This is a genomic window from Pseudomonas sp. MBLB4136, assembly GCF_051904765.1.
Classification (GTDB): Bacteria; Pseudomonadota; Gammaproteobacteria; order Pseudomonadales; family Pseudomonadaceae; genus Aquipseudomonas.
Window position 1 is genome coordinate 3556785 of record NZ_CP196713.1, and the last position, 56089, is coordinate 3612873.

52 protein-coding genes, 2 pseudogenes and 1 riboswitch (2 of these 55 only partly in view) are annotated in these 56089 nt (G+C 66.3%); of the genes and pseudogenes, 24 read left to right on the top strand and 30 right to left on the bottom strand.

Annotated elements, in window-relative coordinates:
- On the top strand, positions 1-617 hold the 3' end of the coding sequence (locus tag ACSX1D_RS16120; protein ID WP_439859472.1) for a TonB-dependent receptor family protein. The gene continues 1468 nt to the left of window position 1, outside the view; the window shows 617 of its 2085 coding nt (coding positions 1469-2085); its start codon lies off the left edge, out of view; its stop codon occupies positions 615-617.
- 128 nt (positions 618-745) lie between these two features.
- Here ACSX1D_RS16120 and ACSX1D_RS16125 read toward each other — a convergent pair whose 3' ends face one another.
- From ACSX1D_RS16125 to ACSX1D_RS16140, 4 genes are all read right to left on the bottom strand, one after another.
- Positions 746-1855 (bottom strand): NADH:flavin oxidoreductase, encoded by a 1110-nt coding sequence (locus ACSX1D_RS16125; protein ID WP_439859473.1) that lies wholly within the window; start codon positions 1853-1855, stop codon positions 746-748.
- A 56-nt stretch (positions 1856-1911) separates the two neighbouring features.
- Entirely contained in the window at positions 1912-2505 is a 594-nt protein-coding gene (locus tag ACSX1D_RS16130; RefSeq protein ID WP_439859474.1) for a TetR/AcrR family transcriptional regulator, read from the bottom strand.
- A 155-nt stretch (positions 2506-2660) separates the two neighbouring features.
- Entirely contained in the window at positions 2661-3143 is a 483-nt protein-coding gene (locus ACSX1D_RS16135; protein WP_439859475.1) for a glutathione peroxidase, read from the bottom strand.
- A gap of 150 nt (positions 3144-3293) precedes the next feature.
- Positions 3294-3779, bottom strand: coding sequence for an FKBP-type peptidyl-prolyl cis-trans isomerase (locus tag ACSX1D_RS16140; protein WP_439859476.1), 486 nt, complete (start codon positions 3777-3779; stop codon positions 3294-3296).
- On the opposite strand from ACSX1D_RS16140, the gene ACSX1D_RS16145 reads away from it, so the two are divergent.
- From ACSX1D_RS16145 to ACSX1D_RS16155, 3 genes are all read left to right on the top strand, one after another.
- A complete protein-coding gene (locus ACSX1D_RS16145; RefSeq protein ID WP_439859477.1) occupies positions 3748-4098 on the top strand; it encodes a DUF3565 domain-containing protein in 351 nt (116 codons plus the stop codon). The two genes, ACSX1D_RS16140 and ACSX1D_RS16145, sit on opposite strands and share 32 nt — an antisense overlap.
- Positions 4099-4194: 96 nt before the next feature.
- On the top strand, positions 4195-6324 hold the full coding sequence (gene pta, locus ACSX1D_RS16150; RefSeq protein ID WP_439859478.1) for a phosphate acetyltransferase: 2130 nt from the start codon (positions 4195-4197) through the stop codon (positions 6322-6324).
- A gap of 136 nt (positions 6325-6460) precedes the next feature.
- Complete coding sequence (locus ACSX1D_RS16155) at positions 6461-7363, top strand: acyltransferase (protein ID WP_439862345.1); 903 nt, start codon at positions 6461-6463, stop codon at positions 7361-7363.
- 18 nt (positions 7364-7381) lie between these two features.
- Here the strand turns inward: ACSX1D_RS16155 and ACSX1D_RS16160 are convergent, their stop codons facing one another.
- The 6 genes from ACSX1D_RS16160 to ACSX1D_RS16185 form a co-directional block, all read right to left on the bottom strand.
- Complete coding sequence (locus ACSX1D_RS16160; RefSeq protein ID WP_439859479.1) at positions 7382-9532, bottom strand: EAL domain-containing response regulator; 2151 nt, start codon at positions 9530-9532, stop codon at positions 7382-7384.
- Positions 9533-9561: 29 nt separating this feature from the next.
- Positions 9562-12993 carry a response regulator gene (locus tag ACSX1D_RS16165; protein ID WP_439859480.1) on the bottom strand — a complete coding sequence of 1144 codons (3432 nt, stop codon included), beginning with the start codon at positions 12991-12993 and terminating at the stop codon, positions 9562-9564.
- Positions 12994-13162: 169 nt separating this feature from the next.
- The gene (locus tag ACSX1D_RS16170; RefSeq protein ID WP_439859481.1) at positions 13163-13819 is read right to left on the bottom strand and encodes an OmpA family protein; all 657 of its coding nucleotides are present in this window, start codon (positions 13817-13819) and stop codon (positions 13163-13165) included.
- A 153-nt stretch (positions 13820-13972) separates the two neighbouring features.
- Complete coding sequence (locus ACSX1D_RS16175; RefSeq protein WP_439859482.1) at positions 13973-14638, bottom strand: OmpA family protein; 666 nt, start codon at positions 14636-14638, stop codon at positions 13973-13975.
- Between the two features lie 58 nt (positions 14639-14696).
- Entirely contained in the window at positions 14697-15344 is a 648-nt protein-coding gene (locus tag ACSX1D_RS16180) for an MBL fold metallo-hydrolase (RefSeq protein ID WP_439859483.1), read from the bottom strand.
- Between the two features lie 3 nt (positions 15345-15347).
- A complete protein-coding gene (locus ACSX1D_RS16185; RefSeq protein WP_439859484.1) occupies positions 15348-16367 on the bottom strand; it encodes an AraC family transcriptional regulator in 1020 nt (339 codons plus the stop codon).
- Between the two features lie 276 nt (positions 16368-16643).
- On the opposite strand from ACSX1D_RS16185, the gene ACSX1D_RS16190 reads away from it, so the two are divergent.
- Entirely contained in the window at positions 16644-17501 is an 858-nt protein-coding gene (locus ACSX1D_RS16190; protein ID WP_439859485.1) for a metal-dependent hydrolase, read from the top strand.
- Between the two features lie 15 nt (positions 17502-17516).
- On the opposite strand, the gene ACSX1D_RS16195 is transcribed toward ACSX1D_RS16190, so the two are convergent.
- The 4 genes from ACSX1D_RS16195 to ACSX1D_RS16210 all read right to left on the bottom strand — a co-directional run bounded on the left by ACSX1D_RS16195 (position 17517) and on the right by ACSX1D_RS16210 (position 25847).
- Positions 17517-20261, bottom strand: coding sequence for a LuxR C-terminal-related transcriptional regulator (locus ACSX1D_RS16195; RefSeq protein ID WP_439859486.1), 2745 nt, complete (start codon positions 20259-20261; stop codon positions 17517-17519).
- A 315-nt stretch (positions 20262-20576) separates the two neighbouring features.
- Positions 20577-21944 carry a DUF1329 domain-containing protein gene (locus tag ACSX1D_RS16200; RefSeq protein WP_439859487.1) on the bottom strand — a complete coding sequence of 456 codons (1368 nt, stop codon included), beginning with the start codon at positions 21942-21944 and terminating at the stop codon, positions 20577-20579.
- A 31-nt stretch (positions 21945-21975) separates the two neighbouring features.
- Positions 21976-23937 (bottom strand): DUF1302 domain-containing protein, encoded by a 1962-nt coding sequence (locus tag ACSX1D_RS16205; protein ID WP_439859488.1) that lies wholly within the window; start codon positions 23935-23937, stop codon positions 21976-21978.
- A gap of 227 nt (positions 23938-24164) precedes the next feature.
- Positions 24165-25847 carry a fatty acid--CoA ligase gene (locus tag ACSX1D_RS16210; RefSeq protein ID WP_439859489.1) on the bottom strand — a complete coding sequence of 561 codons (1683 nt, stop codon included), beginning with the start codon at positions 25845-25847 and terminating at the stop codon, positions 24165-24167.
- Positions 25848-26045: 198 nt separating this feature from the next.
- Here ACSX1D_RS16210 and ACSX1D_RS16215 point away from each other — a divergent pair, with 198 nt between their 5' ends.
- On the top strand, positions 26046-27221 hold the full coding sequence (locus ACSX1D_RS16215) for an acetyl-CoA C-acyltransferase (protein ID WP_439859490.1): 1176 nt from the start codon (positions 26046-26048) through the stop codon (positions 27219-27221).
- Between the two features lie 72 nt (positions 27222-27293).
- Here ACSX1D_RS16215 and ACSX1D_RS16220 read toward each other — a convergent pair whose 3' ends face one another.
- Positions 27294-27917, bottom strand: a complete 624-nt coding sequence (locus tag ACSX1D_RS16220; RefSeq protein WP_439859491.1) for a LysE family transporter — start codon at positions 27915-27917, stop codon at positions 27294-27296.
- A 79-nt stretch (positions 27918-27996) separates the two neighbouring features.
- Here ACSX1D_RS16220 and ACSX1D_RS16225 point away from each other — a divergent pair, with 79 nt between their 5' ends.
- The 4 genes from ACSX1D_RS16225 to ACSX1D_RS16240 all read left to right on the top strand — a co-directional run bounded on the left by ACSX1D_RS16225 (position 27997) and on the right by ACSX1D_RS16240 (position 31381).
- The gene (locus ACSX1D_RS16225; protein ID WP_439859492.1) at positions 27997-28962 is read left to right on the top strand and encodes a 2-hydroxyacid dehydrogenase; all 966 of its coding nucleotides are present in this window, start codon (positions 27997-27999) and stop codon (positions 28960-28962) included.
- Positions 28963-28988: 26 nt separating this feature from the next.
- Positions 28989-29987, top strand: coding sequence for a methyltransferase (locus ACSX1D_RS16230; RefSeq protein WP_439859493.1), 999 nt, complete (start codon positions 28989-28991; stop codon positions 29985-29987).
- Positions 29988-30031: 44 nt separating this feature from the next.
- Positions 30032-30173, top strand: a riboswitch (yybP-ykoY riboswitch).
- A 77-nt stretch (positions 30174-30250) separates the two neighbouring features.
- Positions 30251-30832 carry a TMEM165/GDT1 family protein gene (locus ACSX1D_RS16235; RefSeq protein WP_439862346.1) on the top strand — a complete coding sequence of 194 codons (582 nt, stop codon included), beginning with the start codon at positions 30251-30253 and terminating at the stop codon, positions 30830-30832.
- A gap of 105 nt (positions 30833-30937) precedes the next feature.
- Complete coding sequence (locus ACSX1D_RS16240; protein ID WP_439859494.1) at positions 30938-31381, top strand: ketosteroid isomerase-related protein; 444 nt, start codon at positions 30938-30940, stop codon at positions 31379-31381.
- Positions 31382-31394: 13 nt separating this feature from the next.
- Here ACSX1D_RS16240 and ACSX1D_RS16245 read toward each other — a convergent pair whose 3' ends face one another.
- Entirely contained in the window at positions 31395-32384 is a 990-nt protein-coding gene (locus ACSX1D_RS16245) for an NAD-dependent epimerase/dehydratase family protein (RefSeq protein WP_439859495.1), read from the bottom strand.
- A 79-nt stretch (positions 32385-32463) separates the two neighbouring features.
- Positions 32464-33285 (bottom strand): M48 family metallopeptidase, encoded by an 822-nt coding sequence (locus ACSX1D_RS16250; RefSeq protein WP_439859496.1) that lies wholly within the window; start codon positions 33283-33285, stop codon positions 32464-32466.
- Positions 33286-33456: 171 nt separating this feature from the next.
- Here ACSX1D_RS16250 and ACSX1D_RS16255 point away from each other — a divergent pair.
- The 3 genes and pseudogenes from ACSX1D_RS16255 to ACSX1D_RS16265 all read left to right on the top strand — a co-directional run.
- Positions 33457-34306 (top strand): annotated as a pseudogene (locus ACSX1D_RS16255) (cache domain-containing protein); the annotation flags it as partial.
- A gap of 338 nt (positions 34307-34644) precedes the next feature.
- Positions 34645-34704, top strand: a pseudogene (locus tag ACSX1D_RS16260) (hypothetical protein); the annotation flags it as partial.
- A 198-nt stretch (positions 34705-34902) separates the two neighbouring features.
- Complete coding sequence (locus ACSX1D_RS16265; RefSeq protein ID WP_439862347.1) at positions 34903-35607, top strand: methyl-accepting chemotaxis protein; 705 nt, start codon at positions 34903-34905, stop codon at positions 35605-35607.
- Between the two features lie 25 nt (positions 35608-35632).
- Here the strand turns inward: ACSX1D_RS16265 and ACSX1D_RS16270 are convergent, their stop codons facing one another.
- Genes ACSX1D_RS16270 through ACSX1D_RS16280 form a run of 3 tightly spaced genes read right to left on the bottom strand, consistent with a single transcriptional unit; the run spans position 35633 to position 36734 of the window.
- Positions 35633-36250 (bottom strand): SOS response-associated peptidase, encoded by a 618-nt coding sequence (locus ACSX1D_RS16270; RefSeq protein WP_439859497.1) that lies wholly within the window; start codon positions 36248-36250, stop codon positions 35633-35635.
- Positions 36251-36291: 41 nt separating this feature from the next.
- On the bottom strand, positions 36292-36552 hold the full coding sequence (locus ACSX1D_RS16275) for a putative signal transducing protein (protein WP_439859498.1): 261 nt from the start codon (positions 36550-36552) through the stop codon (positions 36292-36294).
- A complete protein-coding gene (locus tag ACSX1D_RS16280; RefSeq protein WP_439859499.1) occupies positions 36552-36734 on the bottom strand; it encodes a CPXCG motif-containing cysteine-rich protein in 183 nt (60 codons plus the stop codon). Before ACSX1D_RS16280 ends, ACSX1D_RS16275 begins: the two co-directional genes overlap by 1 nt.
- A 113-nt stretch (positions 36735-36847) precedes the next feature.
- Here ACSX1D_RS16280 and ACSX1D_RS16285 point away from each other — a divergent pair, with 113 nt between their 5' ends.
- On the top strand, positions 36848-38014 hold the full coding sequence (locus ACSX1D_RS16285) for a 1-acyl-sn-glycerol-3-phosphate acyltransferase (RefSeq protein WP_439859500.1): 1167 nt from the start codon (positions 36848-36850) through the stop codon (positions 38012-38014).
- A 72-nt stretch (positions 38015-38086) separates the two neighbouring features.
- Here the strand turns inward: ACSX1D_RS16285 and ACSX1D_RS16290 are convergent, their stop codons facing one another.
- Positions 38087-38374 (bottom strand): hypothetical protein, encoded by a 288-nt coding sequence (locus ACSX1D_RS16290; protein WP_439859501.1) that lies wholly within the window; start codon positions 38372-38374, stop codon positions 38087-38089.
- A gap of 392 nt (positions 38375-38766) precedes the next feature.
- Between ACSX1D_RS16290 and ACSX1D_RS16295 the strand changes: the two genes are divergently transcribed.
- Positions 38767-38973: a hypothetical protein gene (locus tag ACSX1D_RS16295; protein ID WP_439859502.1), complete on the top strand. Its 207-nt coding sequence runs from the start codon at positions 38767-38769 to the stop codon at positions 38971-38973.
- Between the two features lie 63 nt (positions 38974-39036).
- Here ACSX1D_RS16295 and ACSX1D_RS16300 read toward each other — a convergent pair whose 3' ends face one another.
- Positions 39037-39621, bottom strand: coding sequence for a YajG family lipoprotein (locus ACSX1D_RS16300; RefSeq protein ID WP_439859503.1), 585 nt, complete (start codon positions 39619-39621; stop codon positions 39037-39039).
- A gap of 169 nt (positions 39622-39790) precedes the next feature.
- Here ACSX1D_RS16300 and ACSX1D_RS16305 point away from each other — a divergent pair, with 169 nt between their 5' ends.
- The 4 genes from ACSX1D_RS16305 (at position 39791) to ACSX1D_RS16320 (ending at position 44661) form a co-directional block, all read left to right on the top strand.
- Entirely contained in the window at positions 39791-40024 is a 234-nt protein-coding gene (locus ACSX1D_RS16305) for a hypothetical protein (protein ID WP_439859504.1), read from the top strand.
- 466 nt (positions 40025-40490) lie between these two features.
- Positions 40491-41999 carry a malate dehydrogenase (quinone) gene (gene mqo / locus ACSX1D_RS16310; protein WP_439859505.1) on the top strand — a complete coding sequence of 503 codons (1509 nt, stop codon included), beginning with the start codon at positions 40491-40493 and terminating at the stop codon, positions 41997-41999.
- A gap of 146 nt (positions 42000-42145) precedes the next feature.
- The gene (locus ACSX1D_RS16315; RefSeq protein WP_439859130.1) at positions 42146-43348 is read left to right on the top strand and encodes an ISL3 family transposase; all 1203 of its coding nucleotides are present in this window, start codon (positions 42146-42148) and stop codon (positions 43346-43348) included.
- Between the two features lie 110 nt (positions 43349-43458).
- Positions 43459-44661 (top strand): ISL3 family transposase, encoded by a 1203-nt coding sequence (locus ACSX1D_RS16320; RefSeq protein WP_439859225.1) that lies wholly within the window; start codon positions 43459-43461, stop codon positions 44659-44661.
- Positions 44662-44721: 60 nt separating this feature from the next.
- On the opposite strand, the gene ACSX1D_RS16325 is transcribed toward ACSX1D_RS16320, so the two are convergent.
- The 3 genes from ACSX1D_RS16325 to ACSX1D_RS16335 are packed head-to-tail and all read right to left on the bottom strand — an operon-like array spanning position 44722 to position 45992.
- On the bottom strand, positions 44722-45078 hold the full coding sequence (locus ACSX1D_RS16325; RefSeq protein WP_439859506.1) for a PilZ domain-containing protein: 357 nt from the start codon (positions 45076-45078) through the stop codon (positions 44722-44724).
- A gap of 60 nt (positions 45079-45138) precedes the next feature.
- Positions 45139-45561 carry a DUF4124 domain-containing protein gene (locus ACSX1D_RS16330; protein WP_439859507.1) on the bottom strand — a complete coding sequence of 141 codons (423 nt, stop codon included), beginning with the start codon at positions 45559-45561 and terminating at the stop codon, positions 45139-45141.
- Positions 45562-45617: 56 nt separating this feature from the next.
- Positions 45618-45992 carry a tetratricopeptide repeat protein gene (locus ACSX1D_RS16335; protein WP_439859508.1) on the bottom strand — a complete coding sequence of 125 codons (375 nt, stop codon included), beginning with the start codon at positions 45990-45992 and terminating at the stop codon, positions 45618-45620.
- Between the two features lie 156 nt (positions 45993-46148).
- On the opposite strand from ACSX1D_RS16335, the gene ACSX1D_RS16340 reads away from it, so the two are divergent.
- Positions 46149-47075 (top strand): universal stress protein, encoded by a 927-nt coding sequence (locus tag ACSX1D_RS16340; protein WP_439859509.1) that lies wholly within the window; start codon positions 46149-46151, stop codon positions 47073-47075.
- Between the two features lie 55 nt (positions 47076-47130).
- The gene (gene pyk, locus ACSX1D_RS16345; RefSeq protein WP_439859510.1) at positions 47131-48582 is read left to right on the top strand and encodes a pyruvate kinase; all 1452 of its coding nucleotides are present in this window, start codon (positions 47131-47133) and stop codon (positions 48580-48582) included.
- A gap of 99 nt (positions 48583-48681) precedes the next feature.
- On the opposite strand, the gene ACSX1D_RS16350 is transcribed toward pyk, so the two are convergent.
- Genes ACSX1D_RS16350 through ACSX1D_RS16360 form a run of 3 tightly spaced genes read right to left on the bottom strand, consistent with a single transcriptional unit; the run spans position 48682 to position 51536 of the window.
- Positions 48682-49455 (bottom strand): enoyl-CoA hydratase, encoded by a 774-nt coding sequence (locus ACSX1D_RS16350; protein ID WP_439859511.1) that lies wholly within the window; start codon positions 49453-49455, stop codon positions 48682-48684.
- Positions 49456-49477: 22 nt separating this feature from the next.
- On the bottom strand, positions 49478-50416 hold the full coding sequence (locus ACSX1D_RS16355) for an iron-sulfur-binding ferredoxin reductase (protein WP_439859512.1): 939 nt from the start codon (positions 50414-50416) through the stop codon (positions 49478-49480).
- Positions 50409-51536, bottom strand: a complete 1128-nt coding sequence (locus ACSX1D_RS16360; protein ID WP_439859513.1) for a diguanylate cyclase domain-containing protein — start codon at positions 51534-51536, stop codon at positions 50409-50411. Before ACSX1D_RS16360 ends, ACSX1D_RS16355 begins: the two co-directional genes overlap by 8 nt.
- Before the next feature lie 236 nt (positions 51537-51772).
- Between ACSX1D_RS16360 and ACSX1D_RS16365 the strand changes: the two genes are divergently transcribed.
- From ACSX1D_RS16365 to ACSX1D_RS16375, 3 genes are all read left to right on the top strand, one after another.
- The gene (locus ACSX1D_RS16365; protein WP_439859514.1) at positions 51773-53296 is read left to right on the top strand and encodes a fumarate hydratase; all 1524 of its coding nucleotides are present in this window, start codon (positions 51773-51775) and stop codon (positions 53294-53296) included.
- Between the two features lie 176 nt (positions 53297-53472).
- Positions 53473-53850, top strand: a complete 378-nt coding sequence (locus tag ACSX1D_RS16370; RefSeq protein ID WP_439862348.1) for a class II aldolase/adducin family protein — start codon at positions 53473-53475, stop codon at positions 53848-53850.
- Between the two features lie 139 nt (positions 53851-53989).
- A complete protein-coding gene (locus tag ACSX1D_RS16375; protein ID WP_439859515.1) occupies positions 53990-54940 on the top strand; it encodes an L-threonylcarbamoyladenylate synthase in 951 nt (316 codons plus the stop codon).
- A gap of 25 nt (positions 54941-54965) precedes the next feature.
- Here the strand turns inward: ACSX1D_RS16375 and egtD are convergent, their stop codons facing one another.
- Both egtD and egtB read right to left on the bottom strand, forming a co-directional pair.
- Positions 54966-55928: an L-histidine N(alpha)-methyltransferase gene (egtD, locus tag ACSX1D_RS16380; RefSeq protein WP_439859516.1), complete on the bottom strand. Its 963-nt coding sequence runs from the start codon at positions 55926-55928 to the stop codon at positions 54966-54968.
- Positions 55929-55930: 2 nt separating this feature from the next.
- Positions 55931-56089 carry the 3' end of an ergothioneine biosynthesis protein EgtB gene (egtB, locus tag ACSX1D_RS16385; protein WP_439859517.1) on the bottom strand. The gene runs 1128 nt beyond the window's last position, so 159 of the gene's 1287 nt are visible here — the last part of the coding sequence; the start codon falls outside the window, past its right edge; it ends in the stop codon at positions 55931-55933.

Here is a 56089-nt window from a genome sequence, read left to right on the forward strand (position 1 = left end):
AACTGGCCTGGAACTACGAGACGGGCGTGCGCTACACCCCCTGGCAGGGCCTGCGCATCGACTTCGGCCTGTACCGCATCGATTTCGAGGACCAGATCGAATACAACCGCAGCAACGACCGCTTCGAGAACCTCGGCAGCACCCGCCACCAGGGCATCGAGAGCGAGCTGTTCTGGACCCCAGCGGCGCTGCCTGGCCTCGACCTGCATGCCGGCTACGCCTTCCTCGACAGCGAACAGCGCGCCGGCGCCTTCAAGGGCAACGAGGTGCCCTTCGCCTCCCGCCACCAGCTCACGGTGGACGGCCGCTACCGTTTCGCCGGAGTCTGGACCTACACCCTGGACGGCCTCTACGTGAGCCAGGCCTACACCGATGCGGCCAACAGCCGCGACGAGGACGCCAACGCCACCGTCGGCCGGCTGCCGGCCTACTGGCTGTGGAACACCGCCATCGAGCGCGAGTTCAAGCTCGACGACGGCAGTCTGCTGACCACTTCCGCCGGGATCAGCAACCTGTTCGACCGCCAGTACTACTTCCGCGGTATCGACACCAGCCCATGGGGCCGCCAGGCGGCGCCCGGACGCACCCTGACCCTCGGCGTCAACTACCGCTTCTGAGCCCCAGCGCCCGGGTCGGGCCTGGCATTGCCGGGCCCCTCCCGGCCTTTCCCGGGTCGAAAAAAAGCCCCGAAAAACGGGGCTCGAGGAGCGGTGCGCCGTAAGCCGGCGCCCCCTTCAAAACGGTCTCAGGCCAGGCTCATCAGCGCCTCACGACTGAACGGCAGGATGTCCGCCTCGCGGCCATCGCGCACCTTGAGCGCCCAGTCCGGGTCGACCAGCAGGGCGCGCCCCACGGCCACCAGGTCGAACTCCTGCTTGTGCAGGCGCTCCAGCAGCCCCTCGAGCTTGGCCGGCTGGGCGACCTTGTCGGTGTTGACCATGAACTGCAGGAACTCGCCGTCCAGGCCGACGCTGCCGACGGTGATGGTCGGCTTGCCAGTGAGCCTGCGCGTCCAGCCCGCCAGGTTCAGCTCGGAACCGTCGAACTCGGGCTCCCAGAAGCGCCGGGTCGAGCAATGGAAGATATCCACGCCGGCCTCGGAGAGCGGCTTGAGGAAGGCATCCAGGGCTTCCGGGGTTTCCACCAGGCGCGCGCTGTAGTCCTGCTGCTTCCACTGCGAGAAGCGGAAGATGATCGGGAAGTCCGGGCCGACCGCGGCGCGCACCGCCTGGATCAGCTCGATGGCGAAGCGCGAGCGCTGGGCCAGGTCGCCGCCGTATTCGTCGTCGCGCTGGTTGCTGCCGGCCCAGAAGAACTGGTCGATCAGGTAGCCGTGGGCGCCGTGGATCTCCACCCCGTCCATGCCGATGCGCTGGGCATCGCGGGCGGCCTGGGCGAAAGCGGCGATGACCTCCTGGATGTCCGCCTTGCTCATGCCGTGGACGATGACCTTGCCGTCCTTGAGCTTCTCGCTGGGGCCGTAGCCCGGCACCTCGGCGTCCGGCTCGGTGCCGAGCTTGCGCACGTTACCCACATGCCACAGCTGCGGCACGATCTTGCCGCCCTCGGCGTGCACCGCCTCGACCACCTTCTGCCAGCCGGCCAGGGCGTCCTCGCCGTAGAAGCGTGGCACGTTGGGATAGCCGTTGGAGGCCTTGTGGCCGACCGTGGTGCCTTCGGTGACGATCAGGCCGACCCCGGCCGCCGCACGACGGCGGTAGTACTCGATGACCTTGCTGTTGGGCACGCCGCCGGGCGAGAAGGAGCGGGTCATCGGCGCCATCACCACGCGGGTCGGCAGCTCCAGGGCGCCGAGGCTGAAGGGTTGGAACAGGGCTTGTACCGGGGCGTTCATGGTTGCTCCTCTGGGCCGGCCAGGCGACCGGTCGTCTAGTCGATAGGGTGAAAAAATCAGGCCTGCAGCAGGCGCTGCAAACGCAACAGGAAGTCGTCGAGCACGCGGGCATTGCTCGCCACTTTCAGGCGGGTCAGCGCGCCCTGCCAGGCGCTGGCGATAAAGCTCGCCAGGTTGTCGCAGTCCTCGTCCGCGCCCAACTCGCCGGCGGCCTGGGCCTGTTCCAGGCAGTGCCGGAGGATGTCCGCCGAGCGCTGCAGGATGGCGTCCACCTCGGCACCGATGGCCGGCGAAAGCTCGGCCATCTCGAAACTCAGGCTGCCGATGAAGCAGTGGTGCTCTGGGCGCTCCTGGCGGGCGAAGTGCTCCACCAGTTCCCGGTAGTAGCCGAGGATTCGCGCCCGCGGGCTCAGCGCGGCATTGCCCAGGGCCTGCTCGTAGCGCTGCAGGCGCGGCTCGTAGAGCTGGCGCAGGGCCTGCAGGGCGAAGTCTTCCTTGCTGGCGAAGTAGTGGTAGAAGGAGCCCTTGGGCACCCCGGCGGCCTGGACGATTTCCTGCACGCCGGCGCCGTGATAACCACGACGGGTCATCACCTCGGCACCTTTGGCGAGGATCAGGTCACGCTTGTCGAGTCGCAGTCGGCTGTTCATGGCCGCGAGGATATGACCGGTCGTCTCGCCGGCCCAGCACTATTGATGGGGGTGATTAGCCAGGAAAAGCGCGGAAGCTGTTAGCGCAGCGGATCGGCTGCAGGGGGGAGTGGCCGAGCCGAACCGCAGGGAGCGGTCCGACTCGGCCGCGAGACTCAGCCCAGGGCGTTCTCGATTGCCTGGATCAGCGCCGGATCCTCCGGCGTGGTGCGCGGCGAGAAGCGCGCCAGCACCCGGCCATCCGGGCCGACCAGGAACTTCTCGAAGTTCCAGGTGATGTCGCCGGGGAACTCGGCACCCTCGCCGGCCAGCAGGCGGTACAGCGGATGCCGCTCGGGGCCGTTGACCTCCAGCTTGCTGCCCAAGGGAAAGCTCACCCCGTAGTTCAGGCTGCAGAACTCGCGAATGGCCGCCTCGCCATCCGGCTCCTGCCCGGCGAACTGGTTGCACGGCAGGCCCAGCACGCTGAACCCGCGCGACCGGTACTGCTGGTAGAGCTTCTCCAGACCCGCGTACTGGGGCGTCAGGCCGCACTTGGAGGCGACGTTGACCACCAACACCACCTGCCCTTTCAGAGGCGCCAGCGGCAGTTCCTCACCATCCAGCGCACGCAGATTGATGTCGTGAAAGGCACTCATGACGGACTCCTTGAAACTGCAGGGGATAAGGTACCAAGGACAGAAAAGGCGCCGTTGACGGGCGCCTTTTCGTTTAACTCAGCTTAGCAGTCGCGGGCGCAGTCGAGCCAACCATAAGTCGAACTTCGGCGCCGGCATGCCTGCCGCGGATCAGTGGTGGTGACCACCTTCGCCGTGGATGTGACCGTGGGCCACTTCTTCTTCACTGGCGTCACGCACGGCGACGACCTTGACTTGGAAGTTCAGGCGCTGACCGGCCAGCGGGTGGTTGCCGTCGACGATCACGTCGTCGCCGTCCAGCTCGCGAATGGTGACGATCTGCATGCTGCCGTCCGGACCGGAGGCGTGGAACTGCATGCCGACTTCCAGCTCGTCGACGCCTTCGAACATCGAGCGGTTGAGGGTGGCGACCAGCTCGGCGCTGTATTCGCCGTAGGCGTCTTCCGGCTCGACCGCGACGCTCAGCTCGTCACCGGCCTGCTTGCCCAGCAGGGCCTTTTCCAGGCCGCCGATGATATTGCCGGCGCCATGGAGGTAAACCAGCGGCGCGCCGCCAGCGGAACTATCGATCACCTCACCGGCATCGTTGGTCAGGGTATAGTCGATGGAGACGGCCTTGTTGGCGGCGATCAGCATGGGGCGAGACCTTTTGCTTAAGAAGAATGAACGAACAATTCTAACCAAGGGAACGCTCGAAAGCGACCCGAGCGCTGACGGACGGCCAAGCGAAGAACCCGTGCGCCTGCTGGATTTCCGTCAGGACGAGGACGCTCACTGGGTCGCCGTGCTTTCCTGCGGGCACACCCAGCATCTGCGCCACCAGCCGCCCTGGCAGGAGCGCGCCTGGGTCCTCGACCCGGCCAAGCGCGAAGGTCAACGCGGCCAGCGCTTCGCCTGCGGCTGGTGCCAGCGCGCCGCCGTGCAGCCTCCCGACGACGGGCCGGGGGACGGCTAGAACATGACCAGACCCTGGCCTGCTCCAGCGAGCGGGCCAGGGCACCGAACAACAGCGGTGCCCCGGACACAGGGGCGCCCTCAGCCAGGAAGCCCCATGCACAGTTTCTTCATCGCGCCGACCGGTTTCGGCGTCGGCCTCACGTCCGTCAGCCTCGGCCTGGTCGGTACCCTGGCGCGCGCCGGGCTCAGGGTCGGGTTCTTCAAGCCCATCGCCCAGCCGCATCCGGGCGACACCGGGCCGGAACGCTCCAGCGAACTGATCGCCCGCACCCACGGCCTGCACTCGCCTGCACCACTGGCATTGAGCCGGGTGGAGCAGATGCTGGGCGACGGTCAGCTGGATGAGTTGCTGGAGGATATCGTCAGCCGCTACCAACTGGCCGCACAGGACAAGGACGTGGTGATAGTCGAGGGCATGGTGCCGACCCGGCATGCCAGCTACGCGGCGCGGGTCAACTTCCACCTGGCCAAGAGCCTGGACGCCGACGTGATCCTGGTCTCGGCGCCGGAACAGGAAAGCCTCGGCGAGCTGTGCGACCGGGTCGGCATTCAGGCCCAGCAGTTCGGCGGGCCGAAGGACCCCAAGGTGCTCGGGGTGATCCTCAACAAGGTGCGCAGCGAAGAGGACCTGGAGGCCTATGCCCGCCGGGTGAGGGACAGCTCGGCGCTGTTTCGCGGCGAGGACTTTCGCCTGCTCGGCTGCATACCCTGGCAGGAGGAGCTGAACGCCCCGCGCACCCGTGACATCGCCGACCTGCTCGGGGCCCGCGTGCTCAACGCTGGCGACTACGAGCTGAGGCGGGTGCTGAAGATCGTGCTCTGCGCCCGCGCGGTGGCCAATACCGTGCAGCTGCTCAAGCCCGGCACCCTGGTGGTGACGCCGGGCGACCGCGACGACATCATCCTGGCCGCCAGCCTGGCGGCAATGAACGGCGTGCCGCTGGCCGGGCTGCTGCTGTGCAGCGACTTCAGCCCCGACCCGCGGATCATGGAGCTGTGTCGCGGCGCCCTGCTCGGCGGCCTGCCGCTGCTGACCGTGGCCACTGGCTCATACGATACCGCGACCGACCTCAATCGCCTGAACAAGGAGATTCCCCTGGACGACCGTGACCGCGCGGAGAAGGTCGCCGAGTTCATCGCCAGCCACCTCGACCACGACTGGCTGCGCATCCGCTGCGGCAGCCCGCGCGAGCGCCACCTGTCGCCGGCGGCGTTCCGCTACCAGTTGGAACAGCGGGCCAAGGCGGCGAATCGGCGCATTGTCCTGCCGGAAGGCAGCGAACCACGCACCGTGCAGGCCGCCGCCCTGTGCCAGGCCCGCGGCATCGCCCGCTGCGTGCTGCTGGCCAAGCCCGAGGAGGTGCGGAACGTGGCCCAGGCCCAGGGCATCGACCTGCCCGCGGGGCTGGAGATCCTCGACCCCGACCTGATTCGGGCACGCTACGTCGCCCCGATGGTCGAGCTGCGCCAGGGCAAGAGCCTCAACGCGCCGATGGCCGCCGCCCAGCTGGAAGACAATGTGCTGCTGGGCACCATGATGCTGGCCCTGGACGAGGCCGATGGTCTGGTCTCCGGCGCCATCCACACCACCGCCAGCACCATCCGCCCGGCCCTGCAGCTGATCAAGCCGGCGCCCGGCTATAGCCTGGTGTCCTCACTGTACCTGATGCTGCTGCCGGACCAGGTGCTGGTACTGGGGGATTGCGCGGTCAATTCCGCCCCCAGCGCCGCGCAGCTGGCGGAGATCGCCGCGCAAAGCGCCGACTCGGCCAAGGCCCTGGGCATCGACCCGCGGGTAGCCATGCTGAGCGCCCCTGGCAATGCCGAGGAGCTCGCCAAGGTGAGCGAGGCGATCCGCCTGGCAAGGCTCGAACGGCCGGACCTGACGTTCGACGGGCCGCTGCAGATCGACATCGCCGCCCTCGTCGGCAATGGCCCGCAGCCGGCGGCAGAGGGTGCGGCCGCCAGCCGCGCCACGGTCTTCGTATTCCCCGACCTGAGCAGCGGCAACAGCAGCTACAAGACCCTGCAGGGCCGTGCCGACTGCCTCAGCGTCGGGCCAATGCTGCAGGGCCTGCGGAAGCCGGTGAACGACCTGTCACGCAGCGCCCTGGTCGACGACATCGTCTACACCATCGCGCTGACCGCGACCCAGGCCGCCAGCCTGCCGCAGCGGATGGACGGAATGGCAGAAACAGCGGCAATTGGTGGCGATCTGTGCTGATCATCAGGGTACGCCAGGGCTTGCAGTTCGAGGCGCAACGGTTAACCTGTGCGCCGCCGACCCGGGGTGGAAAATCTCGGGCACTCAACGACCCGGGGCCCTAGCCCCCCTTTTGGCGGAGGCACTTGCCCCCATGCTGCATTTTCTGCCCGCCCCCCTTCGCGGCCTGATCGGCGCCAGCCTGCTGGCACTCAACACCCTGTTCTGGTGCTGGCCGCTATTCGGCGTGACGCTGCTGAAGGTCTGCCTGCCGTTCGCCGCCGCGCAGCGCCTGTGCAGCGTCCTGATGAACTTCATCCACGAGGCCTGGATCAGCTGCAACAAGGCCTGGATGAAGCTGCTGTGCCGGACCCGCTGGCAGGTCGAGGGCCTGCAGGGCCTGGACTACCAGCACTCCTACCTGGTCACCAGCAATCACCAGAGCTGGGTCGATATCCTGGTGCTGCAGTACCTGCTCAACCGGCGCATCCGCCCGCTGAAGTTCTTTCTCAAGCAGGAGCTGATCTGGGTGCCGGTGATCGGCCTGTGCTGGTGGGCCCTGGGCTTTCCCTTCATGAAGCGCTATTCCAAGGCCTACCTGGCCAAGCACCCGGAGAAGCGCGGCAAGGACCTGCAGACCACCCGGCGCACCTGCGCCAAGTTTCGCGGCCAGCCCACGGCGATCTTCAACTTCCTCGAGGGCACGCGCTTCACCCCGGCCAAGCATGCCGCCCAGGACTCGCCCTTCCAGCACCTGCTGAAACCCAAGGCCGGCGGCATCGCCTTCGTGCTGGATGCCATGGGCGAGCAGCTGGACGCCATCGTCAACGTCACCATCCACTATCCCCAAGGCAATCCGGGCTTCTGGGCGTTGCTCAGCGGTGAGGTGACGGAGGTAGTGGTCACGTTCGGCCAGCTGCCGATCGACCGGGCGTTTATTGGCAACAACTACGACCAGGATGACGGCTACCGCCTGGCCTTCCAGCAGTGGGTCAACCAGCTGTGGCAACGCAAGGACGCCGAGCTGGCAGAGCTGCACCGCCGCTACCCCGCCCGCTGAGGCACGACGCCCTCGACCTCAGTCCTTGGGCGCGCCATGCACCGGCAGCGCGTCCCAGTCGAGCTGCGCCGGGAACTGTCCGGCATCCTCCGCCGACAGCCCCGGCGCCACCAGAAAGCCCTGCATGATCGGACACTGGTGAGCGATCAGCCAGTCGCGCTGCGCCCGGGTTTCCACCCCTTCGGCTATCACCTCCAGGCCCAGATTGCGCCCCAGGTCTATGATGGTGCTGACCACCGCCGCATCCCTCGGCGAGTCGAGCATGTTGGCGATGAACAGACGGTCGATCTTCAGGGTATCCAGCTCGAAATGGCGCAGATAGGCCAGGGATGAGTAACCGGTGCCGAAGTCGTCGATGGCGATCTTCACCCCCAGCAGGCGCAGCTGGCGCAGCTGTTCCTGGGTATTCTCCAGGTTCTGCATCAACGCGCTCTCGGTCACCTCGACCTCCAGCCGGGCCGGGTCCAGCTGGAACTCGTCCAGCACCCGCCCCAGGTCCTCCACCAGCTGCGGCATGCCGAACTGCACCGGGCTGACATTGATGCTGAGCACCAGGTCATCGCTGAAATCCCGGCTCAGCTCGCCGTACTGGCGCACCCCCTGGTGGAAGATCCAGTCGCCCAGGCGGTTGATCAGGCGGGTTTCCTCCAGCAGGGGAATGAACACGCTGGGGGCCACGGTGCCGGCGACCCGGTGCTGCCAGCGCAGCAGCGCCTCGAAACCTCGCAGGCGGCCGCTGTCCAGGTAGATCTGCGGCTGGTAGACCAGCACGAAGTCGTTGTGCTCGATGGCCGTGCGCAGGCTTTCCTCGAGCATCAGCCGCGAACGGGCGCGGCCGTTCATTTCCGGCAGGAAGAAGCGGTATTGCTGGCGTCCGGCGCGCTTGGCTTCGTACATCGCCATGTCCGCGGCGCGCAGGAGGCTGTCGACGGTCTGCCCACACTCGGGAAAGCAGGCAATGCCGACGCTGGCGCCGACGGTGAAGTCGACGCCGTTGAGGCTGTGGCGCACCGAGACCTGCTCGATGAGCTTCTCCGCCACCCGCGCCGCGTCCTCCGAATGGCCGAGGCTGTCGAGCACCGCGGTGAACTCGTCGCCACCGACCCGCGCCAGGGTGTCGTAGGGGCGCAGGCTGGCCTTGAGCTGTTCGCCCACGCGCTTTAGCAACTGGTCGCCGACGCCATGCCCCAACGAGTCGTTGATGCGCTTGAAGCCATCCAGATCGAGATAGAGCAGGGCCAGACGCTGACCACTGCGCCCGGTCCGCGACAGCGCCGACTCCAGGGCCTGATGGAAGCCGCGGCGGTTGAGCAGCCCGGTCAACGGATCGGTCACCGCCAGGGATTCCAGCTGCGAGTGCAGGCTGCGCACCACCGACATGTCCAGCGCCAGCACCACCATGGCCTGCTGCAGCTTGGGCAGCGGCGAGCAGGACAGGGCCACCGGCACACTGCCGCCATCGCGGGTACGCAGGCTGGCCTCATGCACGCGGTAGGTCTGATTCTGGCGCCAGTGCTGGTAGAACTCCGACTGCTGCCAGTCGCACTCGACCGCCGGGCTGCGCAGGTGCGACAGCAGCGCGCTGCCCTGCAGTTCGTTGACCGAATAGCCGAGCATCTGCGCCATGGCCGGATTGGCGAAACGGATCAGGCCATCCTCGCCGACCACCATGATGCCCTCGGCGGCGTTGTCCAGCACCGAGGCGTTGAAGGCCCGCGCGCTGTCCAGCTGCTGGGTCAGTTGCAGCAACTCGCTGCGATTGCGCTCATGGTCGAGCAACGAGTGGATCTTGTGGCGCAGCACCTTGGGATCGAAGGGCTTGAGCATGAAATCCACCGCGCCGGTGGCATAGCCCTGGAGCACCGCATTGGCCGTCTGGGCAATGGCCGAGACGAAGATGATCGGGATGTAGCGGGTGCGCGGATTGCCGCGCATCAGCCGCGCCACCTCGAAGCCATCCATGTGCGGCATCTGCACATCCAGCAGCACCAGGCCCACCTCTTCGTCCAGCAGGCACTGCAGCGCCGCCTCGCCGGAACTGACGCAACGCAGCTGCCAGTCGCCGTCGCCCAGCAACGCCTGCATGGCTTCGAGGTTCTCCGGCCGGTCATCCACCACCAGCAGCGTCTGCCTGCTCCTGGCGGCGCCCTTGGCTTGCAGCTGTGCCATACCTACCTCCTTGCTTGACGGCGCGCCGGCTACCTGGAGCCAGCGCTCCAGGATTGGTCCACGGTCGCCGCGCGCGACTGGCGCGCGTCCTGTGACGGCTGGTTCAACCAGCGCTCCAGCATGCTCAGCAACTCTTCGCCACTGACCGGTTTGGCCAGGTAGTCATCGGCGCCGGCGGCCAGGCATTTCTCCCGGTCGCCCTTCATCGCATGGGCGGTCAGGGCGATGATGGGCACCGTGCAACCGTGCTCCTGCTTGAGCACCCGGGTGGCTGCATAGCCGTCCATGTGTGGCATCGCCATGTCCATCAGGATCAGCTCCGCCTCGGCCTGACGATAGCTGGCAATGGCCTCCTGCCCATCCTTGGCCGACGTGACCTCGATCCCGGCGGCATCGAGCAAGGCGGTGAGCGCATAGACATTGCGCACATCGTCGTCCACCAGCAGCACCCGGCGCCCGGCCAGACTAGTGGGCCGCGTATCGCCCCGGCTCCGGTCGGCAGCGCGCAAGCCGCCGAGAAATCCCTGCACGGCCTCGCCCAGCGCCTGCAGATCCTCGCCCTGCTTGCGCACCACCACCGCGCTGTAGCGCCGCAGACGTTGCAGACTCAACTGGGTGACATCCACGCCGGTGTTGATCACCACCCGCGCGCCATTCAGGGGCGTGCGCCGGTCGAGGGTTTCCAGCAGGTCGAATCCGTCCAGGTCGGGCAGGTCGAGGTCGACCACCAGGGCCGCGAACTGCCGCTCGGCATAGGCCGCCAGCGCCTCTGTCGCGCTGGCGCAGCTGACCACCTCGAAACCCAGTTGCTGCAGGTGCTGGCGATAGTGCTCGCGCTCCACTTGCACGTCCTCCACCAGCAACAACGCCGGCGCCTGGGCCTGGCCGGCCCCCTGGAGTTCGGCGAAGACCCGTTCGAGGTCCTCCCGGCTGATCGGCTTGACCAGGTAGCGGGTACCGTCGTCGTTCCAGTCGGCTGGTTGCGGCGCGCTGGAGATGATGTGCACCGGCGTATCGCGGTGTTCGGCCTGACCGCGCAGCTGGCGATACAGCTGCCAACCACTGATGTCCGGTAGCAGGATGTCCAGAATCACCGCGCGGAAACGCTCCTGCCGCATCAGCTCGAGCGCCTGCAGGCCGGTGCCGCAGCAGACGCTGGCAAACCCATGGGCATGGGCTGCCTCGGCCAGCACCGAGGCGAAGCTGGCATTGTCCTCGACGATCAGCACGGCCGGCCCCACGCCCTGGCGCCGCGGCTGAACTTCGAGCGCCTCGCCTGCCGGCGCGACCGGCGCCTGTACCGGCAGGCTCAGGGTAAAGCACGAGCCCCGGCCCGGTTCGCTCTGCACGTGCACCTCGCCGCCCAGCGCCCGCGCCAGCTGACGGGTGATGGCCAGGCCCAGGCCGGTGCCACCGAAGCGCCGACTGGCCGAACCGTCGATCTGCTGAAAGGCCTGAAAAATCTGCTCATGCTGCTCGGCGGCGATACCGATCCCCGTGTCCTGCACCCTGAAACTCAGCCGCTGCGGCTCGTCGAGGGCGGGCGCCGGGCAGACGCTCAGCCGCACCTCGCCCTGTTCGGTGAACTTCACCGCATTGGACAGCAGGTTGCGCAGTATCTGCTGCAGGCGCGCGCGGTCGCTGTGAATCCGCGCCGGCACCCCGGGTTCCACCAGGGCGTGCAGCCGCAAGCCCTTGAGTTCGGCCTGCGGACGCATGCTGGCGTCCAGTTCATCGAGCAGCTCACGCAGGTCCAGCGATTCGATTTCGAGCTGCAGGCGACCGGACTCGACCTTGGCCAGATCCAGCACGCTGTTGATCAGCTGCAGCAGGTCACTGCCGGCCCGGTGGATGATGTCAGCGTGCTGGGTCTGCTTCTGGGTGAGGTTGCCGGTGCTGTTCTGGCGCAATTGGTCGCTGAGGATCAGCACGCTGTTGAGCGGCGTGCGTAGCTCGTGGGACATGTTGGCGAGAAACTCGGACTTGTAGCGGTTGGCCAACACCAGTTGCTCGGCCTGATCGCGCAGGCGCTGCTCGGCTTCCTTGCGCTCGCTGATGTCGATGATCACCGCCTGCACCAGGGTATCGGCGCCGCTGCGCAGCGGCGAGAGACCAACCTCCAGGGGAATCAGACGGCCGTCACGGTGCTGGCCGAACAGCTCGCGATTGCTGCCCATGCGCCGCGGCTCGGGCCGCTCCAGGTAACCGCGCCGGGATGGCACATGGCCGTGGCGCTGATGCTCGGGCAGAAGCAACTCCACCGGCTGGTCGAGCAACTCCTCCCGCGGATAACCGAACAGCTGCTCGGCCTGCTGGTTGGCCATGGCAATCTGTCCGCCACTGTCGACCAGGACGATGGCATTGGGCGACGCCTCGACCACCATGCGAAAGCGCTCCTCGCGTTCGCGCAACTGCTCGGTGGCCCGCTGGCTGACGAACAGCTGGCGTTCGCGCAGGTACAGGTAGCCCCCCGCCAGCGCCGCCAGCAAGCCCACGGCGGTCAGGGCCGTCCACAGGTTGAAGCCCATGCTCCGGCGCGCCAGGGAGGCTTCGTACTGCGGGGTACTGCTGACCTCCAGTACCCAGGTGCGGCCGTACACTGGCAAATCGATGGCGTGCCTGAACTGCGCCGCCGAGCCGACCCGCGCGGGCTGTTCGGCCAGCAGCGGCCGCCCGGCCTGACGGTCACTGAGCTCGATATCGAACAGGCGACCTTGCGGGCCGAGGATGCCGGCCATCAGGTCGTGGCTGCGAAAGGCGCCATAGACAAAGCCGAGCAGCGCTTCGCGCCGCTCGAGCCTGGTGGTCAATGGCTGTCCGGGGCGAAACACCGGTAGGTAGAGCAACATACCGGCCTGCACGTCAGCGCGGGTCTCCTGCACCAGAATGACCGGTGCGGTGAGGGCCGCCTCGCCACTGTTCAGCGCCGCCTCGATCGCCTCGCGGCGCAGCGGCTCGCTGAACATGTCGTACCCCTGAGCGCGCCGGTTGCGCCAGTCCAGCGGGCTGATGTAGTCGATCAGCACGTACTCCTCGCGCGGACCGAGTGGAAAGGTCTGGTAGTTGGCGCGACCACTGGCCTTGACGCCCTCGAGGAACTCCTCGAGCTGCCCCTCGCGCACGTAGCGCCCCCAGCCCAGCCCCTGGATCCCCGGATAACGATCCTGCAGCTGCAGCTGAGCGACGGCACGCTGCCATTCTCCCGGGGACACGTAATCGCTGCCGATCATCAGCCCGGAAATACCGCGCAGCACCGTCTCGTAGGCCGCCATGCGATGGAGAATGCGCTGCCCGACATCCTGCGCTTCGAGCTGGAAGCGCTGGCGGGCCTCGTCCTGGCTGCTCGCCTCGAGGGCCTGCCACTGCCAGACGATCAGCCCGCCCAGGCCCAGCAACAGGGCCAAGGTGACCCATACCGCCAGCCAGGGTTTCGGGGGAATGGAATGCGACACGCCGTCCATGACCTCTCCTGAGTGCTTCCCTGCCCGCCAAGCCCGCACCAGGAAGGTGAGGGCACCTTGCAACATTCAAGGAGGCAGTCTAGTCAGGAATCCAGCGGCAGGCGCAGTGACGGCAAAGCGACGACACAAAAAAGCCCCGCGCGGGCGGGGCTTGCCGAACTGCGCCGAGTTACAACGGGCGCAGGTTGATCTCGACGCGGCGGTTCTGCGCCCGGCCGGCCTCGCTGGCATTGCTGGCGATCGGCTGGTTCGGCCCGGCACCGTAGGCGGAAAGCCGTACCGGCGCCACGCCGTTGGCCGAAAGGTAGGAGGCGACGCTCTGGGCCCGGCGGTTGGACAGGTTCTGGTTTAGCTCCAGCGAACCGGTGCTGTCGGTGTGGCCAACGATATCGACACCATTCTTGTCGAACTCCTTGAATACCAGCACCAGGGAGTTGAGCGTCGGGTAGAAGCCGCTGGAGATATCCGCCGAATTGCTGGCGAAGGTGATGTTGCCCGGCATGATCAGCTTCAGGTCGTCGCCATTGCGCTGCACCTGCACGCCGGTGCCCTGCAGGGTCTGACGCAGCTTGGCTTCCTGGGTGTCGACGTAGTAACCGTAGCCACCGCCGGCCGCGCCGCCCACGGCCGCGCCGATCAACGCGCCCTTGGCGCGATCCTTCTTGCTCGAGGTAGCCGCCCCGATCACCGCACCGGTGACCGCGCCGACCCCGCCATAGATCCCCGCCTTGCCGGCCTCACGCTCGCCGGTGTAGGGATTGGTGGTGCAGCCAGCCAGCAGGGTCAGGCCGACCGTCAAAGCAGTCAGGTTACGCCAGTTCTTCATGGATACGTCCTTATTCAGTGGTTCTGCACGGCTTGAGCGCGCGCAGAGGAGTTCGAGGCGCCAGGCGCCTCGAAGTTCCGTGCCAGCTTAGCAGCCGCTGCTAACGCGCAGTGAGAAGTGCAGCAAGGCCGTGCGTGAGGCTGGATCCAGGCCTCATTGCGCGCCGGGCAAAGGACGCAGATTGACCTCGACCCGGCGATTCTGCGCCCGGCCATCGGCCGTGGCATTGCTCGCCAGCGGCTGATCGGGCCCGGCCCCGCGCGTGCTCAGGCGCGTCTGGTCGACGCCCTGGGCGATCAGGTAGTTGGCCACGCTCTGCGCGCGGCGCTGCGACAGGTTCATGTTGTAGGCATGGGAGCCGGTGCTGTCGGTATGGCCGACGATCTCGATGCTGTTCTGCGGGTACTGGCGGAAGGAGTTGGCCAGGTTGTTCAGCGGCGCATGGAAGCTGCCGGCGATCTCCGCCGAATCGGTGGCGAAGGTGATGTTGCCGGGCATGATCAGCTGGATCACATCGCCCTGGCGCGCCACCTGCACGCCGGTGCCCTGCATGCTGCGACGCAGCTCCTCCTCCTGCTTGTCGGCATAGTAGCCGTAGCCGGCGCCCGCCGCGCCACCCACGGCGGCGCCGATCAGCGCGCCCTTGCCGCGGTTGTCGTGGCTGATCGCCGCGCCGGCCACCGCGCCGGCCAGGGCGCCGAGGCCGCCATAGGTGGCCGTCTTGTTGCTGCTGGGCTGACCGTCATAGGGGTTCTGGGACGCGCAGCCAAGCAGCAGGCTGGCGCAGCAGCAGGTCAGAATCAGACGCGGACTAGGCATGACAATCCCTCCAAGGCATTGGTAGTGATCAGTCTAGTCAGCGCCTTGGCTCTTGCCCTCAAGCACGGACAAACGGGTTCTCGCGCATCTCGTCACCCAGGCGCGTATCGGCACCATGCCCGGTGACCACGGTGGCGTCCTCATCGAGCCGGTACAGGCGCTGCTTGATCGAGCGCTCGATGGTCGAGTAGTCGCCGCCCCACAGGTCGGTACGACCGATGCCGCGCTTGAACAGGGTGTCCCCGGCGATCAGCAGCTTGTCCTGGGGGAACCAGAAGCTCATCGACCCCGGCGTATGCCCCGGGGTGTGCAGCGCCACGCCACAGCCACAGGCCAGGGCCTCATCGTCGGCCAGCCACTGGTCCGGCGCAGGCACCGGGGTGTAGGGCACACCGAACATGCGGCACTGGGTCTCCAGGTTGTCCCAGAGAAACTGATCCTCCTTGTGCAGGTGCAGGGTCGCGCCGGTCTTTTCCTTCATCTGCCCGGAGGCGAGGAAGTGGTCGAGGTGCGCATGGGTGTGGATGATGCTCACTACCTTGAGTCCGTGGGCGTCGAGGCGCGCCATGATCAATTCGGGATTGCCGCCCGGATCGACGACGATGGCCTTCTTGGTCGCGGGATCGCCGATGATCGTGCAGTTGCACTGCAAGGGGCCGACGGGAAAGGTTTCGCGGATCAGGGCGGGTGATGCAGCAGAACTCATCGGTTACTCCTCAATGCGGTAGTCGCGGGGTAGCTTACCCGTCCACTTCTTGAATGCACGGCGAAAATTGGACGCATCACTGAACCCCAGCAGTTCGGCGATCTCGTACAGGGGCAGGTGGCTGCCGGTGAGGTACTGCAGCGCCAGCCCCTTGCGCACCTCATCGAGCACCTGCTGGTAGCTGACCCCCATGCCCGCCAGGTGTCGGCGCAGGCTGCGCGCGCTGGTGTGCAGCGCCCGGGCGGCGTCTTCCAGGCCAGGGAACTTGCCGGGACGCGCCAGCAACAGTCGCCGCACCCGGGTCACTAGGGCGTCGCCCACGTCCACTGCGGTCAATAGCGCCTCGCACTGCTGTTCGCACATCTGCAGGGTGGCCGGATTGGCCAGAGCCATCGGCCGCGCCAGGTAAGCCACCGGCAGGCTCAGGCGCTGGTAGGGCTGATCGAAAGCCACCGATGTAGCAAATACCTCGGTGTAACGCTGCACATAACCGGGCGCGGCATGCACGAAGCCGACCTCGACCCTTTGCAAGGGCTCTCCGATGAGAAAGCAGGCGCTGCTGTGCAGGCTGGCCAGCAGGGTTTCACCGGCGAAGCGGCTGAGGGGGCCGAGCGGCAGTGACTCCCTGGCCCGCAGCTCGACGCAATCGCCCAGTTCGACCAGTTCCAGCTCATAGGCAAGCCCCAGGACCCGGTAATACTTGAGGAGGAACTGGAGGGCCGCGCCCAGGTTGGCGCTGGACAGCACGGCATAACCGAGGATGCCATGGCTGGAGACGTTCAGGCGCTGGCCCAACAGCAAACCGAGGGCCGGTTCATTGCAGAGCTTCAGCGCGCAACTGGCCAACTGGTTGAACTCGAGCAGGGATAGGCGGCCATGGGGACTGTCCAGCACCCCGGCGCGCACCCGCGCCTCGGCGAACAGCACCGGGCGTGGCACCCCGAAGGCCTCCGCCAGCTCGAGCAAGGCCACCGCATAGGTCACGGGTACCAGTTCGGCAGTGAAGTTGAGCGGAGCTTTCATGGTCTGTTTATCCGCCGCTGGTCGTGGCGGACCCGATTCATCGTGGCGATGACGATAACCCTGCGCTGCAGCGCCCGGCAATGGATTTGCCGGGCGCTGTGGCGCAGGCCGAACGGGAAGCACGCCTTACTCCCTGCATGACTGCATCGTTTAGCGACCGAGGGAACAGCGCAGTTGGCCGGATATGACCGACACATTGGCTAGAGATAACCTTGGCCGAGCATGGCCATGCACCGATAGTGCAAGGACCAGCAGCTCGTCACTCAAGGAGTCCGCATGGCCAGCACGACCCCGCAAGGCTTGTGCATTCACCCACGGCAAATGGACTTCGAGCTGCCCGACCCGCTGCCCCGCCATTGGCATGGTGGCGACGCGTTCAAGAGCCACCTGTTCGACGCCATGTCGCTGCAGTTCCCCGACGGCGAGCGTTTCTTCATCGACTCGGTACGTTACTTCCGTGAGCACATCGGCGACCCGCAGTTGCGCAAGCAGATCCGCAGCTTCATCGGCCAGGAGGGCCACCACAGCCGCGAACACCAGGTCTACAGCAAGCGCCTGCGTGACCTCGGCTACGACATCGATCGACTGGAGGGCCATGTCCAGGCCCGAATCCGCTTCACCCAGAAGCGCCTTTCACCACAGCGGCAGCTGGCGGCCACCGCGGCGCTGGAACATATCACGGCGATCATGGCCGAAGGCCTGCTCAGGGATGCGCGCCATCTGGAGGGCGCGCACCCGACCATGGTGCGCCTGTGGCGCTGGCATGCCCTGGAGGAGACCGAGCACAAGGCCGTGGCCTTCGACGTCTACAATCAGGTCTGCGGCAACCGCAGCCTGCTGCGCCGAGCCATGCTGATGGGCACCTTCTTCTTCGTTCTCGATACCAGCCGCGGCCTGGTCCACATGCTCAAGCGCGATGGCCTGCTGTGGAACTGGCGGGTCTGGCGCGGCGGCCTGAGCTGGTTATGGGGCAAACGCGGTATATACCGCCCCCTGCTCGGCCCCTACCGGGATTTCTTCCGCGATGATTTCCATCCCTGGCAGCGGGATAGCCTCGAACTGCTCCAGCGCCTGCGCGGCGAATTCGACGGCGCGCATCAGGCCGAGGAGGCTAACGGCCCGGTGCCCTCATAGGCGCAGTCGGAGCAATCAGCTCAGCAGCCCGAGGTGCTTGGCCCGCGCCACGGCCTGGGTACGCCGCTCGACCCCCAGCTTGCTGTTGATGTGACGGGCGTGGGTTTTCACCGTATGCAAGGAGATGAACAGGCTGTCGCTGATCTGCTGGTTGGAGCAGCCCTGGGCGATCAATTGCAGCACCGCCAGCTCCCGGGCGCTCAGGCTTTCCACCGCTGCGCCCTGATCGACGCTCGACGCCACTGCCTGCGCCGCCGGCAGTTGGGCCAACAGCGCGTCGCGCTGGGGACTCTCGGGCTGCGCCAGCAACTGCGCGCGCAGCCAGTCCGGCTGCTGGGTCAACAACTCGTTGAATGCTGACAACGCCCCACCCGCGGCCAGCTGCAGGGCAATCGTCAATTGCTGCTGGGCATCCCGCTCCCGGCCATCTACATGGTGCAGCGCAGCCAGCTGCACTTGCGCATATAGCCCAAGCAACTGGCCGCCCGTCGCCTGAACGCGCTGGCTCAACGCCCGCAGGCGCCGCTCGGCAGCGGCCGATTCGCCCAGGCTGCGCTCGAGCACCGCCTGCTGCAACTCGATATACAGGGCCAGCTGCGGATTGAACTCCGGCGCCGCCGCGGCCGCCTGTTCACCGCTGTACGCCTCGGCCAGGCGCACCAGCCAGGCGTCCGCCACTTCAGTCTGCCCCTGGCGCAACCACAGCTCGCACTTGGTCAAGGTGATCATTGCCAGGTAATAGATGGGCGGCACGTCCCAGATATGCATCAGCCGCTCGGCCTCGGCGAGACGCGCGAATGCGTCGGTCAGGGCGCCCTCGCGCCCTTCCAGGCTGGCCAGCACGCAATGTCCGATCAGCAGGCTGACATCGCGGCAGGCACGCGCCTCGGCGATACCGGCAGCCAGCCGCTGGCGCGCCAACTGCGGCTGCAGGCGCAGGCTCAACAAATACCCTTCGTACAGGGTCAGACGCGCGCGTACCGCGTACAGGCGCTGCTGCGACAACCCGCGCAGTCGCTCCAGGCCCTGGCGCACCTCGTCGAGCGCCCGCAGCACCTCACCGCGGGCCTGCAGCACCCGGGCTCGGTCATAGTGCGCCAACGCCTCGAACAGGGGATTACCCACCCGCTGTGCCAGCTCCAGGGCCTCGCGATTGAGGCCGCGGGCGCACCACAGGTCACCCTGGACAACCGCCAGGTTGGCCAGGGTCGACAGGCACATCAGGCGCTGGCCGTAGCGTTCGGCTGGCAGGCCGGCCAGGGCCTCGGTGCAGTGACGCTGCGCGACCAAGCTCTCGCCGCGTCCGCGAGCGATCATGCCAAGCAGCGCCTGCACCTGCGCCAGCAGGTTCTGCTGCTCGGTCGCCGAGGGTGCAGGCAGAAAGCGACTCATCTGCCCCACTAGCTCCTCAGCGGCATCCAGCTGGCAGGCCATGGCCAGTGCCCAGCTGTACAGCACGATCAGCCGAGGCGTGCTGGCCAGCAGGCTGTCGGGCAGGTCCATCTTCCAGCGCAGCAGGGTGACCACGTTCTGTTCGGCCAGCAGCTGCTCCTCGGACAGACTCTGCACCAGGTTGGCGGCGACATCCGGCTGTCCTCCGCGCAGCGCCTGTTCGATCGCCTCGTCCAGCATGCCTTGGGCGCTGAACCAGCGGCAGGCGCGCAGGTGGGCGCTGGCCGGGGCCGAGCTCAGTCCACCGGCCGGGCGTGCACGAAGCAGGTCGGAAAACAGATGGTGATAGCGAAACCAGCGACCCTGCTCATCAAGGGGCACCAGGAACACCTGGTGGGCCTGCAGGTGAGCCAGGATAGAGGCGCTGTCGTGAGACTCGCGGATGGCGTCGCACAACTCGGCGCAGAAGCGCTCCTGACGTGCGGTGTCATAGAGAAAAGCCTGCACCTCCGCCGGCTGCCGCTCGATCACCTCCTCCAACAGGTAATCGCGAATCAAGCCTGCGGCGCCGTGGGGCCTGGGCAAGCTGCCGTCGGCGGCGCACGCCTCGTCCGCGGCAAGCAGCCACAGGCGCAGCCCCGCGACCCAACCCTCGCTGCGCTGAAGCAGGTCGGCGCGCTCGTCCTTGGCCAGCTCGACGCCCTGACCGGCCAACAACTCGCAGGCCTCCTCGTCGGTCAGACGCAGGTCCTGTTCCTGCAGTTCCAGCAGCTGGCGCGACAGGCGCAGTCGCGCCAAATGCCAGTCCGGGCGCACGCGGCTGGTGACCAGCAACAGCAGGCCAGCCGGTAGATGATTGAGAAAGAACTGCAGGCAGCGGTCCAGCACCGCACCCTGGGCCAGGTGATAGTCATCCAGTACCAGCAGCACCGGGCTGGCTGGATCGAGGCGCAGGGCCAGCTCGTCGAGCAGGCCGTCCAGCCATTCCTCGTAGGCGAACGGTTGATGCCGTTGCCGCAAGCGCAGCAACCCCAGGGCATCGCGCCCCAGTCCAGGAAACAGCTGCTGCAAGCCGCTGAGCAGACGCTCGAGAAAGCGTCCGGGCTCGCTGTCGCGACGACTCAGGCCGAACCACAGGCTCTGCCATTGCTCGGGCAACCGCTCGCAAAACTCGATCGCCAGCGAACTCTTGCCGAACCCGGCAGGAGCACTGACCAGGAGCAGGCGACCGGGCAGGCCCTCCGCCAGCCGCTCGCACAAACGTGGACGCAGGACATGGCCTGCTGGCAGCGGCGGTCGGAAGAAATGGCCGTCGCTCACGGGCGCAGTCGGACTCGCGAAACTATGAGAGCTGGACAGATCAGTCATTACCCGGGTTCTTGCAAGAGTGGGGTCTATAGGCACGCTTGATCAGCAGCCTAGCCCCTCGGTCTTGCCATTTGAAGCCCGCTCGACGTCTCGTTAACAATTCTTTGCAATAGCTGCACACCGATTCACGCCGCTGGCAGGCCCATTGCCGGCAGCAGTCGTCCGAGGCCGTGGTGCGGCAAATCTGCTTCCACCGGTATCCCATAATGAAAAATGCCCGCATCTCGCGATGCGGGCATCTTCAGTCTTCCCCCCTGGCGTGCTGACTGGCTCGTTAGCACGCCAGGGGGGGGCGCTCAACCAGCCGCCGTGGGTTTAACGCACGCCAGCCTGACGCAGCGCGGCCGGGGTGTAGTCGCTTTCCTTGGCCGGGTAGTCGAACTCATAAGAGGTTTTCTCTTCGTTCTTCATACCCAGGGCCAGGTAACGGCCGGACAGCAGGTCATACAGCGACTCCAGGGTGTACCACGGCACTTTCTTGTCGTAGTAGTACTGGGCATGGGCCTCGGCTACGCGCCACAGGGTGCCTCGACCGTCATAGTGGTCGATGGCAGCGGCTTGCCAGGTGTCTTCGTCGATGAAGAAGTCACGCTTGGCGTAGATGTGACGCTCGCCCGACTTCAGGGTCGCCGTCACGTGCCATACGCGGTGCAGCTCGTAGCGGGTCAGGTCCTGGTTGATATGGCCAGCCTTGATGATCTGGTCATACTTGAGCTTCGGCGAGTCCAACTCGTAGGAGTTGTAAGGAATGTAGATTTCCTTCTTGCCGTTGAGCTTCCACTCGTAGCGATCAGGCGCGCCGTTGTACAGGTCGAAGTTGTCGGAGGTACGCAGACCGTCGGAAGCGGTACCCGGACCGTCGTAGGACACCTGCGGTGCGCGACGAACGCGGCGCTGACCGGCGTTGTACAGCCAGGCCAGGCGCGGTTCCTTGACCTGGTTCAGGGTCTCGTGCACCAGCAGCACGTTACCGGCCAGACGCGACGGTGCAGTTACCCGCTGCTTGAAGTAGAACAGCACGTTGCTCGGCTTGCTGCTGTCGGCATCCTTCAGGGCGCTGCGGAAGGTGAACTCATCCTGGAAGTACACCAGGCTGTAGGAGCCGTTCGCCTGCGGAGTCGCCTGGGTCACCAGACGCTTGACGCTGCCGCCACGGTAACGGGTGATGTGGTTCCAGATCACCTCAAGACCATTGTTCGGGATCGGGAACGGGTTGGCCTGATCGAAGTTCTCCAGACCGTTGCCGCCCTCGACCAGCTTGGTGCTGACCGCGTTGCGCTTGGTCGCTTCCAGGACATTGGCCGGCAGGGTGGCGGAACGATGAGTGGTGTACACCGGCATCTTGTAGGATTCCGGGTAGCGCTTGAACATGGCCTGCTGACCAGGGGTCAACTTGTCCTTGTACTGCTCCATGTTCTGCGCGGTGATGGTGAACAGCGGCTGCTCGTTGGCGAACGGGTTCGACAGGAAACCCGCTGCATCGGCGCTGCCGGCGTTGGCCGGCAGGCCGCCGGTCCAGGCCGGGATCGAGCCGTCGGCGTTGCCGGCCATCTCGGCGCCGACCGGCGTCAGGCTGGCGCCCAACTTGGCGGCTTCATCAGGCGACACGGCAGCCATTACGCTGCAGGCCAGCAGCGACAGGGTCAGGGCTCCGGTTTGCAACAGACCTTTTGTTGTTTTCATGGACATAGTCTTCCTCAAATTTCCTGACCGCTTAGAAGTTCATACCGAAGCTGAGCGCAACGAAGTCACGGTCAATCGAAGTGTTGTACTTGCCGCCGAAGAAGTCGGTGTAGGCCAGGCTAGCGGTGTAGGTGTTCTGGTACTCGGCATCCAGCCCCAGGCTGACAGCCTTGTTGCCTTCGTTAAACAGGCCGTTGGGGCCGTAACCGTCGACGTCATGGGACCAGGACACGCTCGGGCGCAGGTTCACACCGGCGAATACGTCCGGGTAGTCCCAGATCGCACGGGCGCGATAGCCCCAGGAGGTGCCGGTTACGAAGCCGTCGTCTTCACAGTACTTGGACACGTTTTCGGCAGTAGCACTACCCAAGGTGCTGGCGTTGAGCGTCTGGCAGCGATTGCCAGCCAGCGGCCCTGGTCCGTAGACCGGATCGCGACCGTAGCGCAGTTCGCTGGAGTCTTCCAAGCCGCCAACATGCACGACACCAATCTCGCCCACCAGCGTCAGACGGCTAGCGCCCATGACCTGATCGAAGAACTGGGTGAAGGTGGTCTGGAACTGGGTGATCTCCTTGCGGCGGTAGCCGGGGGTGTCAGTACCTGGCGTGGCTTTTATCGGAGAGACAGTAGGATCAAGAGGCGTCAAGCCGCCAAACAGAATATCCGTGGTGTTGATCTGCACCGGTGCATTCGGCCGGTAGCTGACTTCACCGCTCCACGCCGTACCGGTAGGCAGGGTAGTAGAGAAACTCAGACCATAGAGCTGAATATCCTCGGGATACTCGATGAAATACTGGCTATTACCGGCGACTGTCGCCGATGCCAGCCCGGTTGCCGCCTGCTGGAATGCAGGACTACCCAAAACAGCCGCCCGAACACCGGCGAGAACTGCAGGGTTGGCGCAAGCGCCCATCAATGCAGCGCACTGCGCAGCCACCTGTGATGCGCCAAATGCGGCCCCAGCAGCCCCCGCAGCAGCGTAGGCGCCTGCAGGCGCCGCCCGGCCACTAAATACTGGCGTACGGCTGTGGTAGTTCATGAAATAGGCGCCGAACTCAGTGTCCAACGGCTCGGCGAAGTAGCGGAACGCCGCGCCCCACTGCCCACTATCACGCGCATCCTGATCGCCGCCACGGGGCACTATCACGCCCTCGGAGGTAGTTTGATAACCGAAACCCTGCGCTGCGGCAAATCCGGACAAAGCGCCCAGCTGCGGACTCAGTACTGCCAGGTTACGGTCACAGCCGTCTGCAATCACATCGGGTTGAGCGAAGAAGGTGCCGCAGTTATCGGCAACCGACTGGTCCCATTCCAGCTGGTAGAAGGCCTCCATCGACAGATTGTCGGTCAGGCTCTGGGACACATAGAACATGTTGACCGGAATCAGGCCTTCCTTGACTTCCGCGCCGGGACGACGGAAGGCCGAGGCATCGACCGGGTTGATCGAGTTGATGCTGTTCTGGATAAAGGTGCTCTCGCCCCAGCTCACCACCTGCTTACCCAGGCGCACGCTGCCTGGCTGATCGGCAAGGTCATAGTTGTGGTAGACGAAGGCGTCGAGGATCTGCGCGCCGGATGCCTGGGCGGCCTCCTTGCGGTTGCTGTCACTGATGTCCTTGAACAGACGGCTCTCGTCCTTCAGCTCGAAGTCGTACCAGTACTTGCCACGGACGAAGACGCCGGTGTCGCCGTACTTCAGTTCGAGGTCATGGACACCCTTGAAGATCTTCGAGAAGGTCTCGCCCTTCTTGAAGTTCAAATGCGAGTCATCGGAGGTCTGTGACAGTCCGTCACCGCCGTTGTTGCGGCCAATCAGATCCGGGTCGGCGCCCCGCACCGACCAGCTCGCGCCGACGGAGAGCGAGGAATCGAACTGCCCCTCGATTTCGCCGATATTAAAGGTCACGCCGAATGCGGGTGCGGCAAGGGTGGATGCCAGGCTGACGGCCAGCGGCAGTTTTGCCAGGCGCCAGAACGGTTGTGTCTTTGTCATCGACGCTACTCCATGTGTTTTTGTTATGGATGGTGCGGACTATATCCAGCGGATCGTGCTGCTTGATCCCTCGAAAGTGTGATTTGCAGCCCCAGGCACTCTGGCTCGCCACTCGTGACCGTTCGGTCTGCTTTGCGAGGAGCCAAGAATGCACTGGAAGGAGCAATTAACAAGCCAAACGCTTGTTTGACTGATTAGTCACTTGGCCGAGGCATACGCGCCGGGACCTAGAGCGTGGAGAGGAACTCACTTCCGGCCGCTTGCCACTGGGCGATGTCCACGCGAATGCGTTTCTTATCCAGCTTGCCGACGCTGGTTTTGGGAATTTCGGTAACAATGGCGATCTGTGTGGGTATCGCCCACTTGTTGATGTGGCCCTGCTCGACAAATGGTTTGAGGTGCGCCTTGAGGTCCTTGGCGTCCAGCGCCTGGCCCTCGGCCAGCACCAACAGGGCGAATGGCCGCTCGCCCCACTGCGGGTCCGGCACCCCGACCACGGCCACCTCGCGAACCGCCGGGTGGCGACTGATCATGTCCTCCAGCTCCAGCGAGGAAATCCATTCGCCGCCGGTCTTGATCACATCCTTGATGCGATCGCGAATGTCGATGAAGCCCATGTCGTCGAGGGTCGCGACATCGCCAGTATGCAGCCAGCCGTGCTCCCACAGTTCCTCGCCTTTCTGCTCCTCACGGAAGTAACCCTGGGTCAGCCAGGGCGCACGCAGGACCAGCTCGCCCTGGGCTTCGCCATTGGCCGGTAGTAGATTGCCGTCGGCGTTCATGATCGCCGCCTCGACCAGTGGCACCGGCACGCCGGCCTTAATCCGATAGGTGATGCGCTCGTCTTCGCTGCCGGCCCGCAGCTCTTCGTTGATGTGCGCACAGGATATCAACGGGCAGGTCTCGGACATGCCATAGGCGGCCGTCAGCTGGATGCCACGGGCCTTGGCGGCATCGTAGAGGGCGCGATTCAGCGCGCTGCCGCCGATGATCATCTTCAGACCGCCGAAATCGTGGCCCTGGGCGCTGGACGCGTTGAGCACCATCTGCAGGATGGTCGGCACGCAGTGGGAGAAGCTGACCCGCTCGTCCTTGATCAGCTGGCACAGCATGTCCGGCTCGTAGCGCCCCGGATAGACCTGCTTGATGCCGAGCATGGTGGCGACATAAGGGATGCCCCAGGCATGCACGTGGAACATCGGGGTGATCGGCATGTAGACGTCGTCGGTACCCAGCAGGCGGATGCTATCCAGGCTGCCGACGGTGGTGGCCATCGACAGGGTGTGCAGCACCAGCTGCCGGTGGGTGAAGTAGACGCCCTTGGGATTGCCGGTGGTGCCGGTGGTGTAGAAGGTGGTGGCCACCGAGTTTTCGTCGAAATCGGCAAATTCATAGCTGCTGCTGGCGGCCGCCAGCAGTTGCTCGTACTCGCCGACCAGGCCGGGCAGATCGGCGCTCTTGTCCTCGGCATCGGTCAGCAGCAGGGTCTTCTCGACCGTGGTCAGCTGGCTGGCGATGCCGTTGTAGAGCGGTACGAACTCGCTGTTGACCAGCACGAACTTATCGTCGGCATGGTTCATGGTGTAGAGGATCTGCTCGGGCGACAGGCGGATATTGATGGTGTGCAGCACCGCGCCAAGCATGGGGATGGCGAACATGCACTCGAGGTAGCGATGGCTGTCCCAGTCCATCACCGCCACGGTATCACCGGCCTTGACCCCGGCCTGGGTCAGCACGTTGGCCAGACGCGCCACGCGCTCGTTGAACGTCGCGTAGCTGTAGCGCAGTCGGTCGCGGTAGACGATTTCCCGAGTCTTTTCGTAGCGCACGCCGGAAAGCAGCAGGCGCTTGATCAGCAGGGGGTATGGATAGGCGTTGGCGGCGGGCGGAATGATGCGGGTTTGCAACATGGGGAGGCACCTTGTCTGCAGTCATAGCGGTTTTCGATGAGATCGACTCTAGGTCGCCTAGCCTGACGCACAAATCAGTCAAAAGAATGAATTTGACCATGACCAAACAATCAATATCAGTCATATTTCATTGGCGAAATAAAGATAATTACCAATTCCAGAACCACCAGAACATAGATATTCAGAAAGGTTACTGAAATGACAGATATCGTAGTCGTCAGCGGCGCCCGCACGCCCATGGGTAGCTTTCAGGGCTGCCTGTCCAGCCTGTCCGCCGTCGAGCTGGGCGCCGCCGCCATTCGCGAAGCGGTCAGCCGTGCCGGCATTCAGCCCGACGAGGTGCAGGAAGTGCTCATGGGCTGCGTGCTGCCCGCCGGTCTCAAGCAGGGCCCGGCACGCCAGGCGGCACTGGCCGCCGGCCTGCCGGCCGCCGCCGGCTGCACCACCATCAACAAGCTGTGCGGTTCCGGCATGAAGGCGGTGATGCTGGCCTTCGACGCGTTCAAGGCCGGTAGCAATACGCTGATGGTGGCCGGTGGCATGGAGAGCATGTCCAACGCGCCCTATGTGCTCGAGAAGGCGCGGACCGGCCTGCGCATGGGCCATGGCGAGATCAAGGACCACATGTTCCTCGACGGCCTGGAAGACGCTCGTAGCGGCCGCCTGATGGGCGCCTTCGCCCAGGACACCGCCGACCAGCACGGCATCACCCGCGAGGCGATGGATGCCTACGCCATCGAGTCGCTCAAGCGCGCCCAGGCGGCGATCGCCGCCGGCTCGCTGGCGGCCGAGATCGTGCCGATCAGTGTCCGCACCCGCAAGGGAGAGGTGCTGGTGAAAGACGACGAGCAGCCGCTGAGCGCCAATCTGGAGAAGATTCCCGGCCTCAAGCCAGCCTTCCGCAAGGACGGCAGCATCACCGCCGCCAATGCCAGCTCGATCTCCGACGGCGCCTCGGCCCTGGTGCTGATGACTGCCGAAGAAGCCGCCAAGCGCCGCCTCAAGCCACTGGCCAGGATCGTCGGCCACGCCACCCAGAGCCAGGATCCCAGCGAGTTCACCCTGGCGCCGATCGGTGCCATGAGCAACCTGTTCAAGAAGACCGGCTGGAGCAAGGAGCAGGTCGACCTGTTCGAGATCAACGAGGCCTTCGCCATGGTCACCATGCTGGCGATGCGCGAACACGGCCTGGACCATGCCAAGGTCAACATCTACGGCGGCGCCTGCGCCCAGGGCCACCCGGTCGGCTCGACCGGCTCGCGGATCATCCTCACCCTGCTCAATGCCCTGCGCAACACCGGCGGCAAGCGCGGCGTGGCGGCGCTGTGCATCGGCGGCGGTGAAGCCACGGCGGTGGCCGTCGAGCTGCTGTAACAGCCGAACATGAAGCCGTAACGAAAAAGCCCCGCCGAGTCGCGGGGCTTTTTTCAGGTGAAGAGCTCTGCGCTAGTCGCTGAGCACCAGCTTCGCCCCCAGCCCGACCAAAACAGCCCCCATCAGCCGGTCGAACCAGTGGCCGAGGCGGGCGAATCCGGCGCGTACCCGCTGCTGGCTGAACAGCATGGCCACTAGGCAGAACCACAGCGCCGTCGCCAGGGCCAGGTAGACGCCGTAGCCGCCCTGCACCGCCAGCGGCGTGTGCGGATCGATCACCACGGTGAACAGCGAGAGGAAGAACAGCGTGGCCTTGGGGTTCAGGCCATTGGTGACGAAACCGGTGGTGAAGGCCGCGTGTGGCGCACGGACGCCCGCCGCCAGGCTCAGTTCGGCACTGGCCGGGTCGGCCGGCTTGGCCCGCAGCGCGCGGATGCCGATATACAGCAGATAGGCCGCGGCCAGCCACTTCAGCGCATTGAACAGCACGATCGACTGCGACACGATCAGGCCGATACCCAGCAGCGAATAGGCCACGTGCACGAAGATGCCACAGCCTACCCCCAGGGCGGTGAAGATGCCGGCACGCCGTCCATAGGCGACGCTTTCGCGCACCACTATGGCGAAGTCGGGGCCCGGGCTGGCCACCGCCAGCAGGTGGATCAGGGCCACGGTGAGAAATTCAGTCCAGTACATGGGGCCTCCGCGACGTCCGTTGTGTCTGTTAGGCTCGCCACATTACCCCTCGCCAGGACCGTAAGGAAAGGTACAGCTGATGAGCAACAATAGCCGCGCGGTATTCCTCGACCACAGTTCGCTGGACCTCGGCGACCTCGACCTGTCGCCGCTCGAGCAGAGCTTCGCCACCCTGCAACTGCACGACCGCAGCGTCCCGGAGCAGGTCATCGAGCGCCTGCAGGGCGCCCAGGTGGCGATCAGCAACAAGGTTGCCCTCGGCGCCGATACCTTTGCCGCCTGCTCCGAGCTGAAGCTGGTGCTGGTCGCGGCCACCGGCACCAACAACATCGACCTGGCCGCCGCCCGCGCCCACGGCGTTACCGTCAGCAACTGTCAGGGTTATGGCACGCCTTCGGTGGCCCAGCACACGCTGATGCTGCTCCTGGCCCTGGCCACTCGCCTGCCGGACTACCAGCAAGACATCCGCGCCGGACGCTGGCAGCAGGCCCGGCAGTTCTGCCTGCTGGACCACCCGATAGTCGAGCTGGAAGGCAAGACCCTCGGCCTGCTCGGCCACGGCGAACTGGGCGGCGCGGTGGCCCGCCTGGCCGAGGCCTTCGGCATGCACGTGCTGCTCGGCCAGCTGCCGGGGCGCCCGCCCCGGGAGGACCGCCTGCCCCTGGACGAGCTGCTGCCCAGGGTCGATGCCCTGAGCCTGCACTGCCCGCTGAACTCGGCCACCGCCAACCTGATCGGCGAGTACGAACTGAACCTGATGAAGCCGGGGGCCTTCCTGGTCAACACCGCCCGTGGCGGCCTGGTCGACGAACAGGCCCTGGCCGCCGCCCTGCGTCGCGGCCACCTGGGCGGCGCGGCCACCGACGTGCTGACCCAGGAGCCGCCCAAGGACGGCAACCCCCTGCTGGCCACCGACATTCCGCGCCTGATCGTCACCCCGCACAGCGCCTGGGGCAGTCGCGAGGCGCGCCAACGCATCGTCATGCAGATGGCGGAGAACGCCCAGGCCTTCTTCGCCGGTGCGCCGCGCCGGGTTGTCGGCTAAGCTGCGCGACTTTTCGAGGAGCGCTTATGGACCCGCGAAGCGAAGTGCTGCTGCGTCAGGCCGAACTCTTTGCCGGCGCCACCCTGCTGGCCGGCCTGCCGGCCGACGACCTGCTCGGTCAGTTGCCCGAAGCCCTCGGCTGGAGCTGGCACGCCGGCGACCAGGCCAGCCTTGAGGGCCGCTTTGCCGGGCGCAGCCAGTTCGGCGTGAGCCCACCGGCGGCCGAGTTCGAGGCGGCCGTGCTGTTCCTGCCGAAGTCCCGCGAACTGACCGACTACCTGCTGGCCGCCCTGGCCGCGCGCCTGGCGGGCCGCCGACTGTTCCTGGTCGGCGAGAAGCGCGCCGGCGTCGAACGGGCGGCCAAGCAGCTGGCGACCTTCGGCAGACCGCGCAAGCTCGACAGCGCCCGCCATTGCCAGCTGTGGCAGGTGCAGGTGGACCAGGCGCCGGACAGCCCGGAGCTGGAAAGCCTGGCCCGGCACTACAGCCTGCCGCTGGCGGACGGCCCGCTGGCAGTGGTCAGCCTGCCCGGGGTGTTCAGCCACGGCCGCCTGGACGTCGGCAGCGCCCTGTTGCTGGAGCATCTGGAGCAGCTGCCGGCGGGCCACCTGCTGGACTTCGGCTGCGGCGCCGGCGTGCTCGGCGCCGCCCTCAAGCGCCGCTACCCCGCAAGCCAGGTGAGCCTGCTGGATGTCGACGCCTTTGCCGTGGCCAGCAGCCGCCTGACCCTGGCGGCGAACCGCCTGGAGGCGGAGGTGATCAGCGGCGACGGCATCGATGCCGCGCCCAAGGCGCTGAGCGCCATCCTCAGCAACCCGCCCTTCCACCAGGGCGTGCATACCCACTACCAGGCCACCGAGCAGCTGTTGCGCCAGGCCGGCCAGCATCTGCAACCGGCCGGCCAGCTGCGCCTGGTGGCCAACAGCTTCCTCAAGTACCCACCGCTGATCGAGCAGCACCTGGGCCCCTGCCAGACCCTGGCCGAGGCCAACGGCTTTCGCATCTACCGGGCGAGCAAGCGCTGAACCTGCACCATCGCCTTGCCCAAGCCCATCGGTTTGGGCAGAATGCGCCCGTCCTAGGGGAGTAGTCTCCCGCGAGCCCAGCTGCACCGGCGGCTCGCCCGGCACGCGTCAACATACTTGGTCAACCGACCATGGCGCGTGCGACCCAAGGCCCACACTCCGGGCCTGCGGTTTGACAAGACCTATGACACGCACACCTCACCCGGGGCGGGAAGGTCGTACGTGTCATAGCCAAGTCGACCCGCCCCTCTGGAAGCCCGATGCTGGAATCCCTCGCCGTCCCCACCCTCATCGTCGCCCTCGCCGAAATCGGCGACAAGACGCAACTGCTCGCCTTGTTGCTGGCCGCCCGCTACCGCCGCCCCTGGCCGATCATCGCCGGGATACTGGTCGCCACCCTGGCCAATCACTTGGCCGCCGGCGCATTCGGCACCTGGGTCGCCGGCCTGTTTTCCGCGTCCCAGCTGGGCTGGCTGCTCGCCGCCAGTTTCGCCGCGGTCGCCCTGTGGACCCTGGTCCCCGACCGCCTGGACGACGACGAAGGCTCCGGGCTAAGGCGCCACGGCCCGTTCCTCGCCACCCTGGTGGCCTTCTTCCTCGCCGAGATGGGCGACAAGACCCAGGTCGCCACGGTGATGCTGGCGGCCCAGTACCCGCATTTCCTGCTGGTGGTGCTAGGCACTACCCTGGGCATGCTGATCGCCAACGTGCCGGTGGTGCTGGCCGGCAACTTTGCCGCCGAGCGTCTGCCGCTGACCCTGATCCGCCGCGTCGCGGCCTGCGCCTTCGCCGCCCTGGCGCTCTACGCCGGCTACCAGGCCCTGAAACTGGCGCCCCTGGGCTGAACCACGGCGGTGATACGGGCGAACGAGCCGATATTCGCCCGGCATCCACTGCTGGTATCCTGCGCAACAATCTGCTCAACCCTGCAGGTAGTCATGGAGTGCGTCATGTCATTGGATGATCGGAAACGGCTGGTGCGCCGGCATATCGACCTGTCTTGGAACAAGGGCCATCTGGCCCTGGTCGAGCAACTGCACAGCAAGGACTTTCTCTACAAGAGTTCCTTTGCCGGGCAGCCGCTACGCAGTGCGGCGTTTGCCGATATGGTGCAGGGCATCCGCCGCGCCATGCCGGACCTGGAAGTGGTGGTCGAGGAATGCGTCGCCGAAGGCAACAAGGTGGTCACCTGGAGCACGCTGATCGGCACCATCGAGACGCCGGCCTTCGGCTACCCGCCCAGCGACAAGGTGCTGAGCATCTCGGCCATGGCCTTCTGGACGCTAACCGCGCGCCACGAGATCCAGGAAATCTGCACCATGTTCGACATGGAGAGCTTCCGCGCGCAACTCGGCCTGCACGCGCGGCCTTACGCGGAAAAGGCCCTGCCCTGAGGCAAACCGCACCTCAGACGTCGATGTAGCCGTTCTCCCGAAACCACTGGATGGCGCGCCCCAGGGTGTCGTCCAGTGACTGCTCGGCGACGAAGCCGAGCTCCTCCCGCGCCTTGCTGCCGTCCAGGTACTGCCCGCCCGCCATTACCGCCAGCGCCGTGTCGTCCAGCAGAGGCGCGCGGCCACTGAGCCGGTAGCGCAACCGGCCCAACGCCGCCACGCCCCGGGCCAGCGCCAGGGGCACCGGCCTTGGCGCACGCACACCGAGCAAGGCGGCGATGCGCGCGGTCAGCTCGGCCAGCTGGATGTTCTGCCCGGTAAGCAGGTAACGCTCACCGACCCGCCCGCGCTCCAGGGCCAGTAGCAAGCCGCGCCCCGCCTCCGCCGCGTCGATCAGGTTGCGCGCCCCCGGCACGTAGTGGCGCATCGTGCCGCTGGCGATCGCGGTGATCAGGCGCCCAGTGCTGGGGCCGACATCGAGGGGACCCAGGGTCATACCCGGGATCGCGATGACCACCGGCAAGCCGCAGCGGGCCTGCTCGCGGGCCTGTTCGTCCAGCGCCCACTTGCACAGCAGGTAGGGGTTGCGCCAGCGCGGCATGCCCTCGTAGAACAGCCCCTCATGCCCTGGCAGCCCCCCCGGGTGCCGGGGCAAGGCGATGGCCGCCCCGACATAGAGGATCCGGGGCACCTCGGCCGCCAGGCAGGCGGCATAGAAGTGATTGCTCTGGTCCAGGGCGCAGGCCACCTCATCCTGCCAACGCCGCGGCAGGCCCGGGTAGTGTCCGGCGCAGAACATCACGCCGTCGATGCCCTGCAGCGCCCGGCTCAGCTCGGCATGGTCGAACAGCTCGGCGGCGCGGCATTCGGCCCCCAGATAGGCGAGGCGCTCGATGCGCGAAGACGGCCGATGAATCAGCCGCAGCTGGTGCCCCGCGGCCTTGACCGCCCGGGCGGCGTGATGGCCAAGCAGGCCGGTGGCGCCAAACACGGCATATTTCACGAGTCGCCCTCGCACCAGGGACAGTAAGACGCCCAGCACCGGCCGACCGGTGGCCGGGCGCGACGGCTCGGCAACGGGATCAGCGCGAGGCCTTGGCCTGCTCGTAGAGTGGCATGACCTTCGGGATCGCCGCCTGCAGGGCGGCAATCCGGCTGCTCGACGACGGGTGGGTGCTCATGAACTCCGGCGGTGCGCCATTGCTGGCCTGGGCCATCTTGTGCCACAGGCTGATGGCGGCATTGGGGTTGTAGCCGGCCCGGGCGGCCAGTTCCAGGCCGATCAGGTCGGCCTCGTTCTCGTTGCCGCGACTGTTGGGCAGCGTCAGGCCGTACTGCACCGCCGCGTCGGCGATGGCCATGGTGCCCTCGCCCAAACCGAGCAGCGCGCCGGCCCCCTGCTTGGCGAGGCCCAGGCCGTAGGCCTTGGACATGGCTTCGCGGCTGTGCTCGCGCAGGGCGTGGGCCATTTCGTGGCCCATGATCGCGGCGATCTCATCGTCGGTGAGCCTGAGCTTTTCCATCAGGCCGCTGTAGAAGATGATCTTGCCGCCAGGCCCGCAGTTGGCGTTGAGCTCGTCGTTCTTGATCAGGTTGACCTCCCACTGCCACTGCGCGGCCTCCGGACGGAAGATCGGCGCCTGCTGGATAAGCCGGTCGGTGATCGCGCGCAGGCGCCTGGCATTGGCGCTGCTCTTGTCCAGCACGCCCTTGCTCGCCGCCTCCGCCAGGGTCTGCTGATAGGACTGGGCATACATCTGATTGACTTCCTGGCTCGACAGCATGCCGAGCATGTACTGCTTGCGCTCGACCCCCACCGCTCCGCCGCTGGTGGTGTTGACGGCTTGGCATCCAGCCAGCAGCAGGGCCGCAGTCAGTGCGCAGAGGTATAAAGGCTTGGCCATGGTGCTTCTCCACAAATTTGAGCTCGGTATGCTACGGCCGCGCGGGAATGACCGGCAACCGCGTCGCATCTAGACAGACAGCTGGCGCACGCATTCCGCACAATCGCCCCTCAGTTTTTCTTCGCGCTGCCGATCTAGGGACTGGCGTTCCCCCGCGAGTTTGGAGTCTCCATGAATTTCCGATCCATTCAGTTTTCCGTGGCCGCACTGGCCGGCGCCAGCGTCCTTGCCGTAGTGGTGGCACTGGTGCTGTACGCGCTGTTCGCCGGCGCGCGCACCCAGGAACTGGTGCAACAACGTAGCCAGGTGCTGCTCGAGCAGGTCATCGAGCAGCGCCTGACGGCTCTGGCCGATGCCCAGGTGCTGCAGATCCAGCGCGAACTGGAACTGCCCCTGCAGGTGACGGCCGACCTGGCGCGGGTCAACGCCCTGGTCGGCATGCAGGCGGCCGACGGCGGGCGCCTGTTGTCGCTGAGCCGCGAAGAGCTGTTCAATCTGGTCCGCGAAACCACCGCGCAGAACCCCAAGCTGCTCGGCAGCTACCTGGGCTGGGAAGCCGACGCCTTCGATGGCAACGACCGCTTCTATACCGGCGACCAGGCCGGCGGCAACGACGCGACCGGGCGCTTCACGCCGTGGTGGTTCCGCAATGCCGATGGCAGCCTGGCGCTGGACGTGATCGGCTTCATGGAGAGCGACAAGCTGCTGCCCACCGGCGTGCGCGAAGGCGAGTACTACCTGTGCCCGAAGGAACGCAAGCGGCCCTGCGCCATCGACCCGGCGCCCTACGACGTCGGCGGCAAGATGGTCATGCTGGCCTCCTTCACCACGCCCATCCTGGTCGACGGCCAGTTCCGCGGCATCGCCGGCGCCGACCTGTCGGTGAACTTCATTCAGGACCTGCTGCTGGCCGCCGACCGCAAGCTCTACGACGGCGCCGGCGAACTGGCGCTGATCGCCAGCAACGGCCGCCTGGTGGCCTCGACCCAGGCCCCGGACAAGCTCGGCGAGCCGGCCAACGCACTGCTCGATGCCGCTGCCATGAGCCAGCTCAAGGGCCTGCAACCGGGCCAGAGCCAGTATGCCGTGCAGGTCGCGGACGATCCGGCCGCCGGCCATATCCAGCTGCTGCAGAGCTTCCCGGTCGGCAACACCGATGCACGCTGGACGCTGATGTTGAAACTGCCGCTGAGCACGGTGATGGCCGACCTGCAGGCGCTGCAGAACGACCTGAGCCAGCAACGCGACAGCGACACCCTCGGCATGGCCATGATCGGCCTGCTGATCGCCGCCATCGGCCTGCTGGTGGTGTGGTTCGTCGGCTATGGCATTGCCCGCCCGTTGAAGCAGATGGTCGCCATGCTCGACGACATCGCCCAAGGCGAGGGCGACCTGACCCGCCGCCTGAGCAGTACACGGCGCGATGAGCTGGGCGCCATCGCCGGCGGCTTCAACACCTTCCTCGGCAAGCTGCAGGCGATGATCGGCCAGGTGATCGGCTCGGTGCAGCAGGTCAGCGACTCCTCCGAGCACACCGCCGACATCGCCATTCGCACCAACCAGGGCGTACAGCAGCAGCTGGCGGAGATCGAACTGGTGGCCACCGCGGTGCATGAGATGACCGCCACCGCCCAGGACGTCGCGCGCAACGCCACCCAGGCGGCCGAGGCCGCTCACCACGCTGACCAGGCGGCCAGCCATGGCATGCAGATCGTCCAACAGAGCGCCGACGCGATCGGCGCCCTGGCCGGCGAGATCGGCCGCGCGGTCGGCGTGGTGCAGCACCTGGCCCGGGACAGCGAGAACATCAACGCCATCCTGGTGACGATCCGCAGCATCGCCGAACAGACCAACCTGCTCGCTCTCAACGCCGCGATCGAAGCGGCGCGCGCCGGGGAGCAGGGCCGCGGCTTCGCCGTGGTCGCCGACGAAGTGCGCAACCTGGCGCAGAAGACCCAGCAGGCCACCGGCGAGATCCAGAGCATGATCGAACAGCTGCAGCAGGGCACCCGGGAGGTGGTGAAGGTCATGGAGGACAGCCAGAGCCGCACCGACATCAGCGTGCGCCAGGCCAGCGAGGCTGCCCAGGCCCTGACGTCGATCACCCAGGCGGTCTCGGTGATCAATGACATGAACAACCAGATCGCCAGCGCCGCCGAGGAGCAGAGCGCGGTGGCCGAGGACATCAACCGCAACGTCAGCAATATCGGCCAGGTGGCCAACCAGGTCGCCAGCGGCGCCGACGAGGCCAGCCAGGCCAGTGCCCAGCTGACCAAGCTGGCCGAGCAGCAACGCCGGCTGATCAATCAGTTCAAGGTCTAGCGCCAGCCGCCGCTCGCCGCCGGCGTCAGGCCGGCGTCAGGCACTCCGGGCCATCGAGCCTGGGGTCGTTGACCAGATTGGCCAGCACCCGCTCGCGCAGCGGCGTCGGCGGGCTGGCCAGCAGCGCCAGCAGCTCGGCCTGGGGCGTGTCCTCGGCCAGCCAGGCCGCCTGGCCGGCTTCATCGAGAATCAGCGGGCGCCGCTGGTTGGCCGCCGCCTGGGTCACCAGGGCGGCGCTGAGGTAGACCTGACCTTCCACGGGATAGGCCTCCCACAGTGCGGCGAAATACAGCGTCGAGCCTTCACCGGTCAGCCAATAGGGCCGTTTGCGTGCGCTGCCACGCCACTCGTAGAAGCCGTTGGCCGGCAGCAAGCCGCGACGCTGGCGAAAGGCCTGGCGAAACATCGGCTGCTCGGCCAGGGTCTCGGCGCGCGCCTGGGCCGGGGTCTTCGACAGGTCGGTCAGCCAGGGCGGGGTCAGGCCCCAACGCACGCGGCTCAGCTGGCGTTCGCCGGCGACCTGGCGCAGCAGCAGGACCTGGGCATTGGGCGCGATATTCCAGTGGGGCTGCTGGTCGGCGGGAAAGCCGGGCAGCGCCGCGAACGCGGGCGTCCAGCGGAACAGGGCGTAACGTCCACTCATGGGGCAACTCGATATGGATCAGGCGGGGGCGCTTCTGCCGATCAGCAGATCAGCACGCCCTGTGTATTCTCCGGCTCATCGCCGGGCAGCGGTTGCGCGGCATTGTACGCGGCGATCAACTGCTGTGCGCGCTCGGCCTGGCGATCCTCGACCATCACCCCGAGCAGGCCGCAGGCCGGCAGCTCGCCGACGGCGCCGATCAGGTGGCGACCGCTGAGGTGGGCGTCGATGCCCTCGCTGGCCAGCATGCCCAGCAGCAGCTCGCCTTCCATCAGGTCCAGTGGTTCGTAGATGCGCTGCATCAGTCGTTTTCTCCACGAACATCCAGGGTCCAGTCTACGCCATCGCTGCGCAGGTCGAAGACAATCGGCCGGCAGCACACCGGGCAGTCCTCGATGTACTGCTGATCGCCGGCGGACAGGTCGAGCAGCGCCTCGACGACTTCGCCGCAGTAGGGGCATTGATATTCCTGGGTTTCCAGCATCGCGGCCTCCCTGTGACTTGCGCGTATAATCGCCGGTCTATTGCTGGCCCCGCAGAACCGGGCCCTCACCTTCAACAGGCCTGTTAACCGCAGCCGAACACCGACAAGAGAGCATGATGGGCGAATTCGATGCCATCCGACCCTACGCCGACGCCGAAGTCCCCGCCGTCCTGGCACGCTTGCTGGCCGACGATGCGTTCCTCGACATCCTCACCCAGTTCCGCTTCCCGCGCCTGGCCGGCAACCTCGGCTGGCTGCTTAAACCACTTATAGCCTATCGCCTGCGCCGCGAGTTCAAGGATGTCGCCTCGGTGGCGGCGCTGCAGGACCGGATCGAGCACTACGTCGACCGCACCATCGAGCGCGCCACCGATGGCGTGACCTACTCCGGGGTCGAGCGACTCAAGCCCGGCAGCGCCTACCTGTTCCTCGCCAATCACCGCGACATCGTCATGGACCCGGCCTTCGTCAACTATGCGGTGTACCACGCCGGCCTGCCGACGCCACGCATCGCCATCGGCGACAACCTGCTGCAGAAGCCCTTCGTCAGCGACCTGATGCGCCTGAACAAGAGCTTCATCGTGCACCGCTCGCTCAGCGGCCGCCGCGAGAAGCTCGCCGCCTACCAGCTGCTGTCCGCCTACATCAGCCACTCGATCCGCCAGGATGGCGAGTCGATCTGGATCGCCCAGGCCGAAGGCCGCGCCAAGGACGGCGACGACCGCACCGACTCGGCGATCCTCAAGATGTTCCACATGAGCCGCAAGGACGAGCCGTTCGCCGATGTCATCGCCTCGCTGAAGCTGACGCCGGTGTCGATCAGCTACGAATACGACCCCTGCGACCTGGCCAAGGCGCGCGAGCTGTGCGTGCGCGCCGCAAGCGGTCGCTACGACAAGGCTCCCGGCGAGGACGACCAGAGCATCGCCCTCGGCATCACCGGCTACAAGGGCCGCGTGCATGTGCATTTCGGCGAGCCCCTGAGCAGCTGCCCGGACGACAGCAAGCAGCTGGCCGCCGAGATGGACCGGCAGATACTCGCCGGCTACCGCCTGTTCCCGGTGCACTACCTGGCCTATGCGATGTGGGCCGAGCGCGACCCCGAACTGCAGGTGCCCGAGGCCGCGCAGCTGTTCCCCGCCGAAGAGCTGGCCGCCGCCCAGACCCAGTGGCAGGAGCGCCTGGCGGCCTGTCCGACCGAACAGCAGCCCTACCTGGTGCTGCAATACGCCAACCCGGTGCGCAACCAGTACCGGGTCAAGGCGGGCTTGCCACTCTAGGCGTTCGCCGCGTCATGAAAAAGGCAGCCCGCGGGCTGCCTTTTTTGTCTTCTTGTCGCCCGCAGGCGCCACTCACAGCTTGGTGCTGATCCCCGACACCGCCAGGGCGATCGCCAGGCAGGCATAACCGAAGCGGTAGAAGAAGCGGTTCATCCGCAAGGTCGCCTCGCTCAGCAGGCTGGCCTGGGCGGAGATCCCATCGAGTTCGCTCTCGGCCGCCAGGCGAGCCTGGCCGCGCTGCTCACGCAGACGGGTGGCCAGTAGCAGCCAGGCCCCGGCGACGGCGAAGAACAGCGCCAGTGAGTTGGCCGACTGGGCCGGATGGACAAGGAACAGGGACCAGAGCGCCTGCAGGGACATCAGCAACCTCCACATCACAACGGTGCACGGCCGCGCCGAGTGCACCACAACGGGGAAAAACCAGCTCGCTCCAGCCGCGTGAGGCGATCCGACGGGGGGCCGTCAGCGGACAAAGGCTGCTGATTCAACCATCAGAGACGCAGACCATTCGCCGCGAGCACCGCCATCGATCGCACTTCACACCGCCGCGCCGCAGCGAACCGTCCGAAATACGCCGGGCAGTTTACTGGAGCTCCAGCTTTATAAGACTTGTTCCCGACGAACGTGGGCGCTATCCCGAAATCGTCTTAAGCCATCCCAAAATCGTCATATGACTGGCCTAGGGTTTGAATGCACTTTGCTACGCAACCGCGTTGCGGCTGCGCACTCAACCCGCTCACGGAGACCTGACCATGCTTAACCCGCAACCCGTTGATCGCGACTACCTGATCGACTCGCTGGATGAAGTGGAAGAGCTGATAGATGGACTTTCCTTCAACGTGCAGGACCACCAGTGGCTGGTCTACTGCGCCCTCGGTGGCCACGAACACTATGACCTGCCGGACATCGACCGGCGCACCGGCCTGAGCCTGCCTGAGCTGTATGCCGAAGCGGCCTGAACGCCGCGCGACGCCCAAGAAAAAGCCCGGATGAATCCGGGCTTTTCATTTACGCCTGCCTGCTCACTGGAGCAGCAACTGACCGATGGTCGGGTCCTTGAAGGCGCGGGTCAGTGCGTCGCTCAGCACATCGCTGACCAGCTTGGTGTTGGCTTCCTGATTCGGCGCCATGCCGAAACGCTGGTTCAACGACGCCCCGTAACGACCGCTGTAGCGACGCGAACTGTTCTGCACGTCGGCGCGGATGGTGGCGGTGATGTCCGACTCGGTGACGTACAGCCCCTCTTTCGGCGACTGGTACTTGAGTTCGGCCAGGGTCAGGGTCAGTTGCGGCGCATTGTAGGCGTTCGGCGTCGGGGTGAAGCCGAGCAGGCGCACCGCCGCCTCGGCCTGGGCCTGCAGCTTGGGCAGGATGTCCTGGCCGCTGACGCTGATGGCGCTGGTTTCCGGGTACAGGCCACCACGGGTGCCGAGCACCGGCGACGGACGACCATCGACCACCCGTACCACCACCGGCTGGCCTTGGCCAACGGCCACCAGGGGACTGTTGATCTTCGGTTGCGGGCTGAGTTGTTGCGGGCTGTGCGCACAGCCGGCCAGGGTCAGGCTGGCGACAGCGAACAGTCCAAACAGCAGGCGATGCAGCATGCTCATCTCTCCTTAGAGGGGTGCAAAGTGGCCGGCAGTATAACCAGCGGTTCGATGCGCTAACAGCGTCGCCTGTGTGACACGCCGCGGCGTTCGCGGGTTCCTGTCACTCGCCTGTCATCGCCCCATGGCATAAGACTTTAGTCGTCACCGCCGAGGGTTCTGCACCATGCTGTCGCTACGCTCGCTGTTCGCCCCCCGCCCGCCACTGCGGACCTTTGCCCTGCTCGATGGCCAGGGCCTGTGCCGCGCCTTCCGCCAGTCGGCCCAGGCCCCGTGCGGTGCCGGCTGGATCGAGGTCAACGAACAACGGCTCACCTGGCTGCACCAGCCACTGCCTGCCGGTGCCCGGACTCTGCCAGTCGCCCCGCACCCACCCCTCGGCAAAGCGTTGGCGGCCTGACCAGCGGAAGAAGAAAAGTCACACAGGGCAATCAATTTTTCCGCTTTCGCCTTATAATCGCGCCCCGATTATAAGGACGCCTCCTGATCGGGCCTCGCCGTCCCGCTGATGCATGAGCCATCGGCCTCGCCCCAGAGAGTCGCCCACTTCGCGCTGCCCCTTGCGGTTGCCGCCCGTCATCCCGCTGCAAAGCGCCGTGCCGTAGAGCCACGAGATCTTTGCCTGGACGATACCGGCCAGCCCGGGCCAGACGCGTTTCTTTGAGGTTCACCGCTCCAAAAGAGCGTGAAAAAAACGGTTTCAACAACTTCACAAGAGTGTGGCGAATAATGAACGATCTTGCGGCTGATACAGGCGCTGCCATCCCCTCCGCCACCCAGGGACTGTCCTGCGACCTCTGACACGCGTGACAACACGCTGAGGTCTCTTGCCGTCAATTGGGTACTGATTTTTTGGAGTAGTGGTAATGGCGCACAACGATTACGAAACAGTAGATGTGGTGATGGTCGGGGCCGGCATCATGAGCGCGACCCTGGCCGTGCTGCTGAAGGAACTCGACCCGGGCATGAGCCTGGAAATCATCGAGCTGATGGAGTCCGGAGCGATCGAGAGCTCCAACCCCTGGAACAACGCCGGTACCGGCCATGCCGGGCTGTGCGAGCTGAACTACACGCCGGAGTCGGCGGATGGCTCGATCGACATCAAGAAGTCGGTGACCATCAACACCCAGTTCGAGGAATCCAAGCAGTTCTGGGCCTACCTGATCGAGAAGGGCAGCTTCGGTGCGCCCAAGTCGTTCATCAGCGCGGTGCCGCACCTGAGCTTCGTCCGTGGCCATGAGGGCATCGCCTACCTGAAGAAGCGCTTCAAGGCGCTGACCCAGCACCACGCCTTCGCCGAGATGGAATACAGCGAAGACCGCGCCACCCTGGCCAAGTGGATGCCGCTGATGATGCCGGGCCGCGATCCCAACGAACCGATCGCCGCCACCCGGGTCCTGGGCGGCACCGACGTCAACTTCGGCGCGGTGACCAAGCACCTGCTCGAGCATCTGGCCAAGCAGCCGGACGCCAGGGTCAAATGCAGCCAGAAGGTCACGGGACTGCAGCGCAATCCACAGGGCTGGCGCGTCAGCATCAAGAACCAGATTGACGGCAGCCATCGCGAGATCCAGGCCAAGTTCGTCTTCCTCGGCGCCGGTGGCGCCGCCCTGCCGCTGTTGCAACTGTCCGGAATTCCGGAAGGCAAGGGTTACGGCGGTTTCCCGGTCAGCGGCCAATGGCTGCGCTGCGACAATCCGGAAGTGGTCAAACAGCACCAGGCCAAGGTCTACAGCCAGGCGGCCGTGGGCTCGCCGCCCATGTCGGTACCGCACCTCGATACCCGCGTGGTAGACGGCAAGACCTCGCTGCTGTTCGGCCCCTACGCAGGCTTCTCCACCAAGTTCCTGCGCCACGGCTCCTACCTCGACCTGCCGCTATCGGTGCGCCCGGGCAATATCGGCCCGATGCTGGCGGTGGCCCGCGACAACTTCGACCTGACCCGCTACCTGATCAAGGAAGTGCTGCAGTCCGAGGAGCAGCGCCTGGAAACCCTGCGCGGTTTCTACCCGGAGGCCAAGGCCGAGGACTGGCGCCTGGAAGTGGCCGGCCAGCGCGTGCAGATCATCAAGAAGGACGCCAAGCGCGGCGGCATCCTGCAGTTCGGCACCGAACTGGTCGCCGCCGAGGATGGCTCGATCGCCGCGCTGCTCGGCGCCTCGCCGGGCGCCTCGGTGACCGTTTCGATCATGCTCGACCTGATCCGCCGCTGCTTCCCCGCCCAGGCCAAGTCGGAGCAATGGACCCGCAAGCTGAACGAGATCTTCCCCGCCATGGGTGAGGTCCTGGCCCGCGACCCCGAGCGCTATCGCGAGGTGCAGGCGCGCTCCGATGAGCTGCTGGAGTTGACGGTGAAGGAGCCGGCGGCGGCCTGAGCCGCGTCTCGCCGCGAAGAAAGCCGCCCTCGCGGGCGGTTTTTTTTGGTTCTTCGCGGACTCTGGGGAAAGAGCGAGTTGACAGTCAGGGAAATGGGTAGATTGGCAGTCGCCAAACACACCAACTCCCAGTCCCTGCTGTCGCCGTGCATCCTATTGATCTTGCCGCTTTCTGGCCAGGCTACGAGGTCGTCGCCTGCCGCCCCGCCGCTGAAAACACCCTGCTGATTGAGCTGGAGCCCCAGGCCAACCGGCTACCCCAGTGTGGGCGCTGTGGCCAGCCCTGTCCGTTGATCCACGAACGGCGCATGCGCCAGGTGCGTGACCGTGACCTGCTGGATCGGCGTGTTGTTCTGCAGTTACCCGTGCGCCGCATCGACTGCCTGACCTGTGGACGCGTGACCGAGCGTATCGACTGGTTGGGACCGGCCGCACGCCTGACTCGGCGCTTGCAGATCTGGCTCGAAGGCCTGTTGCAGCTCTTGCCGATAAGCCATGTCAGTCGCCTGACCGGCTTGCACTGGCACACCCTCAAGGCCATCGACAAGCGTCGATTGGAAGCCGCAGTGGGCGCCTTCGAGCCCGCTGACGTGCGGCGCTTGGTGATGGACGAGTTCGCCCTGCACAAGGGCCATCGCTACGCCACGGTGATCATGGATGCCGAGCGAACCCGCGTGCTGTGGGTCGGGCACGGCAACAGCCGCGAGGCTGTTCGGCCGTTCTTCGAGCTGCTTGGCGAGCGCTGCCAGCAGATCGAGGCGGTGGCGATGGACATGAACACGGCCTTCGACCTGGAGGTGAAGCGCCATTGCCCGCGGGCCGAGGTGGTGTACGACCTGTTCCATGTGGTGGCGCGCTACGGCCGCGAGGTGATCGACCGTATCCGCGTCGACCAGGCCAACCTGCTACGGCATGACAAACCGGCGCGCCAAGTGGTCAAGAGCAGTCGCTGGTTGCTGCTGCGCAACCGGGCCAACCTCAAGAGCGAGCAGGCGGTGCAGTTGCAGGAGCTGCTGCAAGCCAATCAATCACTGGCCACCGTCTACCTGCTCAAGGATGCGCTCAAGGACATCTGGTACGCGCCCGGCGTCTGGGAGGGCTGGCGGCGCTGGCGGGACTGGCAACGGCACGTCCGGGACAGTAGCCTGGCGCCGCTGCAGCGCTTCGCCAAGAACCTCAGGCGTTACCTCCGCGGCATCCTCGCCAGTGCCCGCTTCCCGATGCACACCAGCGTGCTGGAGGGGGTGAACAACCGCATCAAGGTCATCAAGCGCATGGCCTATGGCTTCCGCGACTCGGACTACTTCTTCCTGAAAATCAAGGCCGCCTTCCCCGGGAAAGTGCGATGAACCTTTTTTTTGGTTCTTCGCGGACTCTGGGGAAAGAGCGAGTTGACAGTCAGGGAAATGGGTAGATTGGCAGTCGCCAAACACACCAACTCCCAGTCCCTGCTGTCGCCGTGCATCCTATTGATCTTGCCGCTTTCTGGCCAGGCTACGAGGTCGTCGCCTGCCGCCCCGCCGCTGAAAACACCCTGCTGATTGAGCTGGAGCCCCAGGCCAACCGGCTACCCCAGTGTGGGCGCTGTGGCCAGCCCTGTCCGTTGATCCACGAACGGCGCATGCGCCAGGTGCGTGACCGTGACCTGCTGGATCGGCGTGTTGTTCTGCAGTTACCCGTGCGCCGCACCGACTGCCTGACCTGTGGACGCGTGACCGAGCGTATCGACTGGTTGGGACCGGCCGCACGCCTGACTCGGCGCTTGCAGATCTGGCTCGAAGGCCTGTTGCAGCTCTTGCCGATAAGCCATGTCAGTCGCCTGACCGGCTTGCACTGGCACACCCTCAAGGCCATCGACAAGCGTCGATTGGAAGCCGCAGTGGGCGCCTTCGAGCCCGCTGACGTGCGGCGCTTGGTGATGGACGAGTTCGCCCTGCACAAGGGCCATCGCTACGCCACGGTGATCATGGATGCCGAGCGAACCCGCGTGCTGTGGGTCGGGCACGGCAACAGCCGCGAGGCTGTTCGGCCGTTCTTCGAGCTGCTTGGCGAGCGCTGCCAGCAGATCGAGGCGGTGGCGATGGACATGAACACGGCCTTCGACCTGGAGGTGAAGCGCCATTGCCCGCGGGCCGAGGTGGTGTACGACCTGTTCCATGTGGTGGCGCGCTACGGCCGCGAGGTGATCGACCGTATCCGCGTCGACCAGGCCAACCTGCTACGGCATGACAAACCGGCGCGCCAAGTGGTCAAGCGCAGTCGCTGGTTGCTGCTGCGCAACCGGGCCAACCTCAAGAGCGAGCAGGCGGTGCAGTTGCAGGAGCTGCTGCAAGCCAATCAATCACTGGCCACCGTCTACCTGCTCAAGGATGCGCTCAAGGACATCTGGTACGCGCCCGGCGTCTGGGAGGGCTGGCGGCGCTGGCGGGACTGGCAACGGCACGTCCGGGACAGTAGCCTGGCGCCGCTGCAGCGCTTCGCCAAGAACCTCAGGCGTTACCTCCGCGGCATCCTCGCCAGTGCCCGCTTCCCGATGCACACCAGCGTGCTGGAGGGGGTGAACAACCGCATCAAGGTCATCAAGCGCATGGCCTATGGCTTCCGCGACTCGGACTACTTCTTCCTGAAAATCAAGGCCGCCTTCCCCGGGAAAGTGCGATGAACCTTTTTTTTCGCCCGGACAAAGGCCCTACCGTGACAGGTTTAGCGGGTTCGGCGCGGCCTAGGCCGAGGCGGCCAGTGGGCGAAAGCTGAAGTATCGACGCAGGGCATCGACCATCTCGACGTACTCGGCAGGCGGCGCGACCAGGGCGAAACCTGAGTCGAAGTAGCCCGGCGAGACATCTTCGCGGGACCATTGGCAGGTTGCGGAAAAATCGATGAAGCGCGGCCCCTCCACCCCGGGGATTTTCAGGCGCAGCTCGAAGCGCCCGCCCACCAGCAGCGGCAATTGACTGATCAGCATCAGACCGTCCAACGACACGTTGCCGATGTACCCCATCGGCTTGTCGGTAATTCGGTTGAACACCTTCAGATAGCTGGGCAGCTGGTGGCGTTCGATATGGCGCTGGGCTGGCATAGTGGCGCATCGCATTGGATGGCCCTTGAGTAGGACCGCACTACTGCAGTTGGAGCCGCTTCAGGCACATCGCGCGGAAAGGCGCTCGCGCAGCTGGCGGCGAACGGCGTCGAGTTCTTCATCACTGTAGTACGTGCGCTCGCCATTCGCCTCTTCCTGGAAGTAGCGCCGGCCCTCGGGCAACTGGGCCAGACGCTGGCGCAGCACCCGGCATTCGCTGTCACGTTCGGCCTGACGCTCCGCCGAGGCGGCCGCCGCCTGGGCCTGCTCCTGGCGACGGGCATCGTAGAAACGCTCGGTACGCTGCAGGCGCTCACGGGTGGCGGCATCCCGCTCGACGACCTGCGGCCTGACCTCGACCTGCTCGGCGCCGGCGCCGGCCGGGCGCTGGCCGAAGTGCACCTGGCCGTTGGCGTCGACCCAGCGATAGATCTCCGCCGTCGCCAACCCTGGCAACAGCAACAGGCAAAGCCATCCTCGCATGTCTTTCTCCCTGAACATCCTCTTGAGCCTGGCGCGGCGCGCGACCGCCCGCCCGGCTAACGGGCGACCGGCAAGGCCGTGGCCGCCTCCGCCTGGTCATAGTGACCGAGCTGGCGCAGCGTTTCCAGACGCGCCTTGGCACGGAAGCCATACTCGCTGCTCGGATAACGACTGATGATGAACTGGTAGGTCTGGGCCGCGTCGACGAACAGGTTCTGCCGCTCCAGGCATTGCCCACGCAGCAGGGATATTTCCGGCTGCAGGTAGCTGCGCGCGCGACTCTTGCGCTCGGCCTGGGACAGTTCGAGCATCACCTCGTCGCACTCGCCCTGCTCATAGGCGCGATAGGCATTGTTCAGGTGATGGTCGAGCGACCAACGGGTACAACCGGCTGCGCTCAGCGCCAGGGTCAGGATCAACAGGGTTCGCATGGGCCTCTCCTCCACTGCGCACTGTATCGACCGAACTCGGAATAACTTCAGGCCGGCGCACCCGAGGCGAACGCTGCGGCACCTGCGACTATGCTCAATAGGGATAAGTGCCGATGCCCCACACGGGGCAGTTCCTACGCAGCGAGGCTCAGATCCATGCGTCTGCACCAATTACTGGTGGTCATCGAACCCCATCAAAGCCGTCAGCCGGCCCTCGAGCGTGCCGTCTGGCTGGCCCGCAAACATCCGGCGGCGCTGTACCTGCTGCTGGTCGAGTACAGCGCCGCCCTGGATGCCAGTCGCTTCTTCGACAGTGCCCTGCAGGTGCGCGCCCGCGCCGCCCTGCTCGAGCAGCGCGGCACCTGGCTGGAGGAGCTGGTCGCGCCGCTGCGCGCCGAAGGCCTGGAACTGCACCTGGACGTGCGCTGGGGCAAGCCGCCCCATGCGCTGATCGAGGAAAAGGTGGCCGAGATGAGTCCCGATCTGGTGCTCAAGTCGATGGCCCACGAAACCCTGCTGCAGCGTCTGATGCACAACAACAGCTGCTGGCAGCTGGTGCGCCACTGCCCGCTGCCGCTGTGGCTGGTGCAGCACGGCGAATGGCAGGGAGGCACGCTGTGCGCCGCCCTCGATCCCTTGCACAGCGCCGACAAGCCCGCGGCCCTCGACCACCAGCTGATCCGCGCGGCCATCGGTCTCAGCGAGCAGTTCGGCGTCGAGGCCCACTACCTGCACTGCCACGCGCCGCTGCCGCGCAGCCTGGTGTTCGACGCCGAGCTGGTGACCAACTACGAGGACTACGTGTCGCGCAGCGCCGCGCAACACCGCGAGGCCTTCGAGCAACTGCTCGGCCAGTACCCCATCGCCCTGCCCGATACCCACCTGGTCGAGGGTTTCGCCGAGGAAGTGCTGCCGCGCTTCGTCAGCGAGCAGCACATCGATCTGCTGCTGATGGGCGCCATCGCCCGCGGTCATCTGGACACGGCGCTGATCGGGCATACCGCCGAACGCATCCTGGAAAGCGTGCAGTGCGACCTGCTGATACTCAAAGCCGACACGCAAAGTAGTGCAGAGGAACAATGACTACAGGGGGCCGGCATAGTAGCCTCGCGGCTAGCTGCAACTCAGGAGTCTGCGCATGCCCTTTCGCCGCACCAAAATCGTCGCCACCCTCGGCCCGTCCAGCAACTCGCCCGAAGTCCTCGAAAAACTGATCGTCGCCGGCCTCGATGTGGCCCGGCTGAACTTCTCCCACGGCTCGCCGGACGAGCACAAGGCCCGTGCCAAGCTGGTGCGCGAGCTGGCCGCCAAGCATGGCCGGCACGTCGCCCTGCTCGGCGACCTGCAGGGCCCGAAGATCCGCATCGCCAAGTTCGCCGGCAAACGCATCGAGCTGCAGGTCGGTGACCGCTTCACCTTCTCCACCAGCCATCCGCTGACCGAGGGTAACCAGGCCATCGTCGGTATCGACTACCCGGACCTGGTCAAGGACTGCGGCGTGGGCGACGAGTTGCTGCTCGACGACGGCCGCGTGGTCATGCGCGTCGACAGCGCCACCGAAGACGCGCTGCACTGCTCGGTGCTGATCGGCGGCCCGCTGTCCGACCACAAGGGCATCAACCGCCGCGGCGGCGGCCTGACCGCACCGGCGCTGACCGACAAGGACAAGGCCGACATCAAGCTGGCCGCGGAAATGCAACTGGACTACCTGGCGGTATCCTTCCCGCGTGACGCCACGGACATGGAGTATGCCCGTCAGCTGCGCGACGAGGCCGGCGGCAGCGCCTGGCTGGTGGCGAAGATCGAGCGCGCCGAGGCGGTGGCCGACGACGAGACTCTCGATGGCCTGATCCGCGCCAGTGACGCGGTGATGGTCGCGCGCGGCGACCTCGGCGTGGAAATCGGCGACGCCGAGCTGGTCGGCATCCAGAAAAAGATCATCCTGCACGCGCGCCGACACAACAAGGCGGTGATCACCGCCACGCAGATGATGGAGTCGATGATCCAGAACCCGATGCCAACCCGCGCGGAAGTCTCCGACGTGGCCAACGCCGTGCTCGACTACACCGACGCGGTGATGCTCTCCGCGGAAAGCGCCGCCGGCGCCTATCCGCTGGAAGCGGTGCAGGCCATGGCGCGCATCTGCGTCGGCGCGGAGAAGCACCCGACCAGCCAGCAGTCCAGCCACCGCATCGGCAAGTCCTTCGAACGCTGCGACGAGAGCATCGCCCTGGCGGCCATGTACACCGCCAACCACTTCCCCGGGGTCAAGGCGATCATCGCCCTGACCGAGAGCGGCTACACGCCCTTGATCATGTCGCGGATTCGCTCCGCCGTGCCGATCTTCGCCTTCTCCCCGCACCGCGCCACCCAGGCCCGCGCGGCGCTGTTCCGCGGCGTCTACACCGTGCCCTTCGACCCGGCCGCGCTGCCTGCGGAGCAGGTCAGCCAGGCGGCGGTGGACGAGCTGCTCAAGCGCGGCGTGGTGGCGCCGGGCGACTGGGTGATCCTGACCAAGGGCGACAGTTACCACACCATCGGCGGCACCAACGGCATGAAGATGCTGCATGTCGGCGAGAAGCTGGTGTAACAACGCCGGAGACACGAAGGCCGCTCGATGAGCGGCCTTTTCGTTTGTGCGGCGTAGGGTGCGCCATGCGAACCGACATTTGGGTGCGCACGGCGCACCCTACGCGAACGTGGAAAAATCCGCCGGACGCCGCTGCATGAAGGCGGTCAGTGCCTCGATGGCCTCCGCCGAGCGCAGGCGCTGGCCGAACAGGGCGCCCTCTTCCTCGATCACCCGACGCAGTTTCTCGCGGCCCGGCGCGCGCATCAGGCGCTTGCTGTCCGCCACCGCCGAGGGCGCCAGGTGGCGGAAGCCCAGGGCCATTTCCCGGGCCCTGGCCAGGGTCGCCGCGCCGTCTGCCAAGACCTGATTGGCCAGCCCCCAGTCAGCCGCCTGTTCGCCGCTGAAGGACTCGCCCAGGAGCAGCAGTTCGGCGGCCCTGGCATGCCCCAGCAGTCGCGGCAGGATCAGGCTGGAGCCGAACTCCGGACACAGCCCCAGGTTGACGAAGGGCATCTTCAGCCTGGCATCGCGGCTGACATAGACCAGGTCGCAATGCAGCAGGAGCGTGGTGCCGATGCCCACCGCCGGCCCGCAGACTGCGGCCACCACCGGCTTGCTGAAGTCGAACAGCGCCCGCATGAACTGGAACACTTCGCTGCCGGGCCCGGTGGGCGGCGCCTGGATAAAATCGGCCACATCGTTGCCGCTGGTGAAGCACTCGGCGCCGCCGCTGAGCAGCACCGCGCGCACGCTGGCGTCCTGCTCGGCCTGCTGCAGCGCCGCGGTCAGGCTGCCATACATGGCACGGGTCAGGGCATTCTTCTTGTCCGGACGGTTGAGGCGCAGGGTCAGCAATCCCGGCTCACGTTCAACCAGCAAGTGCTCGCTCATCGGTCATCCTCGGGCGGCGCCATCAGGCGTGCGGCAGGAACAGGTCGGCGAACACCTGGTTGCGCGGAACACCAGCCAGATACAGGCGCCGCGCAAAGGTTTCGACACTAGCGGGGTGGCCGCAGAGTAAGGCGAGGGATTTGCGCGCGACAAGGCGCAGTTCGGCCAAAGCCTCGGGCAACTGTGCCGCGCTGGCTTGCTCGACCCGCAGCTGTGGATGAGCTGCGGCCAGTTCGGCCAGGGGCTCAGCGAGGTAGTGCTCGGCATCTTCCTGGGCCAGGTGAATGACCCGGATGCTGCCCTGATGCTCCTGGCGCAGCGCCTCGCGCAGGATGCCGTAAAGCGGCGCCAGGCCGGTGCCCGCGGCCAGCAGCCAGAGCGGGCGTGCCTGCCAGTCCGGATCGTAGTGCAGCGCGCCGCCGCGCAGCTCGCCCAGACGCAGGCTGTCACCCGGGCGAAAAGCCCGCGCGGCATCGCTGAAGGCGCCGCGCTGCCGGCAATCGAGGTGGAACTCCAGCCAGGGGTCTTCGCCGGGCAGGCTGGCCAGCGAGTAGGGCCGGGCCACCCCGCCCTCGGTCCACAGCACCAGGTGCTGGCCGGCCCGGTAACGCAGCGCCTGCAGCGGCGTCAGGCGCAGGCGCAGCACGTTGGGGCTGAGCCAGTCGCAACTGGCGATGCGCGCCGCTCGACCATCGCGCACGGGGTCGAACACCTCGACCTGCAGGTCATCGACGATCCGGCACTGGCAGGCCAGCCGCCAGCCCTGCTCGCGACGCTCGCCATCGAGGGCCTCGGGCTTGGCATCCAGGGGCTCGCCGTGCAGGCAGCGCACCAGACAGGCGTGACAACTACCGGCGCGGCAACTGTAGGGCACGGCAACGCCGCCCGCGAGCAGGGCATCGAGCAGGTTGCTGGCGGGATCGACGGTCAGGCACTGTTCGCCCACCCGCAGTTCAGGCATCGACTTCCTCCCAGGCCGCCGCGCAGCGATTGCGACCGCTGCGCTTGGCCTGGTACAGCGCCTGATCGGCGCGATGCAGCGCCTCGTCCAGATCATCGTGCTTGGTCAACAGGGTCATTCCGATGGACAAACTCAGGTCGTCCACCTTAACACCCAATGGCTCGGCCCGGCTGAAGGCGTCACGCAGGCGCTCGCAACAGGTGGCGAACTGATCGCAGTCGGTGTTGGGCAGCAGCAGCACGAACTCCTCTCCGCCGTAGCGGGCGAGGACGTCGCGGTCGCGCAGGCAGGAGCGCGCAACCACCGCGAACGTCTGCAGCACCCGGTCACCCGCGGCATGGCCGTGGAGATCGTTGATTCGCTTGAAATGATCCAGATCGATCAGGGCCAGGCCGTGCTGGCGGCCACCATCCAGATGCTCGAGCTCGCGACTGGCCAGACGCAGGAAATGCCGACGATTGAACAGGCCGGTCAACTCGTCCGTCGCCGCCAGGTCCTCCAGCTGGCGCATCATGCCGCGCAGGGTGTCCTGGTGGGCCTGCAGGGCGAAGCGGCGCTGCAGCATGCGCTGGCGCATGGTTTGCACATAGCTGGCGTACAGGCTCATCCACAGCAGAACCGCGGCCAGGACGCTGACCTGCAGGAAAGCCGCTGCCGGTTCGGCCAGGCGCGCGGTGAAGGCTTCGAAGAGAATCAACCCGGCGAAGCCGCCGAAGGCCAACACGGCGCAGCGGGCAAAGACCCTGGGCGGCAGCTCGAACACGCCGAACAGCAGGATCAGCAGGTAGACCACCAGCAGGCTGCCGCGCCCCTGTTCGAACTGGGCCAGCAGCAGCGTCAGCCAGAACAGGGCCATCAGCACCTGCGCCTCGGTCAGGCTGGGATCCTTGAAGCGCAGATTCTTGCCGCGGCGAAACAGCGCAAAGAAACACAGCTGGCTGGCTGTCACCAGCCCACCGATCAGCAGCGCAGCCGGCACGCTGGCCTGCAGCAAACCACTGAGCATGGCCACGACACAGAGCAGCGCCGTCAGGGCATAGGTGGCCACCGCCATGCCGAAGCGCTTGAACAACAGACTCTGTAACCTGCGTTGTTTGACCCGCTGGCTGCTCGAGCTCATGGGGTTATGGGCTCCATCCCATACTGGCATCTGGCCGTCACTCTACCCCCGCGCCCGGCAAATGCCTAGCACCCATGCGGGCGATCAGCGACCGCCTTCGCCCCTGGCGGGTGTCCGCCCGCGGCGCCGCGCGTTATACTGCCGCGCCTTTTTTAGCTCGGCTTTCGCCTTGAAAGCCTGCGCCGGGTCGTGGTCCGGCGCCCCTCGAAGTGCTTGCCCTAATAGGAGCGCCCCGCATGACCGTGATCAAGCAAGACGACCTGATCCAGAGCGTCGCCGACGCCCTGCAGTTCATCTCCTACTACCACCCCGTGGACTTCATCCAGGCCATGCACGAGGCCTACCTGAAGGAAGAGTCCCCGGCCGCGCGCGACTCCATGGCGCAGATCCTGATCAACTCGCGCATGTGCGCCACCGGCCACCGGCCGATCTGCCAGGACACCGGCATCGTCACCGTGTTCGTCCGCGTCGGCATGGACGTGCGCTGGGACGGCGCGACCATGAGCGTCGACGACATGATCAACGAGGGCGTGCGCCGCGCCTACAACCTGCCGGAGAACGTGCTGCGCGCCTCGATCCTCGCCGACCCGGCAGGTAGCCGCAAGAACACCAAGGACAACACCCCGGCGGTGATCCACTACTCCATCGTCCCCGGCGACAAGGTCGAGGTGGACGTCGCAGCCAAGGGCGGCGGCTCGGAGAACAAGTCGAAGATGGCCATGCTCAACCCGTCCGACTCGATCGTCGACTGGGTACTCAAGACCGTGCCAACCATGGGCGCCGGCTGGTGCCCGCCGGGCATGCTCGGTATCGGCATCGGCGGCACCGCGGAAAAAGCCGCGGTGATGGCCAAGGAAGTGCTGATGGAATCCATCGACATCCACGAGCTGAAGGCTCGCGGCCCGCAGAACAAGATCGAGGAACTGCGCCTGGAGCTGTTCGACAAGGTCAACCAGCTGGGCATCGGCGCCCAGGGCCTGGGCGGCCTGACCACGGTGCTCGACGTCAAGATCATGGACTACCCGACCCACGCCGCCTCGCTGCCGGTGTGCATGATCCCCAACTGCGCCGCGACCCGCCACGCCCACTTCGTCCTCGACGGCAGCGGCCCGGCCGAGCTGGAGGCGCCCTCGCTGGACGCCTACCCGGACATCGTCTGGGAAGCCGGCCCGAGCGCCCGCCGGGTCGACCTGGACAGCATCACCCCGGAAGAAGTGCAGAGCTGGAAGCCGGGCGAGACCATCCTGCTCAACGGCAAGATGCTCACCGGCCGCGACGCCGCGCACAAGCGCATGGTCGAGATGCTCAACAGGGGTGAAGAACTGCCGGTGGACCTCAAGGGCCGCTTCATCTATTACGTCGGCCCGGTCGACCCGGTCGGTGACGAAGTGGTCGGCCCGGCCGGCCCCACCACCGCCACGCGGATGGACAAATTCACCCGGCAGATCCTCGAAAGCACCGGCCTGCTCGGCATGATCGGCAAGTCCGAGCGCGGCCCGATCGCCATCGAGGCGATCAAGGACAACAAGGCCGTGTACCTGATGGCCGTCGGCGGCGCCGCCTACCTGGTGTCCCAGGCGATCAGGAAGTCCAAGGTGCTGGCCTTCGCCGAACTGGGCATGGAAGCGATCTACGAGTTCGAGGTCAAGGACATGCCGGTGACCGTGGCGGTCGATACCCAGGGCGAGTCGGTGCACATCACCGGCCCGGCGATCTGGAACAAGAAGATCGCCGAAAGCCTGGCGGTGGAAGTGAAGTAAGCGCCGCCCGGACCTGCCAGGATGCCCGGCCTTGTGCCGGGCATTTTGCTGTCTGCCGGGCCGGTTTCCTCCTGCACGCCAATGTCCACGAAGCGCACCCGGACATCATCGCCATGTGCCATGCCCACTCGGTCTAGGGCACGGCGTTCGCCGCCCTGGGCCGGCCGATCGAGCCGATCACCCAGGATGCCTGCGCATTCTTCGAGGACCACGTGATCATCGGCGACGAGGCCGGTGCCGTGGCCGTGGAAAACCACGCCGGCTCCAACGTGGCCAAGGCCTTCGCGGGGGTCAAGGCGGCCATCCACCAGAACCATGGCCTGCTCACCGCCAGCCGCCACAGCATCGAGGCGGCGGCCTTCTGGTTTATCGCCCTGGAACGTTGCTGCCAGCAGCAACTGATGATCAATGCGGGCGGCCTCAAGCCGACCTATGTAACCCCCGAGCGCGCACGCTACAGCCGCGAGCACGTGGGCAGCGAATACATCGGCTGGCTGCACTTCCAGCCCATCTGGGAGCAGTTGGTGCAGAACGAGCCGGATATGTTCGACTGATCTGCCCGGCCATCGGCGGCGGACCACGCTCTCCTGCCGCCGGTGCCGCCCCCCTTCGCAGCCGCCGGCGATAGTCGGCGCGCGCCTGCGGTCGGCGAAACTGGCACAATAGCGCCTCCGTTTTCCTGCTCGACTCGCCATGCCCCAGCTGACCACCGACCTCGACCTCGCCTGCGCCCGCCTGCGCGCCGGGCAATTGCTCGCCCTGCCCACCGAGACCGTCTACGGACTGGCCGCCGACGCCCGCAACCTGGCGGCGGTGGCGCAGGTGTTCGCGCTCAAGGGCCGGCCGAGCAGCAACCCGCTGATCGTGCACCTGGCCGCTGCCGCCCAGGCCGCGGACTGGGCCACGGACATCAGCCCCGCGGCCCGGCGGCTGATGGCGCGCTTCTGGCCCGGTCCGCTGACCCTGGTGCTGCCGGCGCGGCACGACGTGCCTCGCGAGATCACCGCCGGGCAGGACAGCGTGGCCCTGCGGGTTCCGGCTCACCCACTGGCGCGACAACTGCTCGAACGCTTCGGCGGCGCGCTGGTGGCGCCCTCGGCCAACCGCTACATGTCGATCAGCCCCACCAGCAGCGCCCACGTGCAGCAGCAGTTCGCCGACAGCGACCTGCTGATCCTCGAGGGCGGCGAGTGCCAGGTAGGGCTGGAGTCGACCATCGTCGGCCTGCTGCCCGGTGAGCCGCCACGACTGCTGCGCGAGGGCATGCTGGCGCCCGCCAGCATCGAGCAGGTGCTCGGAGAGGCCCTGCAGCGCGGAGTCGAGGGCAGCGTCCGCGCTCCCGGCCAACACCACCGTCACTACGCGCCGGGGACGCCGAGCTGGCGCTTTCACCAGGCACCGCCAGAGGAGGCCCTGGCCGACCCGCAATGCGGCTGGCTCTGGTGCGGTAACGCCCGGCCCAGCGCAGGCCCGGCGCTGGACCTCGGCGACAACCCGGATGAATACGCCCAGGGGCTCTACGCCGCGCTCTACCGCCTGGACAACCTGGGCCTGCAACGGCTGCTGATCCAGAGCCCACCGGCCCACGCAGCCTGGGCCGCCATCCACGACCGCCTGTCCCGCGCCAGCACGGCGCTGGACTGAGCCGAACCGCCCGCGCGGCAGCGGGCTAATCCCGCTGCAGGTAGTGCACGCTGAACAGCTGGCGCCGATCGGTCCATACCGCCAGCGCCCCGAAGCCCGCCTCGCCGGCCAATTCGACGAAGCCGTCCAGGCTGTACTTGTAGGAATTCTCGGTGTGCAGACTTTCCCCGGCGGCGAAGGCGAAGTGCTCATCCTCGATGCGCACCTCCTGGGCCCCGGGGCTGAGCAGATGCATTTCGATCCGCGCCTGCGCCTCGTTGAAGAACGCCCGGTGGACGAAGCGGCTCGGCTCGATGTCGCAGTCCAGTTCGCCGCGCAGGCGCTCGAGCAGGTTGAGGTTGAAGGCCGCGGTCACCCCGGCCTGGTCGTTGTAGGCCGCTTCCAGTATCTCGGTGTCCTTGACCAGGTCCACGCCGATCAGCAGACCGGCACCAGCGGGCAGCATCGCATGCAGGTTGCGCAGGAAGCCCCGCGCCTGCTGCGGGTCGAAATTGCCGATGCTCGAGCCCGGGAAGAACGCCAGGGGCTGCTCGCCCAGCGCTTCTTCCGGCAGGTTCAGGGGCCGACTGAAATCGGCGCAGGCCGCATGCACCTCGAGCCAGGGGTAGTCGGCCGCCAGGCGCCGGGCGCTGCTGAGCAGAAAGTCGCGGGAAATGTCGATGCCCAGGTAGCTGCTCGGATGCATGGCCTCCAGCAGCAGACGCACCTTGCGGCTGGCGCCGCTGCCCAGCTCCACCAGGTTGGCGTGATGACCGGCGATCTCGGCGATCTCACCTGCTGCCTCGCGCAGGATCAGCTCCTCGGTGCGCGTGGGGTAGTACTCCGGCTGCCGACAGATCTGCTCGAACAGCTCGGAACCGCGGCGGTCGTAGAAGAACTTCGGCGAGATGGCCTTGGGCGTGCGGGCGAACCCCAACAGGCTCTCCTCGCGCAACGAGTCGCTGGGGTCCTGGCGGTGCTGGTCGTGAAAGCGGATGGCCGTCGCCATGGTCATGCCTCTCTGGCCAGGCGCAGCCCGGAGAACTGCCAGCGCATGGCGGGGTAGAAGAAATTGCGGTAGCTGCTGCGCACATGGGCCTGCGGGGTGGCGCAACAGCCGCCGCGCAGCACCATCTGCCCGCACATGAACTTGCCGTTGTATTCGCCCAG

Coding starts and splice junctions, on each gene's coding strand:
- ACSX1D_RS16125 (WP_439859473.1), bottom strand. CDS start 1,855: ATGAACGCCCCGGTACAAGCCCTGTTCCAACCCTTCAGCCTCGGCGCC.
- ACSX1D_RS16130 (WP_439859474.1), bottom strand. CDS start 2,505: ATGAACAGCCGACTGCGACTCGACAAGCGTGACCTGATCCTCGCCAAA.
- ACSX1D_RS16135 (WP_439859475.1), bottom strand. CDS start 3,143: ATGAGTGCCTTTCACGACATCAATCTGCGTGCGCTGGATGGTGAGGAA.
- ACSX1D_RS16145 (WP_439859477.1), top strand. CDS start 3,748: ATGGAGACGGCCTTGTTGGCGGCGATCAGCATGGGGCGAGACCTTTTG.
- ACSX1D_RS16140 (WP_439859476.1), bottom strand. CDS start 3,779: ATGCTGATCGCCGCCAACAAGGCCGTCTCCATCGACTATACCCTGACC.
- pta (WP_439859478.1), top strand. CDS start 4,195: ATGCACAGTTTCTTCATCGCGCCGACCGGTTTCGGCGTCGGCCTCACG.
- ACSX1D_RS16160 (WP_439859479.1), bottom strand. CDS start 9,532: ATGGCACAGCTGCAAGCCAAGGGCGCCGCCAGGAGCAGGCAGACGCTG.
- ACSX1D_RS16165 (WP_439859480.1), bottom strand. CDS start 12,993: ATGGACGGCGTGTCGCATTCCATTCCCCCGAAACCCTGGCTGGCGGTA.
- ACSX1D_RS16170 (WP_439859481.1), bottom strand. CDS start 13,819: ATGAAGAACTGGCGTAACCTGACTGCTTTGACGGTCGGCCTGACCCTG.
- ACSX1D_RS16175 (WP_439859482.1), bottom strand. CDS start 14,638: ATGCCTAGTCCGCGTCTGATTCTGACCTGCTGCTGCGCCAGCCTGCTG.
- ACSX1D_RS16180 (WP_439859483.1), bottom strand. CDS start 15,344: ATGAGTTCTGCTGCATCACCCGCCCTGATCCGCGAAACCTTTCCCGTC.
- ACSX1D_RS16185 (WP_439859484.1), bottom strand. CDS start 16,367: ATGAAAGCTCCGCTCAACTTCACTGCCGAACTGGTACCCGTGACCTAT.
- ACSX1D_RS16190 (WP_439859485.1), top strand. CDS start 16,644: ATGGCCAGCACGACCCCGCAAGGCTTGTGCATTCACCCACGGCAAATG.
- ACSX1D_RS16195 (WP_439859486.1), bottom strand. CDS start 20,261: ATGACTGATCTGTCCAGCTCTCATAGTTTCGCGAGTCCGACTGCGCCC.
- ACSX1D_RS16200 (WP_439859487.1), bottom strand. CDS start 21,944: ATGAAAACAACAAAAGGTCTGTTGCAAACCGGAGCCCTGACCCTGTCG.
- ACSX1D_RS16205 (WP_439859488.1), bottom strand. CDS start 23,937: ATGACAAAGACACAACCGTTCTGGCGCCTGGCAAAACTGCCGCTGGCC.
- ACSX1D_RS16210 (WP_439859489.1), bottom strand. CDS start 25,847: ATGTTGCAAACCCGCATCATTCCGCCCGCCGCCAACGCCTATCCATAC.
- ACSX1D_RS16215 (WP_439859490.1), top strand. CDS start 26,046: ATGACAGATATCGTAGTCGTCAGCGGCGCCCGCACGCCCATGGGTAGC.
- ACSX1D_RS16220 (WP_439859491.1), bottom strand. CDS start 27,917: ATGTACTGGACTGAATTTCTCACCGTGGCCCTGATCCACCTGCTGGCG.
- ACSX1D_RS16225 (WP_439859492.1), top strand. CDS start 27,997: ATGAGCAACAATAGCCGCGCGGTATTCCTCGACCACAGTTCGCTGGAC.
- ACSX1D_RS16230 (WP_439859493.1), top strand. CDS start 28,989: ATGGACCCGCGAAGCGAAGTGCTGCTGCGTCAGGCCGAACTCTTTGCC.
- ACSX1D_RS16240 (WP_439859494.1), top strand. CDS start 30,938: ATGTCATTGGATGATCGGAAACGGCTGGTGCGCCGGCATATCGACCTG.
- ACSX1D_RS16250 (WP_439859496.1), bottom strand. CDS start 33,285: ATGGCCAAGCCTTTATACCTCTGCGCACTGACTGCGGCCCTGCTGCTG.
- ACSX1D_RS16265 (WP_439862347.1), top strand. CDS start 34,903: ATGACCGCCACCGCCCAGGACGTCGCGCGCAACGCCACCCAGGCGGCC.
- ACSX1D_RS16270 (WP_439859497.1), bottom strand. CDS start 36,250: ATGAGTGGACGTTACGCCCTGTTCCGCTGGACGCCCGCGTTCGCGGCG.
- ACSX1D_RS16275 (WP_439859498.1), bottom strand. CDS start 36,552: ATGCAGCGCATCTACGAACCACTGGACCTGATGGAAGGCGAGCTGCTG.
- ACSX1D_RS16280 (WP_439859499.1), bottom strand. CDS start 36,734: ATGCTGGAAACCCAGGAATATCAATGCCCCTACTGCGGCGAAGTCGTC.
- ACSX1D_RS16285 (WP_439859500.1), top strand. CDS start 36,848: ATGATGGGCGAATTCGATGCCATCCGACCCTACGCCGACGCCGAAGTC.
- ACSX1D_RS16290 (WP_439859501.1), bottom strand. CDS start 38,374: ATGTCCCTGCAGGCGCTCTGGTCCCTGTTCCTTGTCCATCCGGCCCAG.
- ACSX1D_RS16295 (WP_439859502.1), top strand. CDS start 38,767: ATGCTTAACCCGCAACCCGTTGATCGCGACTACCTGATCGACTCGCTG.
- ACSX1D_RS16300 (WP_439859503.1), bottom strand. CDS start 39,621: ATGCTGCATCGCCTGCTGTTTGGACTGTTCGCTGTCGCCAGCCTGACC.
- ACSX1D_RS16305 (WP_439859504.1), top strand. CDS start 39,791: ATGCTGTCGCTACGCTCGCTGTTCGCCCCCCGCCCGCCACTGCGGACC.
- mqo (WP_439859505.1), top strand. CDS start 40,491: ATGGCGCACAACGATTACGAAACAGTAGATGTGGTGATGGTCGGGGCC.
- ACSX1D_RS16325 (WP_439859506.1), bottom strand. CDS start 45,078: ATGCCAGCCCAGCGCCATATCGAACGCCACCAGCTGCCCAGCTATCTG.
- ACSX1D_RS16330 (WP_439859507.1), bottom strand. CDS start 45,561: ATGCGAGGATGGCTTTGCCTGTTGCTGTTGCCAGGGTTGGCGACGGCG.
- ACSX1D_RS16335 (WP_439859508.1), bottom strand. CDS start 45,992: ATGCGAACCCTGTTGATCCTGACCCTGGCGCTGAGCGCAGCCGGTTGT.
- ACSX1D_RS16340 (WP_439859509.1), top strand. CDS start 46,149: ATGCGTCTGCACCAATTACTGGTGGTCATCGAACCCCATCAAAGCCGT.
- pyk (WP_439859510.1), top strand. CDS start 47,131: ATGCCCTTTCGCCGCACCAAAATCGTCGCCACCCTCGGCCCGTCCAGC.
- ACSX1D_RS16350 (WP_439859511.1), bottom strand. CDS start 49,455: ATGAGCGAGCACTTGCTGGTTGAACGTGAGCCGGGATTGCTGACCCTG.
- ACSX1D_RS16355 (WP_439859512.1), bottom strand. CDS start 50,416: ATGCCTGAACTGCGGGTGGGCGAACAGTGCCTGACCGTCGATCCCGCC.
- ACSX1D_RS16360 (WP_439859513.1), bottom strand. CDS start 51,536: ATGAGCTCGAGCAGCCAGCGGGTCAAACAACGCAGGTTACAGAGTCTG.
- ACSX1D_RS16365 (WP_439859514.1), top strand. CDS start 51,773: ATGACCGTGATCAAGCAAGACGACCTGATCCAGAGCGTCGCCGACGCC.
- ACSX1D_RS16375 (WP_439859515.1), top strand. CDS start 53,990: ATGCCCCAGCTGACCACCGACCTCGACCTCGCCTGCGCCCGCCTGCGC.
- egtD (WP_439859516.1), bottom strand. CDS start 55,928: ATGGCGACGGCCATCCGCTTTCACGACCAGCACCGCCAGGACCCCAGC.